This window comes from Sinomonas humi (assembly GCF_000802235.1).
GTDB lineage: Bacteria > Actinomycetota > Actinomycetes > Actinomycetales > Micrococcaceae > Sinomonas > Sinomonas humi.
The window spans coordinates 57,672-115,342 of sequence record NZ_JTDL01000104.1 but is presented as its reverse complement, the minus strand read 5'-3'; the positions used below and the strand labels follow the sequence as shown (position 1 = coordinate 115,342).

Here is a 57,671-nt window from a genome sequence, read left to right as displayed (position 1 = left end):
GGCACCATGGTGCAGCCCCGGCTGATCGACGGCTACATCGGAGCCAACGGCGCCGAGAACAAGACTCCCGACAAGCCGACCACCCAGGTCATCAGCCCGCAGACCGCCCAGCTCGTGAAGAACATGCTCGAAAGCGACGTCACGATGGGCGAAGTCAAGGACGCAGGCATTCCCGGGTACCGGGTGGGCGCAAAGACCGGAACCTCCCAAGCGCCACGCGACGACGGGACGCCCGGCTATGACGGGTACACCGCCTCGCTCATCGGCATGGCGCCAATCGAGAATCCGCGGTTCATCGTGGCAGTCGTCATCCAACGGCCCCAAGGCAACATCTACGGCATCACGCAGGGCCCGGTATTCCGGAGCATCATGTCCCAGGCGCTGCGGCTCTACAACGTTCCGCCGTCGACGGGAACGCCCGTGGCCTACCCCCAGTACGGGAAGTAGCGGGCTTCCCGGGGGCCCTCGGGATCCCGCAGAGCGCGAGCAGGTCCGATCTGCCTCCTGTCCAGCGACTAGAGTTGGAATCCCCGAAATGCAACGAAGGTGAATGTGAGCGAGCACGCGAGTACCGTGGACGAGCCGTCCGGGTCCCACCAAGGCACAGCGGCGAGGTCTGCTTTCCGTCCACAGCACACCCGGCCCATACGGCTCTCGGAAGTCGCCGAACTGCTCGGGCTTCCGCATGAAGGTATGGACGACGTCGAGCTCACCGGGGTGTCCCTCGATTCCCGGAGCGTCGAGGTGGGGGATCTGTATGTTGCCGTGCCCGGATCAGCACGCCACGGGGCGTCCTTCGTGCCGCAGGCCATCGAGTCCGGCGCTGTCGCGGTCCTGACCGACGAGGCTGGCGCCCACCTCCTGGCCATGGACGATGGCGAGAGCGTCCCCGTCCTCGTGGTGGACGACGCCAGGGCCGCCGTCGGGCCCGTCGCCGCTCTCGTCTTCGAGAACCACCCGGGCAATGGTTCGAGCCCGCTCCTCCTCGGGGTCACTGGCACCAACGGCAAGACGACGACGACGTACTTTGCGAATTCCCTCTTCCAAGCGCTCGGGCACAGGACCGGGCTCATCGGCACGATCGAGATCGTGGCAGGCGGCGAACCCATACCCAGCCGGCTGACGACCCCTGAGTCAACGGACGTCCACGCCCTGCTCGCCCTCATGCGGGAGAAAGGCGTGACAGCGGCGTCGATGGAGGTCTCGTCGCATGCGATCGAGTACCGCCGCGTGGACGGCGTCCGGTATGACGCCGTGGGCTTCACGAACCTGACCCAGGACCACCTCGACCTCCACGTGACGATGGAGGACTACTTCGCGGCGAAGGCGCGGCTCTTCACACCCGAGCGCGCGACGCGCGGCGTCGTCGTCGTCGACGACTCGTGGGGCCGTCGCCTGGCCGACTCCGCGCCTATCCCGGTCACGACACTCTCGCTCGCCGGCAACCCGGCCGACTGGAGGCTCACGCAGAGCGAGCGTTGGGGACTCGGGACGGCCTTCGAACTCGCGGGCCCTGACGGGCAGTCCTTGCGGCTCCGGACCGGCCTGCCGGGAGCGTTCAACGTTGCCAACGCGGCTCTCGCCGCGCTTCTAGTCCATGCCGCTGGCATCCCCCTCGAACGTATCCAGCGGGCCGCCGACGACGATCCGTTCAGCGTCGAAGTCCCCGGACGGATGCAACTGGTGGGCACCAGACCGGCTGCCGTGGTCGACTTCGCACACAACCCCGATGCGCTCGAGCGGGCGCTTGACGCCGTCCGTCCTGCCGACGGGACGGGCCGGGTCATCATCGTCTTCGGAGCCACGGGACAGCGCGATCAGACCAAACGACCGCTCATGGGAGCGGTCGCTGCCCGCGGCGCCGACGTGGTCATCGTGACCGACGACGACCCCCATGACGAGGATCCCGCTGCCATCCGGCAGGAGGTCCTCGAGGGCGCAAGGAACGAAGATGCGATGTGGGGTCTGCACCGGACGATCGAGGAGGTCGCCCCTCGAGCCGCCGCCATCCGCCGTGCTGTGGAAGTCGCGGACGAGGACGACGTCGTCCTCGTCGCCGGCCGTGGCCACGAGGTGTTCCAGGAGGTCAAAGGCATCAACCACGCCCTAGACGACCGGGTCGAGCTCCGCGCCGCGCTCGTGGCCAGCGGATTCCTCAGCCCCGTCAACGAGCAGATAGAGTCCACAACCGATGATTGAGTTCAGCGCGGCGGAGATCGCCCGCATCACCGGCGGGCGCCTCGTGGGCGATCCGCAGACCATCCCTACCCACGTGGCGACCGATTCCCGGGAAGTCGGCAAGGGCTCCCTGTACGTTGCGAAGCCAGGCGAACATGCTGACGGGCACAGCTTTGTCGAAGCGGCGTTCGCGGCCGGCGCGGTGCTCGCGCTCTGCGAACGTGAGGTAGACGACGACGCCGGCACAGTGTTCCCGTCCGTCATCGTGCCCGACGCGGTACTCGCCATGGGCGCCCTCGCGAAGGAGGCCGTACGCCGGATTCGCGAGGCACGCGCGGCTCGCGGGCTTGAATTCACCGTGGTGGGAATCACGGGCTCGGCGGGGAAGACGACCACCAAGGATCTGATCGCCGGGATCTTCCGCTCGACTCCCGAGGGCTCGGCAGGCCCGACGGCGACTATCTCGCCCCAAGGCTCGTACAACGGCGAGGTAGGCGTTCCGCTGACCGTCTTCACCGCAGACGAATCGACCCGCTATCTCGTGATCGAGATGGGCGCAACGGGCATCGGGCATATCCGCTACCTCGCGGACATGGTCGTTCCGGACATCGGCGTGGTCCTCGTCGTCGGCACTGCGCACGCTGGCGAATTCGGTGGAGTCGAGAACATCGCCATCGCCAAGGGCGAACTCGTGGAGGCCCTTGCCCCCGAGGGGACGGCGGTCGTGAACTACGACGATCCGCGAGTCCGCGCAATGGAAGCCAGGACTATTGCGAGGAAGATCTTCTTCACGGCACATCCCGACGCCGTCTCGCCGTCGGCCGTGCCGGGCACCGTCGTCGCCGCCCTTGACAGCCGCGTAGACGGAGACGGTCGGCCCGTCTTCGGGCTGAGCATCGGGGGAGAACCACCGGTGGAAGTCCACAGCCGGCTGATCGGAGCGCACCACGTCGGCAACCTGCTCGCTGCCGCGGCCGCGGCACACGCTGCTGGCATCGGCACAGACGCCATCGCGGCCTCACTCTCGTCCCAGGCGGCAGCGAGCCGTTGGCGAATGGAGCGGACCGACCGGGCCGACGGTGTCACCGTGATCAATGACGCGTACAACGCGAACCCCGAGTCGATGCGGGCGGCCCTTCAGACGCTCGCCGATCTCGGGCGCGGTCGCCGCACGTGGGCCGTCCTCGGCGCCATGCTCGAGTTGGGCGACGAATCGATCGCAGCCCACACCGCAGTGGGCACCCTGGTCGTGAGGCTCAACATCGACCGGCTCGTCGTCGTCGGACGCGAAGCGCGGGCGCTGTATGTATCGGCCGTGAACGAAGGTTCGTGGGGTGACGAGTGCACGTTCGTCGAGGATGTCGATGAGGCCTTCGAGCTGCTCGAGGGCGAACTCGAGCCCGGCGATCTCGTCCTCGTCAAGTCCTCGAACGGGGTGGGACTGCGGCATCTCGGCGATCGGATAGCATGGGCCGCGCAGGATCAGCCCAGTGACACCGCCCGAACGGAGCTCATGTGATCGCACTGCTCATCGGTGCCGGGCTCGCCCTCGTACTCGCTTTCGTCGGCACGCCGCTGTTCATCCGGGTGCTCGTCCACAAGGGCTACGGGCAGTTCATCCGGGACGATGGACCAACGAGTCACCATACGAAGCGCGGGACACCGACCATGGGCGGGGCTGTCTTCGTCCTCGCAACAGTGATCTCGTATTTCTTGGCTCACTTCATCGTCTGGCTCATGCATCCAGGAGCAGGCGGACCGACTATGTCGGGTGTGCTCCTCCTGTTCCTCATGGTGGGAATGGGGGTCGTTGGCTTCCTCGATGACTTCATCAAGATCTCGAAGCAACGGAGCCTGGGCCTGAGCGCGCGCGCCAAGCTCATCGGGCAGGGCGCGATCGGCATCATATTCGCCCTCCTCGTCCTCCAGTTCCCCGACGGCCAAGGCAGGACCCCCGCATCGACGATGATCTCGTTCCTGCGCGATATCCCGTGGCTGAACCTCGCGTTCGGCGGCGCGGTCCTCGGGGCGATCCTCTTCGTGATCTGGGCAAATTTCCTTGTCACGGCGGCGAGCAACGGTGTGAACCTCACCGATGGCCTCGACGGGCTTGCGGCGGGGGCGTCCATCATGATTTTCGGGGCCTACACGCTCATGGGCATCTGGCAGAGCAATCAGCACTGCGGCTCTGCGCGCGTTCCCGGCTCTGTCTGCTACCAGGTCCGCGACCCACTCGACCTCGCGCTCCTCGCCGCGATCATGAGCGCGGCGCTCGTGGGATTCCTCTGGTGGAACACCTCGCCGGCAAAGATCTTCATGGGCGACACCGGTTCGCTCGCGATCGGGGCGGCAATCGCTGGGTTCGCGATCCTGACACGCACCGAGCTCCTGCTCGGCATCATGGGCGGCCTGTTCGTGCTCATCACGCTTTCGGTCATCCTCCAGGTGGGCTACTTCAAGCTCACCAAGGGGAAACGCCTTTTCAAGATGGCACCGCTCCAGCACCACTTCGAACTCAAGGGCTGGGCTGAGGTAACCGTCGTCGTCAGATTCTGGATTCTCGCGGGGCTCTTCGTGGCCGTCGCACTGGCAGTGTTCTATGCGGAATGGGTGGCTGGACTGTGACCGGAGGCAGGGACTCTTTCGAGAGGCATCGTGAGCGGCTCGCATCGCTCACTTCCTGGGACGCCGACTGGTCGGGCCTGCGCGTCGTCGTCACGGGAATCGGGGTTTCTGGCTTCGCGGCGGCCGACACGCTTGTCGAGCTCGGGGCGAGCGTCGTCGTCGTGGATGGATCGGTGACCGAGCGGACCCAGGCGCAGGCGGAGACGCTTCGAATCGTCGGCGCCGTCGACGTACTGCTCGGGCCCGATGCGGTGCAGGCGCTTCCCTTGGTCGAGGGGGAGCTGCCGGACTTGGTCGTCACTTCGCCGGGGTGGCGCCCCGATCAGGCGGTGCTCGCCGCGGCCGCCCGCAAGCACGTTCCCATCTGGGGCGACGTCGAGCTCGCATGGCGCGTTCGTTCGCGGCGCGGCAAGAAGACCGCGGCCTGGCTCGCCGTGACGGGCACCAACGGGAAGACGACGACGGTCGGCATGGCTGAGTCGATGCTCCGCGCCGGCGGCCTCAAGGCCGTGGCTGTCGGCAACGTGGGTACCCCGATCCTCGACGCGATCCGAGAGCCCGTCGAGTACGACGCGTTCGTCGTCGAGCTCTCAAGCTTCCAGCTGCACTGGGCCGAGTCGCTCTCGCCTGTGGCCGCCGTCGTGCTCAACGTCGCCGAGGACCATGTGGACTGGCACGGCTCCTACGAGAGCTACCTTGCGGACAAGGCGAAGATCTACCGCAATACGCAGAAGGCAGCCGTCTACAACGCCGAGCAGATCGAAACTGAGCGGATGGTCGAGGAAGCCGACGTCGTCGAGGGGTGCCGAGCAATCGGCTTCACGACTCGTACCCCAGGGCTCAGCATGGTGGGGGTAGTCGACGGTCTTCTCGTGGACCGCGCGTACATCCCTGAGCGAAGGGACCACGCCGCCGAGCTCGCTTCCGTCGCGGACTTGGGGGAGATCGCGCCGCGGCATATGGTGGCCAACGCCCTTGCCGCCGCGGCCCTTGTGCGTGCCGTCGGTGTCGAACCCGTGGCGGTCCGGGAAGGCTTGCGCAACTATCTGCCCGGCGACCATCGCATCCAGCCGGTGGCGACGTTCGACGGCGTCGTCTGGGTCAATGACTCCAAGGCGACCAACCCGCACGCGGCGAGCGCCTCGCTCGCGGCCTTCGGTTCAGTCGTCTGGATCGCGGGCGGCCTCTCCAAGGGGGTCACGTACGACGAGCTCGTCGCAAGGCACGCGCGGCGCCTCAAGTCGGTGGTGCTCATCGGGGTCGACAGCAGCGACCTGGCCGGCGCCCTGAAGCGACACGCGCCGAATGTCCCGGTGATCCGGATCGACCCGGGCGACACTGAAGGGGACCGGCCCGACGGAGCGAGCATCATGGCTCGTGCTGTCGAGCGTGCGGCAGATGCCGCGGGGACGGGCGACACGGTGCTCATGGCACCGGCGGCCGCCTCGATGGACCAGTTCGCGTCCTACGCGCAGCGGGGCACGGCGTTCATCGACGCCGTGCGCAGGCTCGTCGAGGGGAAGGCCCAGAGCAAGGAGTAGAGGATGGCCACAGCGCAGCAGGAGCGTCCGGCGAGGACGGCCCAGACGCTGTGGCGGCGCCTCGAGGGGTCTGGCAGGCTGGGCGCAGGGGCGGGCTACTACCTGATTCTCGGCTCGACGCTCGCGCTCACGGCGATCGGCATCATGATGGTGCTTTCGGCTTCGAGCGTAGAGAGCATCTCGCTGGGCGAGAGCCCCTACAGCGCGGCGATCAAGCAGGCACTCTTCGGGGCGCTCGGCGTGATCGGCATGTTCGTGATCTCCCGCTTCAATGTCAGGTGGCTCAAACGGGTCGCGTGGCCCGGGATGGCGGTCACCCTCGTAATGCTCGGTCTCGTGCAGGTCGTGGGCAGCCGGGTGCTCGGCAACCGAAACTGGATCGACGTCGCTGGGTTCAGCGTTCAGCCCTCTGAATTCGCGAAGCTTCTCCTGGCCCTCTGGATGGCGACCGTCCTCAGCAAGAAGTCAGAGCTTCTCGACCGGTGGGGCCACGCCCTCGTGCCTGTCGTCCCCATTGGACTCCTTGTCGCGGGACTCGTGATCTGGGGCCACGACCTCGGAACGACGCTCGTGATCATGCTGGTGGTCACCGCCGGCCTCTTCTTCGGCGGCATCCCGACGCGGATCTTCGTCGCGACCTGTGCCGTGATGAGCGTGGGTGCCATCGGCTTCGCCGTGACGAGCGCGAACCGCATGTGCCGCATCTATGAGTGGCTTGGACAGTCGCCCGCAATGTGCACCCAAGGCGCTGACTTCGGATACCAGGTCCAGAACGGGCTGCAGGGCCTCGCCTCGGGAGGCTGGCTCGGCGTCGGGCTCGGTCAGAGCCGGCAGAAGTACAACTGGATTCCAGAAGCGCAGAACGACTTCATCTTCTCCGTACTCGGCGAAGAGCTCGGCCTCTTCGGAACGCTGCTCGTCCTCGCCCTCTTCGCCGTCCTCGCGATCGCGATCTTCCGGGTGGTAGTACGCCAGAAGGAGCTCTTCCCGCGCGTCCTTGCCGGCACCATCATGGCGTGGATCCTCGGCCAAGCAGCCCTCAACATGGCGATGGTCACGGGCCTCCTACCAGTCATCGGCGTCCCGCTTCCCTTCATATCCTCAGGCGGTTCGGCGCTCGTGAGCTGTCTCTGCGCCATCGGCGTAGTCTTGTCTCTGGCCCGCGAGGAGATAAAGCCCGAGGGCGGCGAGCGCCCGAAGCGCCTCTTCGGCCGTGCAGGGAAGTCGCAGACGGCGACGAAGCGGAAGGTCACCACATAGCAATGCCCTCTGAGGACTTTACTGGGATGCCCGTGCACGCCTCGCCGTCCGGACCGTCCGTCGTCCTCGCCGGCGGAGGAACCGCTGGCCACATCAGCCCTCTCTTGGCGATTGCCAGGGCCGTCGTCCGGCGGGAGCCTGCGGCGAAGATCGTCGCCGTCGGGACGGCATCGGGCATGGAGACGAGGCTCGTCCCAGAGGCCGGATTCGAACTCGCGACGATCGATCGCGTTCCCCTCCCACGCCGGCCGAGCATTGACCTCGTCCGCCTGCCGCGGCGACTCGCGGGCGCCGTGCGTCAAGCGACCGAGGTCCTCGAGCAGGCAGACGCGGACGTGCTTGTGGGCGTCGGCGGCTACGTCTGCACCCCCATGTACATCGCGGCACGCCGCCGCGGAACCCCTATTGTGATCCACGAGGCGAACACTCGTGCTGGGCTCGCCAACCGGGTCGGCGCTCTCTTCACCGAGCAGGTCGGGAAGGCGTTCCCGGAGACGAAGCTCCGGCATGCGCGACTCGTGGGCATGCCAATGCGGCGGGAGGTGTCCCAGCTGGACCGTGACGCGGAGCGCACGGCTGCACGGCGCGGGCTGGGCCTTGATCCGGAGCGGCCTACGCTCGTTGTCACGGGCGGCTCGTCGGGCGCCTTGAGCATCAACCGGACCTTGGCAGAGGCTGTGGAGGCCCTTTCCCGGGCGGGCATCCAGACGCTCCACATCACGGGGCGCGGCAAGGGCCTCATGGACGACGACGGCGTGCCCCTCGCGGCGGAGGGCTACCACCAGGTCGAGTACGTCGACGGCATGGAACTGGCCTACGCCGCTGCCGATCTGCTCGTTTGCCGCGCGGGCGCGGGGACGGTCTGCGAGGTGGCAGCCGTTGGGCTCCCTGCCGTGTTCGTTCCGCTTCCGATCGGCAATGGCGAGCAGGCACTCAACGCCCGCGGGCTGGTCGAAGCCGGCGCAGCCCTGCTTGTTCGGGATTCGGACTTCACCCCAGCGTGGCTCGAACGCGAAGTCCTGCCGCTCGTCGCCGACCCAGTCAGGCTCAAGGAAATGGCGGCGCGAGCGAGAGCCCTCGGCGTCCGCGACGCGGATGATGCGATGGCGGAGATGGTGATGGAGGCGGCTCAGGCATGAACGGCGAGAACAGGACCGACCGGGACGGGCCCCGCGCGAGCGAGGTGGGCACTGCCCTCGCGGAACTCGGGCGCGTCCATTTCGTCGGCGTCGGCGGCGTCGGCATGTCTGCCGTTGCAAGGGTGATGGTCGCGAGGGGTGTAGTCGTCAGCGGTTCTGACGCAAAGGACCTGCCTGTAATGCGCGATCTCGCGCGCCTCGGTGCGCGGATCGCCGTCGGCTATGACGCGCGCAATCTCGTCGACGCCGAGACGGTTGTGGCTGGTTCGGCGATCCGGCCCGAGAACCCGGAGCTTGTCGAGGCGCGGGCCCGGGGGCTTCGCGTTCTGCACCGCTCCGAGGCGCTCGCCGCTGCCATGGCGGGCAGCCGTGTCCTCGCGGTCGCCGGAACGCACGGCAAGACGACGACGACGTCGATGGCCGCGTGGATGCTCCGCGGAGCGGGCCTCGACCCGAGCTTCGCGATCGGCGCCAACATCCCTGCCCTTGGCGTCAATGCAGCCCACGGGGCGACCGACATCTTCGTCGCGGAGGCAGACGAGTCGGATGCCTCCTTCCTCAATTATCGGCCGCTCGTCGAGGTCATCACGAACGTCGAGGCCGACCATTTGGACCATTACGGAACGGCGGAAGCCGTGCATGCGGCCTTCGACGAGTTCGCCGGGCTGCTGCCGTCCGAGGGCCTGCTTGTAGCGTGCGGCGACGACGCTGGCGCCCGTGGCGTCGCCGAACGGCGGCGCGCCGCACTCGGTGGCCGTCCGAGGGTTCTCCTGTACGGGACCTCGGCGGACGCCGATGTGCGGCTCCTGCTGGAGCCGAGCGGCCCATCCCTCGAATGGGAGGGCGGCAAGGTTCCGCTTCCGCTGTCCGTCCCGGGAACGCACAACGCGCTCAACGCGGCGGGTGCGTTCGCCGCCGTCGTCGTTGGCCTGGGCGCGCAGCCGGAGGCAGCGGCGGCGTCGCTCGCTACCTTCAGCGGTGCTGCACGCCGCTTCGAATTCAAGGGCGAAGCTCGCGGCGTCAGGGTCTACGACGACTACGCCCACCACCCGACTGAGGTACGCGCGGCCCTCGAGGCGGCGCGCGGAGTCGCGGGGGAGGGCCGCGTGCATGTCCTGTTCCAGCCGCACCTCTTCTCGCGCACACGCGAGTTCGCCGGGCAGTTCGCGGCCGCGCTTTCCGCAGCTGACACGGTACGTGTGCTTGACATCTATCCTGCCCGCGAGGACCCGATTCCGGGCGTCACGAGCCAGCTCGTGACAGACGGGCTGCCCGCGGGATCGTATGCGCCGTCCGCGCCCCAAGCCGTCGCCGAGCTCGCTGCTCTCGCTGTGCCTGGGGACATTGTTCTCACCGTCGGAGCCGGCGATGTGACCGCCCTCGGGCCTCTTCTTCTTGAGGCGCTCGAAGGGCCGGGCGGAAGAGGGGAATCCGACAATGGCGCCTAGTCCACGCAAACCGCGGGTGCCCCGCGTGGGGTCATCGGGGTCTCCGTCGTCCCGAGAGGACGACTACCGAGAGCAGTTCGACGCACCCTCGTTCAACGAACCGGCGCCTGTCTCGGCTGGCCCTGAGGGCTCGGCTGCGGGTCGCGTCTCTGTGGGCCGTTCGGCGAAGGTGACGGTGCTCCACCCGGTTGGCGATCGCCGCGAGGAGCCCGATGAAGAGGCGCCTACGCGCCCGAGCCGGAGCCGGGAGCAGGCCACGACGGCACGCCGGGAGCCGGCCAAAGGGCGGCAATCGCTGAATCCGGCACGCCTCCTCGGGAGGCGTGCGCCGGAGGCAGGGAGGGCCGCGAGTACCGAATCGCCCGACGTTCTCGCCTTTCCCGTTCCCCGCGCGAAGCGCGTCCGACGCCGCGTGGTCCTCGCCGTCGTCTCCCTCGCCGCCGTCGTCGCGGCCGTCATGGGCTTGGTGCTCTTCACCCCGGTCCTTGCGGTGCACACGATCACGGTCGAGGGAACGAAGATGCTGACGCCGGCCCAGGTACAAGCTGCTCTCGCGCCCCTGAAGGGAAAGCCGCTGCCGCTCGTCGCTCCCTCGGATGTGAGCCGTCTCGTCGCCCCGATCGTCCAGGTCAAGTCTGTCGAGAGCCGGGCCGTCCCACCGAATACGCTGCTCGTGACGGTTGTCGAGCGGGTGCCAGTGGCGCTCGTGAAGCAGGCGGATGGGTTCTCCGTCGTGGACGGTGACGGCGTCCAGATCGCGACGGCGAAAGATCCCTCCGCCTACCCTGTTCCGGTGATCGACCCGCAGGGCGCGCACATGTCGCACGACACATTTCTGGCGGTCACGGGTGTGCTCTCAGCGCTCCCGGCGGATGTCCTCGGCCAGCTGGCGACTGCTTCGGCCTCATCCGTGGACTCCGTGCAGCTCAAGCTCTCGAACGGCCAGACTGTTGTCTGGGGGAACAGCCAGGACCGCGACCTCAAGGCCAAAGTCCTCGAGGCGCTCATGAAGAGCGCCCAGAATCCTCCACAGGGGCAGGCGCCCGTGAACGTGTTCGACGTGAGCACGCCGTGGCATCCGGTGACCCGGTAAGCCCGAACCAACAGAGGCGACACGCTGTAACGGTCGTTGCGTGCGCGAATCGCGGGAAATACCGTCTTCACCAAGAGCTAGTTGACATAACTATAACCTTCGAGTTGAGGGTTAAGGTTGTGGGATCCAGCCTCTTGCAGAACTAGCAGGCTTTCGAACAAGGGACACTCAACGTGGCAGCACCGCAGAACTACTTGGCCGTCATCAAGGTCGTCGGCATCGGCGGCGGTGGCGTGAACGCAGTCAACCGCATGATCGAAGTCGGTCTGCGAGGTGTGGAATTCATCGCCATCAACACGGACGCCCAGGCGCTGCTCATGAGCGACGCGGACGTCAAGCTCGACGTCGGGCGCGAGCTTACTCGCGGTCTCGGCGCCGGCGCCAACCCCGAGGTCGGCCGTCAGGCGGCCGAGGATCACGCGGACGAGATCGAGGAGGTCCTGCGGGGGGCCGACATGGTCTTCGTCACCGCCGGCGAGGGTGGTGGCACCGGTACGGGCGGTGCCCCCGTCGTCGCCCGCATCGCACGGTCGCTCGGCGCGCTCACGATCGGCGTCGTCACGCGTCCGTTCACGTTCGAAGGCCGCCGCCGGGCGACTTCGGCCGAGAACGGGATCGAGGCGCTTCGCGACGAGGTGGACACCCTCATCGTGATCCCCAACGACCGGCTGCTCTCGATCAGCGACCGTAACGTCTCGGTCCTCGATGCCTTCCGCTCCGCCGATCAGGTCCTGCTTTCCGGCGTTCAGGGCATCACGGACCTCATCACCACCCCAGGCCTCATCAACCTCGACTTCGCCGACGTCAAGTCGGTCATGCAGGGCGCTGGCTCGGCTCTCATGGGCATCGGCTCGGCGCGCGGCGAGGACCGTGCGGTCAAGGCAGCTGAGCTCGCAATCGCGTCGCCGCTCCTCGAGGCATCGATCGACGGCGCGCACGGCGTGCTGCTGTCGATCCAGGGCGGCAGCGATCTCGGCCTGTTCGAGATCAACGAGGCGGCCCGTCTGGTCCAGGAAGTCGCGCACCCCGAGGCAAACATCATCTTCGGTGCCGTGATCGACGACGCGCTCGGCGACGAAGCACGCGTCACCGTGATCGCGGCAGGCTTCGACGACGTCAAGGCGACGTCGCCGTCGCTCGAGGACACCAAGGCCAAGGCGACCCCTCCCGCTCCGGCCGCTCCGCCGTCGTCTGCTGGCCAGCAGCAGGCGCCGACGCGGCCTGTTGCCCAGCCCGCCCAGGGCCACAACGGGCTCAGCCAGTGGAGCCAGTCGCACACCACCCCGGCAGATTCCGGGTTCGACGTCGAGCTGCCCGCCGTGGTCGAGCACGATCTGACCGGTTCGCGCGACGACCTCGACGTGCCCGATTTCCTGAAGTGACCTCGCGCACGTCCGGGCAGGCCCCGGAGAGCGCCGTCACAGGGGACATCTTCTGGTGGCGCCGGGACATCCGTCCCGGCGTCACCGCCGCCTTCACCCAGCTCGCAGCGGGAAATCTCGCCTTCCACGTCGGTTCGGACGACGACGGCGTCCGCAGTCATCGTTCGGCCCTCGCGGCCGCGGTTGACGCCGAGCGCGTGCACTACATGGAACAGGTCCACGGCTCGACGGTGGTATGGGCAGAGGAGGGCGGGGATGCCCCCGTGGCCGACGCGCTGCTCTCACGAGGCCTCCCAGTGGCCGTCATGGTCGCCGACTGCGTGCCGATACTTCTCGCTGGCCAGTTTGCCGACGGCAGCACTGCTGTCGGTGCCGTTCACGCTGGCCGCGTCGGGCTCGCAGGTGGAGTCGTGAGGGCCGCGATCGAAGCCCTTCGAGGGCGGGGAGTCTCGGACATCGAAGCCTGGATCGGTCCGAGCATCTGCGGCCATTGCTACGAAGTTCCCGCTTCGCTCCGCGATGAGGTCGCGGCGCTCGTTCCGGGGACGGCCTCCACGACCTCTTGGGGAACGCCGGCTCTCGATCTGCCTGCTGGCGTCATGGCCCAGCTGGTCGACTTGGGTGTCCCAGGGCATACGGAGGCCGCGGCCTGCACGATGGAGGAAGCGCGCCTGTTCTCGCATCGGCGCGCGCCCGGCGAGGGTAGGTTCGCAGGGATCGTGTGGTCCCGTGGCTGAGACAGGGTCCCTCCCAACGGCAGAACGCCGGGCAGAACTCGCCTCCAATCTCGCGCGTGTGCAAGAGCGCATCGAGAGTGCATCGCGCGCTGCCGGCCGTATCGAGGTGCCCAAGCTCATCGTGGTCACAAAGTTCCACCCGGCGAGTGATGTTCGTGCCCTGGCCGAACTCGGCGTCGCCGACGTGGGAGAGAACCGGGACCAGGAGGCTTCGGCAAAGGCCCGTGAGCTCGCTGGCCTAGGCCTCTCGTGGCACTTCATCGGCCAACTCCAGACGAACAAGGCCAAGAGCGTCGTGCGATACGCCGACGTGGTCCATTCGGTGGACCGCCCCGCGCTTGCGACGGCGCTCGCCAAGGCTGCCGCCTCAGATCCTGCGCGCGAGGGCCGCCCACCGCTCGCGTGCCTGATTCAGGTCAACCTCGACGAAGACGCAGCCCCCGGCCGCGGCGGTGCCCTGCCGGCAGAGGTCGCTGCGCTGGCAGAGGCCATCGAGTCATCCCCGGCTCTGCGCCTTGCGGGCATCATGGCGGTCGCGCCGCTCGGCGAAGATCCGGCGCGGGCTTTCGCCCGGCTGGCGGACTGCGCGGCTGAACTGCGAAAGAACCATCCGCATGCGACCATGGTGTCTGCAGGCATGAGCCAGGATCTGGAGCAGGCGATTGCAGCAGGTGCGACACACGTTCGGATCGGCACCGATGTGCTCGGTCCGCGGCCCCGCGTGTTGTAGCGTCGAAGAGTCGGGACCTTTAGGGCCGGGACCCGGTGCACGAGGACCGCGCGGCCCGAGTACAGGAGTCGAGCATGGCCGGAGTTATGCGGAAGACCATGGTTTACCTCGGCCTCGCGGACAGCGATGAGCAGTTCGAGGCTGAGCCCCAGAACGCCCGCACGGAACACGTACGTACGGAAGAGGACAAGCCGGTGCACACCGAGCGCGAAGAACGCCGTCAGGCGCTTGCCACCCGCGAGCCCGCTGCGGCCGAAGTAGAGGAGTACCGCGCCCCCGTGACGCCCATCAAGCGCGCCGCCGCAGTCCGCGAGGACTCCGGCCTCCGCCAAATCACGACCGTGCACCCGCGTTCCTACAACGACGCCAAGGTGATCGGCGAGAGCTTCCGCGACGGCATCCCGGTCATCATGAATGTGACCGACATGGGTGAGGCCGACGCGAAGCGTCTCGTGGACTTCTCGGCGGGCCTCGTCTTCGGCCTTCACGGCAGCATCGAGCGTGTCACGAACAAGGTCTTCCTCCTCACTCCCGCGAGCATCGAGGTTCTCGGCGAGGACAAGAAGGTCAGCGACGGGCAGGCCACCTTCTTCAACCAGAGCTGAGTTTCGTGAGCATTCTTTGGGCTGTTGTCTACCTGCTCCTTGAGCTGTTCTTTGTGGCGCTCCTGGGGCGGCTGGTCTACGACTGGGTGCAGTCTTTCGCCCGGTCTTGGCGGCCCAGAGGAGCATCGCTCGTCGCGGCGAGCGCAATCTACTCGGTGACAGATCCGCCTATGCGGCTGTCGCGGCGCCTCTTCCGGCCAGTCCGGGTCGGCTCCATGAGTCTCGATCTCGGCTTTATCGTCCTGGCGATCGCTGTCAACATCGCTATGGCAATCGTTAGGAATCTCGCGTAGTTTCATAGCAGAGTCCCGACGCCACGCTGCGGCTTGAGCCGCGAAGTGGAGCGTGCGGGCGCAAGTCAGTTACGGTAGTCAGGGTGGCGCAAGCCCCTGACTGACTAGACCAAAGAGGTGAGCAGATGGCTCTGACGCCAGAAGATGTCGTCAACAAGCGTTTCCAGCCGACGAAGTTCCGCGAGGGATACGACCAGGACGAGGTTGATGACTTTCTTGATGAGATCGTCATTGAGCTCCGCCGTCTGAATCAGGAGAACGACGAGCTTCGCAAGAAGGTCGCCGAGCTCACCTCGAAGGGCGGCGCCGCTGTTCCTGCCGAGAAGCCTGCCGCGCAGGAGACCAAGCCGGCCGAGGTCGCAAAGCCCGAGCCGGTTGCTGCGCAGGCTCCCGCCCCCGCGCAGTCGAACGTGAACCAGACGGCCGAATCTGCCGCCGGACTTCTCGCCATGGCTCAGCAGATGCACGACAAGCACGTGCAGGATGGCATCGACCAGCGAGACAAGATCATCGCCGAGGCGCAGATCGAGGCGAGCAGCCTTGTCAACGAGGCGCAGGAGAAGTCGCGCAAGACGCTCGGCGCTCTTGAGCAGCAGCGCTCAGTGCTCGAGCGCAAGGTCGAGCAGCTCCGTGGGTTCGAGCGCGACTACCGCGCTCGCCTGAAGGCCTACATCGAGGGCCAGCTCCGCGATCTCGACGCACGGGGCTCGGTCGTGTCGAGCGAGATCCCGGACAACGCCGAGGTCTAAGACCCGAATTCCCGAGCCGGCGGCCGCGTTCACAGCGGCCGCCGGCTTCGGCATGTCGACGGAAAGCAGTATGGACAACTCCTCCTCGGTGACGCCTCCGCGGAACCAGCAGCCGGCGCCTGCGAGGCGCCGCGCGTCTCGCAAGGCCCTCACGGTCCTCGGCGCCCTGGCTGCCTTTGCGTACCTGCTCGACCAGACCACGAAGTACTGGGTCTCGAGCACGATGGTGGAGGGGGAACGCATACCGGTGCTCCCACCGCTCCTGCACTGGTACTACATCCGCAACTCCGGCGCGGCATTCTCCATCGGTGAGAACGTCACATGGGTCTTCAGCATCATCATGACCGTCGTCGCGATCGCGATCATCGTCTTTGCGCGGCGCGTGCGTTCCATCGGGTGGGCGGTGGCGTTGGGGCTCGTACTGGGAGGTGCGCTCGGCAACCTCACCGATAGGCTGTTCCGCGAGCCTTCCTTCGGCATGGGGCACGTCGTCGACTTTATCCAGCTGCCGAACTTCGCCATCTTCAACCTCGCGGATTCGGCGGTCGTGACCGGTGTGGCGCTCATCTGCCTCCTCACGCTGCTCGGCATCGGCGCAGATGGAAGCCGCCATGGGAAGGGCTCCCGGGAGCGTCAAGACCAAGAAGCCACGGACGACGGCGGCGAGGCGCCGGGTGCCTGAGCGGCACAGCGTGCCGGAGGAGCTCGCCGGGCTGCGGGCGGACGCCGGCCTCTCGGCGTTGCTGGGCGTTTCGCGTTCTGCCGCCGCCCAACTCTTGGCCGGTGGTCATGTGACCGCAGCGGGCCGGCCCTTGGCCAAGTCGGGGCGACTCGCGGCCGGCGAAGTGATCGAAATTGATGCGCCCGAGCGGCGGGATCCCCTGGAAGTGGTGGTGGAGCACGTGGACGGCCTCGAGATCCTCCTTGACGACGAGGAGTTCGTGGTCGTGGACAAGCCCGTGGGCGTTGCCGCGCACCCTTCTCCTGGCTGGGTGGGGCCTACGGTGGTGGGTGGTCTCGCGGCTGACGGTTTCCGCATCTCAACGTCGGGCGCGCCGGAGCGCGCAGGGATCGTCCACCGGCTCGATGTAGGGACCTCTGGAGCGATGGTCGTGGCGAAGACCGAGCCTGCCTACACCGCGCTCAAGCGTGCCTTCAAGGAACGGACGGTGGACAAGGTCTACCACGCGGTAGTTCAGGGGCTGCCGGATCCCCTTGAAGGCACGATCGATGCCCCTATTGGGCGGCATCCGGGATACGACTGGCGCTTTGCGGTCGTCGAGGACGGCCGCGCGTCGGTCACGCACTATGAGGTGCTTGAAGCCTTCGGGCGGGCGAGCCTCGTCGAGATCCACCTTGAGACCGGCCGGACCCACCAGATTCGAGTCCACTTCTCGGCGCTCCACCATCCCTGCGCGGGTGACCTCACCTACGGCGCCGATCCGAGGTTCGCGGCAGAGCTCGGCCTCACGCGCCAGTGGCTGCATGCACACCGCCTGGGCTTCGCGCATCCTCGAACGGGGGAGTGGGTGCAGGTGACGAGCCCGTACCCGGCCGACCTGCAGTTCGCGATCGACACGCTGCGCGGCGAGCGCCCTTAAGCTGTCGGGCCTCGAGCCTAGACTGGAGCAGTGAGTTCCACCGGGTCGTTCGTCCATCTCCACAACCACACCGAGTACTCGATGCTCGACGGCGCGGCGCGTCTGGGTGACTTGTTCAGCCATGCGGAAGAGCTGGGCATGAACGCCGTCGCGACGACCGACCATGGTTTCGTCTTCGGTGCCTTCGACTTCTGGAAGAAGGCGACCGACGCGGGCATCAAGCCCATCATCGGTGTGGAGGCCTACCTCACCCCAGGGACGGCTCGGCAGGACAAGACCCGCGTTCGCTGGGGAGACGGCGGTCGAGACGACGTTTCTGGTGCCGGCGCCTACACCCACATGACGATGTGGGCTGAGAACACCCAAGGCATGCACAACCTCTTCCGCATGTCCTCACTCGCTTCCCTCGAGGGCTATCTCTACAAGCCCCGCATGGACCGGGACCTGCTCCAGACCTATGGCAAGGGCCTCATCGCCACCACAGGCTGCCCTTCGGGGGAGGTCCAGACCAAGCTCCGCCTCGGCCTCTACAAGGAGGCCCGAGAGGCCGCGGCAGAGTTCCGCGAGATCTTCGGGCACGAGAACTTCTTCTGCGAGGTCATGGACCACGGCCTCGACATCGAACGTGGGGTACAGGCGGATCTCATCAAGCTCGCGAAGGATCTGGGTCTCCCACTCGTCGCGACCAACGATCTCCACTACACCCATGCCGAGGACGCATCGAGCCACGCGGCGCTCCTCTGCGTTCAGTCTGGCTCCACGCTTGCCGACCCCAAGCGGTTCAAGTTCGACGCCGATGAGTTCTACCTCAAGTCCCCGGCGGAGATGCGGGCGATCTTCAGCGACCATCCCGACGCCTGCGACAACACGCTGCTCATCGCCGAACGGTGCAACGTCGAGTTCAACACCAAGGCGAGCTACATGCCGCGCTACCCCTGCCCTGAGGGGGAGAACGAGGAAACGTGGTTCGTCAAGGAGGTCGAGCGCGGTCTGCACTATCGCTTCCCGAACGGAATCCCGGATGCCGTCCGCAAGCAGGCGGAGTACGAAATCGGGATCATCACCCAGATGGGCTTCCCGGGCTACTTCCTTGTGGTCGCTGACTTCATCAACTGGGCGAAGGACCACGGAATCCGGGTCGGTCCCGGTCGCGGTTCGGGTGCTGGCTCGATGGCCGCGTACGCGATGCGCATCACGGACCTGAATCCGCTGGACCACGGCCTCATCTTCGAGCGCTTCCTCAATCCTGACCGCGTCTCGATGCCCGACTTCGACGTCGACTTCGATGATCGCCGTCGACCGGAAGTGATCAAGTACGTCACCGAGAAGTACGGTGACGACAGGGTTGCCATGATCGTGACCTACGGGACCATCAAGGCGAAGCAGGCGCTCAAGGACTCGTCCCGGGTGCTCGGCTACCCCTTCTCCGTAGGCGAGCGTCTCACGAAGGCCATGCCGCCCGACGTCATGGGCAAGGGCATGCCGCTCGCGGATATCCACAATCCGGAGGCCAAACGCTACGGCGAGGCCGAGGAGATGCGGGAGCTTCTGCGCTCCGACGCCGATGCGCAGCGGGTCTTCGAGACCGCTCTCGGCCTCGAAGGGCTCAAGCGTCAGTGGGGCGTGCACGCCGCTGGCGTCATCATGTCGTCGCATCCACTCATCGACATCGTCCCGATCATGCGCCGCGAGCAGGACGGCCAGGTCATCACGCAGTTCGACTATCCGACCTGCGAAGGCCTCGGCCTCATCAAGATGGACTTCCTCGGCCTGAGGAACCTCACGATCATCACGGACGCCCTGGACAACATCAAGCTCAACCGAGGGGAGGACCTCGACCTCGAGCGCCTCGCGCTAGACGACGCCGCGTCTTACGAGCTGCTCGCGCGCGGCGACACTCTGGGGGTGTTCCAGCTTGATGGCGGCCCTATGCGGTCCCTCCTCAAGCTCATGCGGCCCGACAACTTCGAGGACATCTCCGCCGTCCTCGCCCTCTACCGCCCCGGGCCGATGGGCGCGAACGCCCATACCAACTACGCACTCCGCAAGAACGGGCTGCAGGAGATCACTCCGATCCACCCAGAGCTCGCGGAGCCTCTGGCGGACATCCTCGGCGGTACCTATGGCCTGATCGTGTACCAAGAGCAGGTCATGGCCATCGCCCAGAAGCTTGCCGGCTACTCGCTCGGCCAAGCCGACATCCTCCGCCGAGCGATGGGCAAGAAGAAGAAGTCCGAGCTGGACAAGCAGTTCGAGGGCTTCTCGTCCGGTATGCGCGAGCGCGGCTACTCGGCCGAGGCGGTCAAGACCCTCTGGGACATCCTGCTGCCCTTCTCCGATTACGCCTTCAACAAGGCTCACTCGGCGGCGTACGGCGTCGTCTCGTATTGGACCGCCTACCTCAAGGCCCACTATCCGGCTGAGTACATGGCCGCACTCCTTACCTCCGTCGGTGACGACAAGGACAAGTGCGCTATGTACCTCAACGAGTGCCGGCGGATGGGCATCACTGTCCTGCCGCCGGATGTCAACGAGTCGGCCCTCAACTTCACCCCGGTCGGGAACGACATCCGCTTCGGCATGGGCGCGATTCGCAACGTTGGCGCGAACGTCGTGCACTCGATGGTCGAGGCCCGCGAGGAGAAGGGGGCGTTCACGGGGTTCAGCGACTTCCTTCAGAAGGTCCCGGCCGTCGTCTGCAACAAGCGGACCATCGAATCGCTCATCAAGGCGGGTGCGTTCGATTCCCTCGGGCACCCGCGCCGCTCCCTTGCGATGATCCACGAAGAGGCGGTCGACGCGGTCATCATCCTCAAGCGCAACGAGGCAGCCAACCAGTTCGACCTCTTCAGCGCGTTCGACGGCGGTGCCGACGGAGATCTCTCATCGGGGCTCGCGGTCGAGATCCCTGACCTTCCCGAGTGGGAGAAGAAGGACCGCCTCGCGTTCGAGCGGGACATGCTCGGGCTGTACGTCTCAGACCACCCGCTCCAAGGTCTCGAGGGGGTGCTCGAGGGCCACGCAGATCATGCGATCTCTCAGCTCATCTCAGATGAAGGACCGGCCGACGGCGCGATCGTCACCATCGCCGGCATGATCACCTCGCTCAGTCGACGCATCGCGAAGGCGAGCGGCAACGCCTACGCGCGGGCCGAAATCGAGGATCTGGGTGCCTCTATGGAGGTCATGTTCTTCGGCCAGGTCTACGGTCCCATTTCGTCGATCCTCGCCGAGGACCTCATCGTCGTCGTCAAGGGTCGCCTCCAGCGAAGGGACGACGGCGCCGTCATGCTGAGCGCGATGGAACTCACCGTCCCTGACCTGAGCCAGGCCGACGGCGGCCCCGTCGTCATTTCGATGCCGACCCACAAAGCTACAGAACGCGTGGTAACGCGGCTCGGCGAGGTGCTCAAGACGCATCCCGGCCACAGCGAAGTACAGCTCCGCCTCCACGGGACGCGGAGTATCGAGGTCATGAAGCTAGGAGTCCATCTGCGCGTGAACCCGAACCCCGCACTCTTCGGAGACCTCAAGGTCCTCCTCGGCCCCGCTTGCCTTGATGCATGAGCCGCGCCTCTGGCCTGGGTGGCCGGTCGTTCTCCGTTGGCTGCTCGCGCCCCTTGTAGCGGGAATCGTGCTCGGTGTCGTGTGGTGGCTCGCCGCCCCGGGCGGACGCCTCTACGGCGATGGTTCGAACTATCAGGACTGGCTCCCTCGGGACCTCGTGTTCGCGGGCCTTGGTGCGCTCGCTGCGGTCGTCGTCGTGATTTTCGTGGTCCGCGCCCACGTGCGCTTCGGCTTCGCCGCCCGCTACCTGGCCGTGCTCGTCGGCTCGGGGTTGGGCAGCCTGCTCATGTGGCTGACCGGAACCGGCCTCGGCCGGGTAATCGGTTCCTCCCGCACGGATCCCAAGGTTGACGGCTCTGCATTCGGGCTCGACACGCTCAGCGCACTCGCCCTATGGCCGGCCATCGTGGCGATTGTCGTCCTCGCGCTTGTGACCGTCCTGTGGAGCCCTCCCACACGCCGCTGAGCGCTCGGGCACGTAGACTGAGCGGGTGACATCGCCAGCACCCGCCCTCGACTTCCGCACGATCGACCTCAGGGGCAGGAGCCTCGGCCTCGCCGAACTCCGGGCTCTCGTGCCACGCCTCGAGGCTGAGCAGGGCGCGGCGGTTGAGGACGCAGTGCGGGGCATCATTGCGGACGTCCGTTCCGGCGGGTTCGCGGCGCTGTCGATGTTCGCCGAGAAGTTCGACGGCGTGGCGCAGCGGCACCCGCGCGTCCCGGCTGAGGCAATCAAGCATGCCCTCGAAGCCGTCGATCCTTCGGTCAGGGCCGCACTCGAGGAGTCGATCCGGCGTGCGCGTCTGTTCGCCGAGGCCCAACGGCCGGCTGACGTGACGGTCAGGCCGGGCGACGGAGCCACCGTCACGCAGCGCTGGGTGCCCGTGCGCCGCGTCGGGCTCTACGTGCCAGGCGGCCTCGCTGTCTACCCGTCCTCGGTCATCATGAACGTGATCCCGGCTCAAGCCGCGGGCGTTGGTTCGATCGCCCTCGCCTCGCCCCCGCAGCGCGACAACGGCGGGCTCCCGCACCCCACAATCCTCGCCGCGGCTGCCCTGCTGGGGATCGATGAGGTGTACGCGATCGGCGGCGCGCAGGCGGTGGTCACGTTCGCCTACGGCATCCCCGCTGCTGAGGACTCGGAGGGGCCGTTGCCGTCCATCGAGCCAGCCGACGTGGTCACTGGCCCTGGGAACATCTTCGTCGCGACGGCGAAGCGTCTGGTCAAGGGGATCGTGGGTATCGACGCCGAGGCCGGTCCGACAGAGATTGCCATCCTCGCCGACTGCACTGCCCGGCCCGAGCTCGTAGCGGTAGATCTGATCAGTCAGGCTGAGCACGATACGAGGGCCGGATCTGTCCTCGTGACGGACTCGCCTGAACTCATCGAGGCCGTACGCGCCCAGCTGCTTGAGCAGGCCGAGGTGACGAAACACCGCGAGCGGGTGCTCACTGCGCTGTCCGGGCGGCAGTCGGGCGCAGTCCTCGTGGATGACGTCGACGCGGGCATCGCGGTGTGCGACGCGTACGCCGCCGAGCACCTAGAGGTCATGACGGCAGACGCCGCAGAGGTGGCCACCAGGATCCGTAACGCGGGGGCGATCTTCGTAGGCGACTACAGCCCCGTGAGCCTCGGCGACTACACCGCAGGGTCCAATCATGTGCTTCCCACGAGCGGGACCGCGGCCTTTTCCTCGGGCTTGAACGTTGCGACGTTCCTCAAGGCCGTGCAGATCATCGATTACAGCGAGGCCGCCCTCGACGCCGTCGCCCGCCACATCCGAAGCCTCTCCGATGCCGAAGACCTGCCCGGGCACGGCGATGCCGTGGACCGCCGCTTCGAGGAGCGCGCCTTCGACCCCCGTCCCTAGTAGAGGCAACCACTACATATAGTGGTCATCGCCTTGGCGGTGCTCGGTGCCAACTCTAGAATTGAGGGATGTACTGTCCCTTCTGCCGTAACCCCGACTCTCGCGTCGTCGACAGCCGCATTCAGGACGATGGCTCTGCGATCCGTCGGCGGCGGCAGTGTCCAAAGTGCGGGCGCCGATTCACGACGATCGAGACGACGAGCCTCACGGTCGTCAAGCGCTCTGGGGTCGGTGAGCCTTTCAGCCGTTCAAAGGTGATCAACGGCGTGCGGAAGGCCTGTCAGGGCCGGCCTGTCACGGAAGATGATCTCGCGATGCTCGCCCAAGAGGTTGAGGAGACCGTCCGGGGGAGCGGAGCCGCTGAGATCCAGGCCCACGAGGTTGGTCTTGCCATCCTCGGGCCTCTGCGCAAGCTCGACCATGTTGCCTATCTTCGCTTCGCGAGCGTGTATCAGTCGTTCGATTCGCTCGAAGATTTCGAGGCTGCCATCGAACTCCTGCGCTCCGAGCATGCCGAGGCGACTGCCGACGACGCCTTCGACGAGGACTGACGCAGCAGATGCCAGAAGTGGCAGGAGGGGACCGGTAAAACGGACCCCTCCTGCCACTTCTTCTGGTTTTCGGCTATTTCTTGAGCTTGTGATGGATAGCGACCTGCAGTGCCGCTCCCACAATGCCGGCTTCGTTCTTGAGCTCCGCGGGGATGATCGGGGTTCGGAGCTTGAGCCGCGGGAGGTATTCGTCGGCGCGCTTCGAGATCCCGCCGCCCACGATGAACAGCTCCGGCGAGAACAGGAATTCGACGTGCGAGAAGTAGCGCTGGAGGCGGACGCTGTAATCCTCCCAGCCGATGCCGTCACGCTCGCGGGCGACCGCCGAGGCCTTGCTTTCGGCATCGAAGCCATCGACCTCGAGGTGACCCAGCTCGGCATTGGGGACGAGCTTGCCGTCGAACACGAAGGCTGAGCCGATACCCGTGCCCAGCGTGATGACGAGGACGGTGCCGTCGACTCCCTTGCCAGCGCCGTACCGCACCTCGGCAAGGCCCGCAGCATCGGCGTCGTTGATGACCTCGACCGGGCGTCCCAGCCGTTCGCTGAAGAACTTGTCGATCTCGAAGTCGATCCACGACTTGTCGACATTGGCGGCCGAGTAGGCCACACCATGCTGGATGATCCCGGGGAACGTGACCCCGACCGGGGTATGGCGGTCCGGTGCGCCCTCCCGGTTGGAGAGCTCCTCGACAACCCGCGCGACTACTTCGGCCACCGGCTCCGGCGCGGCAGGCTGGGGCGTGTCGATGCGGACCCGGTCGCCGACTAGCTTCCCCTTCTTGAGATCGACGATGCCACCCTTGATTCCTGTGCCGCCGATGTCGACGCCGATGAGGTGGATGGACTTCTTCTTCTTGTCGCCTTTGGACATGCGTTGCGCCTCTCGCAGCTTGGGGAGGGGTTCGTTGGGATGGCAGGGAAGGGCTGGCTCCGGCAGAGGACGGAGCTTCTGACTAGGGGAGAGTCAGTACTTCAGCGCCCTTCTCGGTGACCACAAGGGTGTGCTCGAACTGGGCGGTCCGTCGCCGATCACGGGTGACGACGGTCCACCCGTCGTCCCACATCTCCCACTGGATGGTGCCCAGCGTGAGCATCGGCTCGATGGTGAAGACCATCCCCGGTTCCATCACCCGGCTGTAAGCCGGTGCGGCATCGTAATGCGGGATGATGAGCCCCGAGTGGAAAGCCTCGCCCACTCCGTGGCCTGTGAAGTCGCGCACCACGCCGTAGCCGAACCGCTTGGCATAGGACTCGATGGCGCGTCCGATCACATTGATCTCGCGTCCCGGAGCGACGGCTTTGATGGCCCTGCGGAGGGACTCCTCTGTCCGCTCCACGAGCAGCCTCGACTCGTCGTCCACGTTTCCCACGAGGAACGTGTAGTTGGTGTCACCGTGGACACCGTTCTTGAAGGCAGTGATGTCGATATTGATGATGTCGCCGTCGGCCAGGACCGTCGTGTCCGGGATGCCGTGGCAGATCACCTCGTTGACCGAGGTGCAGATCGACTTCGGGAAACCGCGATAGCCGAGCGTCGACGGATACGCACCGTGGTCGAGAAGGAACTCGTGCCCGACCCGATCGAGTTCGTCAGTGGTCACCCCGGGACGGATGTGGCGCCCGACCTCGACGATTGCCTGCGCGGCAATCTTTCCGGCTTCCCGGATGCGACCGAGCTGCTCCGGCGTGTAGACGTCGTTGCCTTGGTAGTGCTCGGGCCCGTCTTTGCCGACGTACTCCGGCCTAGGGATCGAACCCGGGACGGTGCGAAGGGGCGAGACGGTCCCCGGCGCAAGCGTGCCCACGGGTGCCGTGGGTGACTGTGAAGGCATAGGCTGAGTGTACTCGTGAGGGAAGGGAGGGCGAGCGGCATGACGCAGTATTGGTACAACGTCCGCACGCATCAGGTCGAAGAGGACGCGTTGAGCGATTGGACCCAGCTCCTCGGGCCCTACGAGACGCGGGAAGAAGCCGAGCGCGCGCTCGAGAAGGTCAAGGAGCGCAATCGCTCGTGGGACCCGGACGACGCGAACGGCGACGGCTGGTCGGACCGCGACTAGCTGGGTCAGGGGCCGGCCAGCTGGGTCAGAACCAGCTGGGTCAGAAGCTGTGCTCGGGGCCGGGGAAGGCGCCTGAGCGGACGTCGTCGCCGTAGCGGCGCGCGGCGTCGAGCAGCGTTCCGCGAAGGTCCGCATACTGCTTGACGAACTTTGCGATCCTCGTGCCTTCCCCGCCCCGGAGGCCCGCCATGTCCTGCCACACGAGGACCTGGCCGGTCGTCGAGGCGCCCGCGCCGATTCCAATGGTCGGCACGCTCACGGCTGCCTCGACGGCGGCCGCAGTCTCCGCGGGCACCATCTCCATGAGGATGCAGAAGGCCCCGGCCGCCTCGAGGGCCTTGGCGTCCTCGATGAGGCGTGCGGCGTCGTCGCCCCTTCCCTGAACGCGGTAGCCGCCGAGTGCGTGCTCGCTCTGGGGCGTGAAGCCGATGTGAGCCATGACCGGGATGCCGGCTTGGACCATGGCGCGCACGGTGTCGGCGTAGAACGCGCCGCCCTCCATCTTGACGGCGTGGGCGAGCCCCTCCTTGAGGAAACGGACGCCCGACTCTACGCCTTGGGCCGGTGAGGTCTCGTAGCTGCCGAACGGGAGGTCCGCGACGACGAGTGCGCGGCGGGCGGAGCGGGCGACGGCGCGGCAGAGGGGCAGCAGGTCATCGACCGTGACGGGCAGGCTTGTCTCGTACCCGAAGACGTTGTTAGCCGCCGAGTCGCCGACTAGGAGCACTTCAATCCCAGCCTCATCGAAGATCTGGGCGGCGTACTGGTCATAGGCAGTCAGCATCGCGAAGTGCTCGCCGCGTTCCTTGGCCGCCGCCAAGTGGTGGATGCGCACGCGGGCCGGCGGGCGGCCTGCAGACACGCGGCCGGAGGCCGGCTGAGGCCCGGTTCCGTAGGGCGCGGAAGACTCGTCAGAAGTGGTGGGGACCATACGGACGAGAGTAGTCCAAGCTGAGTAGAGTGGGGGAAGCGCCCAGGCCCGTTACCGTAAGGGAGACCTCCCCCATGAACCGTCAGCAGGAATTCGTGCTCCGGACCATCGAGGAGCGCGACGTCCGCTTCGTTCGCCTGTGGTTCACCGACGTCGTCGGCTCGCTCAAGTCGGTGGCTCTGGCCCCTGCAGAAGTCGAGGGAGCGTTCGACGAGGGGCTCGGGTTCGACGGTTCGTCCATCGAGGGGCTCGCCCGCGTGTCCGAATCCGACATGCTGCTCCAGCCGGACCCCTCGACCTTCCAGATTCTGCCGTGGCGCGGTGAGACCGAGCCCACGTCGCGGATGTTCTGCGACATCCTCACGCCCGACGGCGAGCCCTCACCCGCCGACCCGCGCAACGTCCTCAAGCGGACCCTCGCCAAAGCGGCCGAGATGGGGTTCACGTGCTACACCCATCCCGAAATCGAGTTCTACCTTCTCGAGTCGGACAGGCTCGGCCCCGACGGCGCGCCCGTTCCCATTGACCAGGGTGGGTACTTCGACCACGTCCCGGGCGGCGTTGCCCAAGACTTCCGCCGGACTGTCGTCAACATGCTCGAATCCGTAGGGATCTCTGTCGAGTTCAGCCACCACGAGGGAGGCCCTGGGCAGAACGAGATCGACCTCCGCTACGCTGATGCGCTCCAGACTGCGGACAACATCATGACGTTCCGCACGGTCGTCAAGGAGGTCGCCATCCAACAGGGCGCCTACGCCACGTTCATGCCAAAGCCGTTCACGGCGTATCCCGGGAGCGGCATGCACACCCACTTCTCGCTTTTCGAGGGGGATTCGAACGCGTTCCACGAGCCGGGGGCGGAGTTCCAGCTTTCTAAGACAGCCCGCCACTTCATCGCCGGCCTTCTTCGGCACGCCAACGAGTTCACCGCGGTAACGAACCAGTTTGTGAACTCGTACAAGCGACTCTGGGGCGGCGGTGAGGCGCCGAGCTACCTGAGCTGGGGCCACAACAACCGCTCGGCGCTCGTCCGGGTCCCGCTCTACAAGCCGGGCAAAGGTCAGTCGGCGCGCGTCGAATACCGCGGCATCGATTCGGCCACCAACCCTTATCTCTCCTACGCCGTCCTCCTCGGGGCCGGCTTGAAGGGGATCGAGGAGGAGTACGAGCTGCCGGCCGTGGCGGAGGACGACATCTCGTCCCTCACGTCGGCCGAGCGGCGCGTCCTGGGCCATTCGCCGCTCCCCGCGAGCCTCTACGACGCGATCGGGTCGATGGAGGACTCGGACCTCATGGCGGAGATCCTCGGCGAGCAGGTCTTCGAGTACTTCCTGCGCAACAAGCGGCAGGAATGGAGCGAGTACCGCCTCGAGGTCACGCCCTACGAACTGCACCGCAACCTCGGCATCCTCTAGTCAGACATGGCGCCCAGCCTTACCCGCCGGCTCATCGCCCTCGGTTCGTCCGACCCAGAAAGGGCCGAGCGCTTTCTCACAGCGCCCGAGTTGGAGGGGATCGACGAGGAGGTCCTGCTGGAGGGATTGGGAGTCGCGCCGGACCCGGACAGTGCGCTCGTCGCGCTCGTGCGGCTCCTCGAGAAGGCACCCCGTCTCCGGGAGACTGTCGAGGCCGGTCTGTCACGGTCGGAGCCGTTGTTCAGGCTTCTTGGCGCGTCGGAGGCCCTCGGGGACTTCCTGATCCGGCATCCCGAACACCTGGACGTCTTTGACACTGTGCCTTCGGCGGAGCCACAGGGCGCGGACCCAGTAGCGCTCAGGGCGTCGCTTCTCCACTCGGTAGGGGGCGATCCCTCTGCTCGCCGTCCGGTCGCGAGCAGTGTGGGCTCCGAGGGCTGGGAGGCCCTTCGGGTGAGCTACCGCCGTCATCTGTGCGAACTCGCAATCCGCGACCTGGGCGCCGCGTCTCCGACTGACTTCCTGCCTGCCGCGGCGGCCGAGCTCGCGGATCTGGCAGCCGGAGCGCTCGAGGCGGGCCTCGCCGTCGCCCGCGCCGAGGCGGCGGTGACGTTCGGCGCCGAGGCTGTCGACGCCGTCGCCCTCGCCGTCATCGGAATGGGCAAATGTGGCGCCCGCGAGCTCAATTACATCTCGGATGTCGACGTCATCTATGTCGTCGATGCCGAACCGGGGATGGACCCCTCGACGGTCCTCAGCATCGGGACAAGCCTCGCAACCGGCCTCGCGCGCGCCGTGTCGGGGACGGCGCGCGAGCCAGGTCTGTGGCAGGTCGATGCGAACCTCCGCCCGGAAGGCAAGGACGGCCCGCTCGTGCGGACGCTCGATTCGCACGTCGCGTACTACGAGCGCTGGGCCGAGAGCTGGGAATTCCAGGCGCTGCTCAAGGCCCGCTGCATTGCGGGCGATCCGGAATTGGGCGCCCGCTACGAGCGGGCGGTCGCCCCATTTGTCTGGTCCTCTGCAGGACGCGACGGGTTCGTCGACTCGGTCCAGGCCATGCGCCGGCGCGTCACGGAGCACATTCCACCAGCCGAGGCCGAGCGGCAGATCAAGCTCGGGGCCGGCGGCCTGCGCGATGTCGAATTCACCGTCCAGCTCCTCCAACTCGTTCACGGGCGCGCGGACGAGTCGCTGCGGGTTCGCGATACGACATCTGCAATCGCGGCGCTTGCCGCGGGAGGCTATATCGGACGCAGCGCCGCCGCCGAATTCGATGCCTCCTACCGCCGGCTCCGTCTCCTCGAGCACCGCATCCAGCTGAGCCAACTCCGGCGGACTCATCTCATGCCCGTCAGGGAGGATGCTCTCCGCGCGCTCGCTCGGGCTGTTCAGGGCATCATGGACACGAGCAAGGCGTCTCCCGAGGCTCTGCTCGACTCGTGGCACAGGACTAAGCGGAGCGTCCGAGAGTTGCATGAGCGGATCTTCTACCGCCCGCTTCTCAACACGGTCGCCAATCTGAGCCCCGAGGAGGCAAAGCTCTCGCCCGAGGCCGCTCAGGGGCGCCTCGCAGCCCTCGGCTACAGCGACCCGCAGGGCGCGATGCGGCACATCGAGGCCCTCACTGCGGGAGTGAGCCGACGCGCCGCGCTCCAGCGCCAGCTCCTGCCGGTCCTGCTCGACTGGCTCGCGCAGGGCGTCGACCCGGACGCCGGACTGCTCGCCTTCCGCCGCGTCAGCGAGGCCCTCGGAACGACCCACTGGTACCTCGGCATGCTCAGGGATTCCGCAGCGGCGGCCGAGAGGCTGTGCCACGTCCTCGCGAACTCCCGGCTCATCGCGGACCTCCTCGAGGTCTCGCCCGAGTCTGTTGCATGGTTGGGCCACGAAAAGGACCTCACGCCCATACCCCTCGAGGCGCAGTGGCAGGAGATCCAGTCCAAGATCTCGCGCCATGACGACCCGACCGCCCGGATGCGGCTCGTGCGGCTCATCCGGCGTCGGGAGATCCTACGCACCGCCATCGCCGATAGTGCCGGCCTGCTCGGCCAGGACCAGGTGGGGAACGCTCTCGCTGATGCGGACCAAGCGGCCGTCCTCGGGGCGCTTCGCGTCGCGGAGGAACAGGCGGCGGCGAGGGCGCCCCTCCTGACTCGTGTGCTCGTCGTCGCGATGGGTCGACAGGGCGGCCGCGAGATCGGCTACGGTTCCGACGCGGACGTCATGTACGTCCACCGTCCCTTGCCCGGCGCTGACCCGTCCGAAGCCCAGCGGCAGGCGAAGGAAATCGTCACGGCGATGGCGGGGCTCCTGACGCAGCCGCTTCGGCCCGCAGTCCTGGCCGAGCGCGTGCTGCAGCTTGACGCGGACCTGCGGCCCGAAGGCAAGGCTGGACCGCTCGTGCGCTCTCTGGATTCGTTTGCGGAGTACTACCGTCGATGGGCGCTTGTCTGGGAGTGGCAGGCACTGCTGCGGGCACGCCCCATGGCGGGCGACGACGGGTTGGCCGCGGATTTCATGCAGCTAGCAGACAGCGTCCGCTACCCCGAGCACCTCTCACACGCCGACATCACAGAGATCCGGCGCATCAAGGCACGCGTAGAGGCAGAGCGCCTTCCTCGGGGCGCTGATCCCGCGCGGCACCTCAAACTGGGGCGCGGTGGGCTGAGCGACGTCGAATGGCTCGTGCAGTTCATCCAGCTCCAACACGCGGCACAGCACCCCGAACTTCGGACGACCTCGACGCTCGCAGGCCTGCACGCGGCGGCCGAACTGGGTTTTCTCGAGGAGCGGGAGGCGGAACTGCTTGCCGAGACCTGGCGGCTTGCGAGCCGTATCCGCAGCGCGAACGTGGTGTGGACGGGCCGGGCCTCCGACATGCTGCCGTCCTCACGGCGAGATCTCGAAGCGGTCGCCCGCTGGTGCGGCTACCCGCCGGGCCAGGCGAGCGCCCTCGAGCAGCAGTACCTTCAGCTCACTCGGCGGGCGCGCCATCTGTTCGAGGAGAAGTTCTATGCCGTCGGCGGGTGACGACCGGGGGCACGGGGAGACGAGGGTCGAGGAGGGGCACCTGGTCGCGCTCCCGGCCCCTCGCCATGACGTCGTGGCGCTGGGCGACGCCGTGGTGATCCTTCCGACGATCGCCGGCTGACCGCCGTCGTGCGGGCCGGGATGGGTACCTGTGGTCGCGGCGAGTACCGGTGAATCTCTGACCTACGTGGTGCGCTGCTTCGCGGCGCCCGGATTCGAGTACTGGCTACGGATGCGGCCCGTCTTCGGAATTGGCACAGTTGATGCGGGGGGAGCCGGGCCCGACGATCGGGCGTTCCAGCGAGAGGGAGAGCGATGAGCGAAGAAGCAGTTCCGTCGGTCGATCTCGGCCGACTTGAAGGCCTCGTCGAACGACTTGAGGAGGCGGCGGTTGCGCTCGCCGCCAGCGAGGGAAAGCTGGTCAGGACCCTTGAAGCGATGAGGGAGCGCGACCGCGCGGCGGCGTTCGACGCTTGGCGACGAGGACAGTAGGAGGAGCCAAGCTCAGGGCTGGTCTGTCTCGCTGTTGAACTGCCAGACGGCAAGCCGGTCGTCGCGACGCAGGTCGGCTTCTTCCAAGATCAATTCTGCTGGGCCGAGTCGCAGTTGCTCGACCTCTGTCGCCGCGATCCGCAGTGCTTCGTCGTCGTCCTGCGCCTCAAACCGCAGATGCAGGACTGAATCCTGGCCGGGCTCTTTCACGAAGAGTGCAAAATTCATTGTTCTTCCTTCGTCCGATACGCCCCCTACACTACAGACCGCCCACATGGGTGGGGCGTTCCGACAAGGCCGTGTAACGCAGAAGAGTCCGCACGAGCACGGGCCGATCGGCACCGCTGCTCGTGCGGACTCTTGAGGGGCGAAGTGCGTGCGGCTACACCGCACGCTGGCTACACGCCGAAGTAGAGCTCGAACTCGTACGGGTTCGGGCGGAGCGAGAGGGGAGCAATCTCCTTCTCGCGCTTGTACGCGATCCAGGTCTCGATGAGGTCCTGCGTGAAGACGCCACCGGCCTGGAGGAACTCGTTGTCGGCCTCGAGTGCATCGAGGGCTTCCTCGAGCGAGCCGGGGGCCTTGGGGATGTCCTTGGCTTCCTCGGCGGGGAGCTCGTAGAGGTCCTTGTCGATCGGAGCAGGCGGCTCGATGCGGTTGCGGATTCCGTCGATGCCGGCCATGAGCTGGGCCGCGAAGGCGAGGTACGGGTTCGACGAGGGGTCCGGTGCGCGGAACTCGATGCGCTTGGCCTTCGGGTTCGTCCCCGTGATCGGGATCCGGATGCCGGCCGAGCGGTTGCCCTGCGAGTAGACCATGTTGACCGGGGCCTCGAAGCCCTTGACGAGACGCTTGTAGGAGTTCACGGTCGGGTTCGTGAACGCGAGGACGGCGGAGGAGTGCTTGAGAAGGCCGCCGATGTACCAGCGCGCGAGGTCGGAAAGGCTCGCATAGCCCTTCTCGTCGTAGAACAGCGGCTCGCTGCCGTTCCACAGGGACTGGTGGCAGTGCATGCCCGAGCCGTTGTCGCCGAAGATCGGCTTCGGCATGAACGTGACCGTCTTGCCCCACTCGGTCGCCGTGTTCTTGATCACGTACTTGAACTTCTGCAGGTCGTCCGCAGCGCGCACGAGGGTCGAGAACTTGTAGTTGATCTCGGCCTGGCCGGCGGCACCGACCTCGTGGTGCGAGCGCTCGACCTCGAGGCCGACAGCATCCAGGTTGAGGACCATGGCGTCGCGGAGATCAGCCTGGTGATCGACCGGCGAGACCGGGAAGTAGCCGCCCTTGAACGGCGTCTTGTTCCCGAGGTTGCCACCCTCCTCCTCACGGCCCGAGTTCCAGGGCGCCTCGATGGAGTCGACCTTGTAGAACGAACCCTGGGGGGACGATTCGAACTGGACGTTGTCGAAGACGTAGAACTCCGCCTCAGCGGCAAAGAACGCCGTGTCCGCGACGCCGGTCGACGCGAGGTAGGCCTCGGCGCGCTCGGCCACTCCGCGGGGATCGCGGTGGTAGGGCTCGCCGGTGCGGGGGTTGACGATCGAGAAGTTGAGCGCCAGCGTCTTCTCCACCCGGAACGGGTCCACGTAAGCCGTGGTCACGTCCGGGATGAGCTGCATGTCGGACTCGGCGATGCCCTGGAAGCCGCGGATGGAAGAGCCGTCGAACAGCTGCCCGTTGACGAAGAAGTCTTCGTCCACCGTCTTGGCCGGGACATTGAAGTGCTGCTGGACGCCGGGGAGGTCGGTGAAGCGGATGTCGATGAACTTGACATCCTCGTCCTTGATGAACGCGAGGACTTCCTCCGCAGACTTGAACATCTGTTCTCCTTACAGATCGGGATGGCACGCACCGGGCGCGAAACGGCGGCGCGCAGGCAGCATCGCCGCGCGGGCGGCACCGTGCTGCAACGCGACCCAGCCTACGAACGCGGCGTTACTCGGCAGTGTCCATATTGTTTCAGCGACGTTACATCACGTGGCTGCTACTGGTCCCACGCTAGGCGGCACTCGGCCGCTCCGCCAAGGCGGGGACGTCACAGAAGAGCCAACTAGACTGGATCGGTGATCGACCGAAGAGACCTGAGTTCCTGGATCAGTGGGCCCCCGACGGAGCCCGGGCACTACCCTGGTCGAGGCCTCGGTCTGCCGCGTACCGGCCGCGGTTCTATTGCCCGGCCGGGTCGTCGCGTCGTCGCCCTCTGCATCGATTGGGCGGCGTGCCTGCTGATCTCGACCGCCTTCTTCCACGGCAACTCATCCGCGACGCTTGGCATCTTCGCTCTCGAGCAGATGGTTCTCGTCGGCACTGTCGGCTACAGCCTCGGGCACCGGGCGCTCGGGCTCAAGGTCGTCCGGCTCGGGGGCGCGCCGGCGGGCATCCTGGCAGCAATCGTGCGAACCGTGCTGCTTTGTCTCGTGATTCCAGCGGTCGTGTTTGACGCAGATCAGCGCGGTCTCCACGACAAGGCCGCCAGGACCGTTCTAGTGCGCCTCTAGGTTGCCGCCCGAGACGGCGAAGGGCCCGGACAGGAACGTCCGGGCCCTTCGCCGTCTCAGGAAGCTGTGCTCAGCGACCGCGCATCGCACGGCGGTCGGGACGGATGCGCGTGGGGTCGATGCCCTTGGGAATCGGCAGGCGCGGGCCGAGTGAGGCGAGCCGCTTGTTGATGGCCTGAACCTCGACCTTGGTCAGTTCGGGCTTGAGCTTCTGCATTCGCTTGGCGACCTTGTTAAGCGGGGTTTGGCCGTCCTCGCGGCCGCTCTCGATGACGGTGATCGGAACGTTCGGGAGAATACGCGCCAGACGCTTGCGCTCGGAGTCGACCAGAGGACGGACACGGCCCGAAGGCCCCTCAGAGACGAGGACGACGCCGGGGCGTCCCACCGCACGGAACACGAGGTCCTGGGTGCGCGGATTGATTGCGACAGGCTGCTCTTCGACGATCCAGCCCCGCCGCAGGGTGTTCAGCGCGGCGCCTGCGGCACCCGGCTGCCCTTCGATCTGGGAGAACGCAGCCCGCTCGGCCCGGCGGCTCAGGATCAGGATGGCACCGAGGACTCCGAGGAGGATGCCGACGATGAGGCCCGTGATCCAGTTCTCGAGCAGCGCGCCGATCAGCACGCCGAGGCCGACGACGACGAGGAACACCAGCGCCATGAGCCAGACGACGTTCGGGTCCGCTCGCCGGGTCATCTGGAAGACCTGGAGCATCTGCTTGAAGCTGTTCGGCTTCTTCGCCTTCTTCGGATCTCGATCCGAGGGCGTGTTGGAGGTGTTCTTCGCCATAGTGCTTCAATTCTAAGTGAAACGCCGCCCTCCCAGACCTCGTCCGGAAGGGCGGCGTTTGAATGCGCAGGTGAATCAGCGCACGTTGGCGGCGAGAAGGCTCGCGGCCTCTTGCCGGGTGGTGCCTGAGGATTCGATGTGGGCGAGCTGGGGCGGGATCTCGCGGCCCTTCTTGCGCATGGCGGTCGCCCACAGGCGACCGGCGCGGTACGAGGAGCGAACGAGAGGGCCGCTCATGACGCCGAGGAACCCGATCTCCTCTGCCTCGTGGGAGAGCTCGAGGAACTCCTGCGGCTTGACCCAGCGGTCCACGGGGTGGTGCCGCTCGGAGGGCCGCAGGTACTGGGTGATGGTGAGCAGGTCGCAGCCGGCCTCGTAGAGGTCGCGCATGGCCTGCGAGACCTCCTCGCGGGTCTCGCCCATCCCGAGGATGAGGTTTGACTTGGTGACCATGCCCCGGTTCCTGCCCTGGGTGATGACATCGAGGGAGCGCTCGTACCGGAACGCCGGGCGGATGCGCTTGAAGATCCGCGGCACGGTCTCGACGTTGTGCGCGAAGACCTCGGGCTGGGCCTCGCAGATCGCGGCGATGTGCTCCGGCTTGCCGGAGAAGTCCGGGATGAGGATCTCCACGCCCGTGCCGGGGTTGAGCTCGTGGATCTTGCGGATGGTCTCCGCGTAGAGCCAGGTGCCCTCGTCCTCGAGGTCGTCGCGTGCGACGCCGGTGACGGTCGCGTAGCGCAGGCCCATTGACAGGACGGAGCGGGCGACCTTGGTGGGCTCGAAGCGGTCCAGCGGCGAGGGCTTGCCGGTGTCGATCTGGCAGAAGTCGCACCGCCGCGTGCACTCGGAGCCGCCGATGAGGAAGGTGGCCTCCTTGTCCTCCCAGCATTCGAAGATGTTGGGGCAGCCGGCCTCCTCGCACACGGTGTGGAGGCCTTCCTTCTTCACCTGGTTCTTGAGCTGGATGAACTCCGGGCCCATGTGGACTTTGGCCTTGATCCACTCGGGCTTGCGCTCCACGGGCGTCTCGGCGTTGCGCTGCTCGATGCGCAGCAGCCGGCGCCCCTCGGGTGCGAGCGTCACAGAAGTGCTCCTTCGGTCTGGGCGGGGGCGGTGGAACCATCTGCCGGCCGATCCTCGGCGACGAACTCTCCCGCTCGGCGAGCAAGTTCTTCGGCGATCCGGTCCACGATGTCGAGCGGGCCGACCTCTCGGCCCACTTCCGCAGAAATTGTTGTCGTTCCCGCGTCGGTGATGCCGCACGCGATGATCTGCTCATAGGGGTCGAGGCTGTTGCTGCAGTTGATCGCGAACCCATGGCCGGTGATGCCTTCATGGATGCTGATGCCGATGGCCGCGATCTTGCGATCACCGCCTCGTTCGTCAGCGCGGACCCAGACGCCAGAACGTCCGTCGACGTGCTCCGCCTTGATCCCGTACTCCGAGATCACGGTGATCATGACGTCTTCAAGCAGCTCGACGTAGGCACGCACGCCTCTCGGCTCCTTGAGGCGCACGATCGGGTAGCCGACGAGTTGGCCGGGCCCATGCCACGTGAGCTTACCGCCGCGGTCGACGGGGACGACCGGAGTGCCATCGAGCGGTCGCTCATGGTCCTCTGTGCGCTTGCCTGCCGTGTAGACCGCAGCGTGCTCGAGGAGAAGGACAGTGCTGGGGGCCTCGCCTGCTGCCACCTCGTCGTGGAGCTGACGCTGTGCCGCGAGTCCGGCGGTGTAGTCGACGTAGTCGGGCGCAAACCCCAGCCGGGTGAACGCAAGAGTCATGCGGACTAGCTTAATCCCCCAGAGGAGCGGCGCTGCCATGAGATGACTCACACCGGCCCGGGCGGGCTGTGGATAACTTCCGGCGCCAATCCTCGATCTGCGGTAGACAAGGGTCATGGAACCCACCGAACCAGCGGTCCAGGGGTACGACGTCGTCCGCCTCCTCGGGCGCGGAGGCGCCGGCGACGTCTGGCTCGTCCGGCATCAGCGGAGCGGATCCCTCCGGGCAGCGAAGGTCTTGCGAGCGGGGGCGGGAAGCATACGGGCAGCTGCGCATCCATTGCGCCGCGAGCTCCGCAGGCAGGCCGTCCGCTCGCATCCACACCTGTTGACGTGCCTCGCGTCGACGACCGATGATCGCACCGGCGCCGCCGTGCTGCTGTCCGAATATGCTGCGGGTGGTTCCTTGGCCCGGCTCGTCGCGGCGCGTGGCCGACTGACGGCAGGGGAGACCGTCACCACGATGGGTCCTATCGCCCAAGCGGCCGCTTTCCTGCACGCACAGGGAAGGGCTCACCTCGACATCGCGCCCGGCAACATCCTCTTCACCTCCGAGGGGCGCCCCCTGCTCGCCGATTTCGGCGAGGCGCGGCAGGTCGGAGACAAGGCGGGGGAGACGCGGGGCACCGACGGCTTCTTCGACCCCTTCTCCTCGGGCGCCATAGCAGCCGTGCGCCCTGCAGCGGACGTCTATGGGCTAGGAGCAGTTGCCTGGTTCTGCCTTGTCGGGTCGGCCCCTGGCCCGCGCCGGGCTCGGCCGCCGCTCGGCCTGCTCGCCCCCGGCATCCCCGCGGAGCTTGCGACAGCCGTCGAGGCAGCGCTCGCCGAGGATCCCCGGGAGCGTCCGACGGCGGCGGAGTTCGCCCGGGCTGTCCTGAGGAGTCGCGCTGCCGACCCCGTCGATCTCGCTCCCGCTGTCGACGCCGATGTTCTCCCCGAGCTGGTCACGCGCCTGCAGGAGGGCTCGCGGAGGCGGCGGGCGCTGTCACGTCGGCCCGGCTTTGCTGTGCCACGGCGTCCCCGCCCCAGGTTCATCGCAACGGTCTTCGCCGCAAGCGCGGCGGCAGCCACGGCGGCCGTGGCGCTTGCCGGCACAGGTGTCTTTGGGCTCGGGGACCACTCCAGCAAGAGCGCACCGACCGTTACCGCGACGGCCACCAGGTGGTCCGCTCTGCCCGAACCGCTCAGACGCGGAGCTGAGTCCGACGACCCTGTGCAAGCGGTCCAGTCGCTCGCCGAGATTAGGGCGCTCGCGGTGTCCGGCGCGGACCGAGAGCTCCTGGCCAGGATCAACGCGCCCGGTTCTGAAGCGGACGCAGCGGACCGCAAACTCGCAGCAGACCTCGAATCGTCCGGACAACGGCTTGAAGGGTTCACGGCGAGGGTGCTCTCGGCAGAGCTCGCGGGAACCGATTCGGGAGACGCCGGGACCTCTCGGGCGGACGCAGCGGAAGCCGGCGGCAGCACCGCCGTCGTCCGCGTGCGGGTGGTGACGTCCGCTTTCTCGGTCCGGGGACGCGACGGCACGGAGCTCAAACGCCCTGCCGAGGCAAAGGACCAGTGGCTGCGGATCGTCCTCGAGCGGCGCGATCCCGGCTGGCAGGTGTCGCGGGTGCTCCCAGCCGCCCTGCCTATGATCGGAGGATGACAGCCTCCAGCTACTTTCGGTATCCCCATGTGCACGGCGACCTCGTTGCGTTCGTGGCCGAGGACGACGTGTGGCTTGCCCCGGTCGACGGCGGCCGGGCCTGGCGTATTTCGGCGCTCCAGCTCCCAGCCCGCAATCCGCGCTTCACACCAGACGGCACGAAGGTGGCGTGGAGCGTCGTGCAGGGCAACGCCCCCGAGGCGGTAGTCGCCGACGTCGAGGGCGGAGGCTTCCGTCAGCTCACCCACTTCGGCCACCAGTCCACGCGAGTGAAGGGCTTCGACCCGCGCGGGCGCGTCATCGTCACGAGCGCCCACAATCAGCCTGATTCCCGTCACGCCTACGCCTACGCCGTCCCCGTGGAGGGCGGCCGAGTCGAAGAACTGCCCTTCGGCCCCGTTGATTCGGTTGCCTTCGGCCCCTCGGTCGGCGACGAACGTCCCGTCGTCGTGGGCAGCGTGCTCTCACGTGAGCCCGCCGCGTGGAAGCGCTACCGCGGCGGTGCAATGGGCAAGCTCTGGATCGATGTGGACGGCGGCGGCGAGTTCCGCCGCCTGGCCCCCGAACTGGAGGGCAGCCTGTGCGATCCGCTCTGGATCGGCGGCCGCATCGCATTCCTCTCGGATCACGAGGGCTACGGCAATGTCTATTCGGTTGAGCGGGACGGCTCTGACCTGCGGCGCCACACAGACTTCGACCGCTTCTACGCACGGCACGCGAGTTCGGACGGCTCGAGGATCATCGTCGAGTCGGCGGGCGGGCTCTGGCTCCTCGACGGCCTTGATGCGGAACCCCGCCGGCTCGAGGTGAGCCTCGGCTCGGCCTCGACGTCGCGCCGCCCGGTCCCGCTCGCCGTCGGACGTCACCTTGGCGAGGCGGTGCCGACGCACGACGGCGACGCGAGCGTCGTCGAGTCGCACGGGACTGTGCATTGGCTCACCCATCGGGACGGACCTTCGCGCGTGGTCGAGGCTGCCCCCGGGGTCCGGGCACGTCTGGCCCGTCCGCTCGGGGGTGACCGCGTCGCCTACATCGCGGACCCCGCGGGGGAGGAGGCGCTCTTCGTCAAGGACCTCCGGGACGCCGGGGACTACGCCACCACCGATGAACCACCAGCCGAAGCCGCTTCGGTCCCCGCCGAGAGGGAGGAAGCCGAAACCAGCCTGCCCGCCCCGGTCCCGGTCAGTGCACGGCCTGCCGCCGTGCTGCCGCATGTTCCTGACGAGGGCGCAGAACAGGCCGCCGACGCCGGCGCGGCCGATCGGGAAGACAGGGCACGAGGCACGGCCGAAACACCCGCGAGCGCTCCGCTGCGGTTCGACCTGCCGACCCCTGGCCGCGTCGCCCAACTCCTCCCGAGCCCAGACGGCCGCCGCATTGCGCTGGGCACAGCTTTCGGAGAAGTCCACCTCGTCGATGTCGAGTCGAAGGCGATTCGCACGCTTTCCACCGTGGAGGAGGGCACGATCGAGCAGCTTGCGTGGAGCCCGGATTCCAAGTGGCTGGCCTGGAGCGAGCCCGTCACCGCCTTCGGCTCCCGGTCGAAGCTGCGCATCGCGAACGTCTCGTCCGGCGTGATCGCCGACGTGACCGATGGCCGCTTCTGGGATGCGTGGCCAGCCTTCACGCCAGACGGGAAGTACCTCGCCTTCCTCTCGGGACGCAGCTTCGACCCGGTCTATGACGGCCACTCGTTCGACCTCGCTTTCCCGAGCCCGATCAAGCCGTACATCGTGCCCCTCGCAGCCACGACGGCTGCGCCCTTCGGGCCGAAGGTTGCGGACTTCACTGCCGCATCGGGCGCCCAGAAGGCTGACGGGCAGAAGCCCGACAGCGAGAAGAGCGAATCCGATGAGACCCGGGTCGACCTCGAGGGCCTCGCGCACCGGGTTGTGGCCCTTCCCGTCCGGCAGGGGAACTACTCGCGTCTCACGGCGGCCCCCGGCGCGCTCCTGTGGCTCTCACACGACCTCTCCGGCGCGACTGGCGAGGGCAAGGCCAAGCCGGGGGACAAGGACCCCCAGCCCACGCTCGAACGCCTCGACCTGGGCGATGGTCGCACCGCGACCCTCGTCGCTGCGTTGGACACGTACCGACTGAGCGGGGACGGCTCGAAGGTCGTGTACATCAGCGACCGGCACGTCAGCTCGGTACCGAGCACCGGGAAGGCCGAGGAGGGCTCTGGCGATCACGTCCGCGTCGATCTCGACCGGATCCGCGTCCGCCTCGAGCCGGTAGCCGTGTGGCGGCAGGCATTCGCGGAGGCGTGGCGGCTTCAGCGCGACTTCTTCTGGACCGCCGACATGGCGGGACAGGACTGGGCCGAGGTGCGCTCGCAGTACGAGCCGATCGTCGAGCGGCTCGGCTCCCATGACGATCTGGTCGACCTGCTGTGGGAAGTGCACGGGGAACTCGGGACCTCTCACGCCTATGTGACACCGAGCCTCGCTTCCGAACCCGAGGCCGGGGGCCAAGGGCGTCTTGGCGGCGAGTTCGACTACGACGAGGGCTGGGTCGTGCGCCGGGTCCTCGCGAGCGAATCGTCCGATCCCCTTGCGACGTCCCCGCTCGCTGCACCTGGTGCCGATGTGAGGCCCGGAGACCGCATCCTCGCGATCGACGGCGTCCCGCTCACCTCCCAGTTCGGGCCGGCTATGGCGCTCGTGGGCGCGGCGGGCAAGACGGTCGAGCTCACGATGCTCAACGGCCCTGCGCACGACGGCTGCGAGGGCCAACGCCGCCGGGTCGCCGTCGTCCCCCTCAAGGACGAGGAGCGTCTCCGCTACCAGGACTGGGTCCAGGCGAACCGCCGCCTTGTCCGGGAGGCGTCCGAGGGCCGGTTCGGGTATCTTCATGTGCCCGACATGGGTGCGCGCGGGTGGGCGCAGCTGCACCGCGACCTCGACACCGAGACTGCGCTCGATGCGCTCGTGGTCGATATCCGGCGCAATCGTGGAGGCCATACCTCACAGCTTGTCGCGGAGCTCATCGGACGCCGCGTCACCGGCTGGACGATGCCCCGTGGCGAGCGCCCCCGCACCTATCCACGGCACGCCCCGCGCGGACCCGTCGTCATCCTCGCCGACGAGTTCGCCGGCTCGGACGGCGACATCATCACGCAGGTGGGCAAGCTGCGCGGTATTGGCCCCGTCGTCGGCACCCGGACGTGGGGCGGAGTGATCGGGATCGACAACCGGTTCAGGCTCGCGGACGGCACGGGCGTGACCCAGCCTCGATACGCGACCTGGTTCGGAGACGGAGTCGGCTGGGGTGTGGAGAATCATGGGGTAGTGCCGGACATCGAGGTGGCCTTCCCGCCGCACGCCTACGCGGCCGGCCTCGACCCCCAGCTCGAGCAGGGAATCGGTGTGCTCAAGGAGATGCTCATCGAGATCCCGACCGAGCGGCCGCCTGCTCGCACAGGCTACCCCTCGGTCCGTCCGGCAGCCCTGCCACCGCGTCCACAACAGCTGGCGGAGGCAGGCTCAGCGCTCGCCTACGAGGGGTGAGCGACGACAGGGCCCCTGCTGCGCGCGCAGCAGGGGCCCTGTCTGTCTGGGAGTCCTGGTCAGGACTCGAGCTTCGCGTCGAGGGTGATCTCAATCCCCGCGAGCGCCTGGCTGACCGGGCAGCCCTGCTTGGCGCCATCAGCGATCTTCTCGAACTCGTCCTGTGAGAGGTTCGGCACCTTCGCCGAGAGGGTGAGCTTGCTCGTCGTGATCCCCTTGCCTGGGATGAAGTCGACCTCGGCCTGAGTGTTGATCTCGTCGGCTGTGTACCCTGCTTCGGCCAGACCGTTGCTGAACGCCATCGAGAAGCACGCGGAGTGGGCGGCAGCGATGAGCTCCTCCGGGCTCGTCTTGCCGTTGGCGTCGGCGCTGCGTGCCTTCCACGTCACGTCGTACGTGCCGAGCCCTGACGTGTCGAGGGTCGTCCGTCCGGAACCCTCCATGAGGGTGCCGTTCCAGACGGTGTGGGCGGTACGGATGGTAGCCATGCTTCGCTCCTTCGTTGGGTCCTGTGGACTGCTTCGCCGGCCAGAGGGCCGGAGTGAGTGGACTGGCTCCGCCATCGTAGGCACAAAGAGGCCCCGCTTGCTTCTCGTGAAGCTCGCGGGGCCGGGGTAACTGCGGGCTGCGTCAGGGCCAGATCGTTGCGATGGCGACGTTGAGTAGGGCGAGGCCTCCGACGGCGTGTGCGAGCCCGGGTGCGACGGGTTCGCCCGCCTTCCGACGGCGGTTCCCCACGAAGGCCAGGGCACCGACTACGACGGCGATGATGAATTTGATGGTCAGCTTCAAATAGTCGGGAGAGGCGACATTAGAGTCCGCCTGCTTGGAGAGCACCGTGATGAGGCCGACGAGGATGATGCCGGTGACGAGCTGAGTCATTGCGCCGTCGAACTGCCGAGCGCCCACGGTGGGCTTCTTCATGTTCGCGATCCACGGGCCCACGATCATGGCTGCACCGACGACGTGTAGGAAGACGAAGATGCTCAGGACGACAGTCATGGTCTCGATTCTAATGTTGGGCTGCTGGCCGTCCTGGCTCGATCCGCGGCGCTGAGGGTTCCAAGTGGATAACAAATGGAAAGGCCGAGGCGCGGATCCTGAGGGGATCCGGGCCTCGGCCTGAGCGTCGGTCGGCGGTGCCGCTCAGAGGCCGAGATCGGCCTCGAACGCGCCACCCTCAAGGCGAGCCCGGAGCGTCTGCAGGAAGCGCCCAGCGTCCGCACCATCGACGAGACGGTGGTCGTAGGTGAGCGAGAGGTACATCATCGAGCGGATCGAGATGACGTCGTCGCCCTCTGCATTCTGCGTGACCCACGGCCGCTTCACGATCGCACCCGTGCCGAGGATCGCAACCTGCGGCTGGTTGATGATCGGGGTGTCGAACAGCGCCCCGACGGAACCGATGTTCGTGATGCTGAAAGTTCCGCCGGAAAGCTCGTCCGGGCCGATCTTTCCGCTGCGCGTCCGCGATGCGACGTCGGCGATGCGGCTCGCGAGGCCCGCGAGGTTGAGGTCCCCTGCATCATTGATGACCGGAACAAGGAGGCCCTTCTCGGTGTCCACCGCGATAGCGAGATGCTCCGCGTTGTGGTACGTGATCTCCTGCTTCTCCTCGTTGTACTCCGCGTTGAGCTTCGGGTGCTGCTTGAGCGCCTCGGCGACGGCCTTCGCGATGAAGGGGAGGAACGTGAGCTTGACGCCGTTCTGCGCCTGGAAGTTCGCCTTCGCCCGATCGCGGAGCTTGGCAATCCTCGTCATGTCGATCTCGTGCACCTGCGTGAGCTGAGTCGACGTGTCGAGCGACTCGCGCATGCGGCGGGCGATGACCTGACGGATGCGCGGAGCCTTCTCGGTCGTGCCGCGGAGCGACGACGCGGGGGCGGCCGAAGGCGCGGCGGGAGCCGCCGGAGCAGCAGCCGTCTGGGCAGGCGCCGTCTGGGCAGGCGCCGGAGCAGCCGCCTGCTGGGAAGCCTTCTGTGCCTCGGCAGCAGCGACCACATCCTGCTTGCGGATGCGGCCACCGACGCCGGTGCCCTTGACCGTCGAGAGGTCGACGCCCTGCTGATTGGCGAGCTTCCGGACGAGCGGCGTGACGTAGCCGCCCTCAGCACCGTTGGAAGCGGCTGCAGGTGCAGCGGGAGCGGCCGGTGCAGCGGGAGCCTGCTGTGCGGGCGCTGCCTGTGCAGCCGGCGCGTTCTGCGCTGGCGCGGGAGCGGCCTGGGCCAGCGCCTTGTCCTCGTCCTCCGCCGGGGCCGGTGCCGAGGCGACGGCACCCGAAGACGCAGTCTGCTCAGGCGCCGGGGCGGCCTGAGTCTGCTGCTCGGCTGGGGCGGGCTGGGTCGGCGCAGCCTGGGCGGCCGCACCGGAGCCGATGACCGCGAGGACGGCTCCGACCTCCGCGGTCTCGTCCTCGTTGACCCGGATCTCCTGCAGCGTGCCTGCAACCGGCGAGGGGATCTCCGTGTCGACCTTGTCGGTGGACACTTCGAGGAGAGGCTCATCGACCTCGACAGCGTCGCCGATGCTCTTGAGCCAGCGGGTGACGGTGCCTTCGGTGACGCTCTCGCCGAGGGCAGGAAGCGTCACTTCGTGCCCATCGGGGGCGGCTTGGTCGACGGAGGGCTCGGCCGGTTCCTCTGCTGGCGCTGCCTGGGCAGGAGCCGCCGGCTCGGGCTGCTGGGCAGGCGCGGCCTCCGTGGCCGACTCCTGCGCGGGAGCAGCAGCGGCTGGCGCGGAACCCCCACCCGTGCCGTCTCCGATGCGGGCCAGGGGAGCTCCGACCTCGGCGGTCTCGTCCTCGGCGACGAGGATCTCCTCGAGGACGCCGGCGATGGGCGAGGGGATCTCCGTGTCGACCTTGTCCGTCGAGACCTCGACGAGCGGCTCGTCAACCTCGATACGGTCACCCACCTGCTTGAGCCAGCGGGTGACGGTGCCTTCGGTGACGCTCTCCCCGAGAGCCGGCAAGTTGACGGATTCAGACATTGGCTCCGTGCTCCTTCGTGCTTCTAATCGTGCGATTGGTGTCGTTGCCGCGGGCGTGTCAGCCGTGGAGCGGCTTGCCGGCCAGAGCGAGGTTGGCCTCGCCGAGGGACTCGTTCTGGGTCGGGTGGGCGTGGATGAACTGCGCGACGTCCTCCGGGTAGGCCTCCCAGTTGACGATCAGCTGCGCCTCGCCGATCTGCTCGCCCATGCGCGCTCCGATCATGTGCACGCCGACCACTGGGCCGTCCTTCTGGCGCACGACCTTCACGATTCCGGTCGTACCGAGGATCGAGCTCTTGCCGTTGCCGGCCAGGTTGTACTCCTGCACCTGGACCTGATCGTCGCCGAACTTGGCCTTGGCGCCCTTCTCGGTGTAGCCGACGGTCGCGATCTCGGGGTCGCAGAAGGTCACCTTGGGAATGTTGACGTCCTCGACCACGACCGGATTGAGGCCCGCGATCTCCTCCGCAACGAAGATGCCCTGCTGGAAGCCGCGGTGCGCGAGCTGAACACCCGGCACGATGTCGCCGACGGCGTAGATGTTGCCCACGCCGGTGTGGAGCCGCTCGTTCGTGATCACGAAGCCGCGGTCGATCGTGACGCCCTGCTCTTCGTAGCCGAGGTTCGCGGTCACCGGGCCGCGGCCCACGGCGACGAGGAGGAGTTCGGCCTCGAACGTCTTGCCATCGACCAGGGTGACCTTGACCCCGTTCTCGTCCTGCTCGACGCCCTGGAAGAACGTGCCGGTGTTGAACTTGATGCCGCGCTTCTTGAACGCTCGCTCGAGCTGCTTGATGATCGCATCGTCTTCGTTCGGGACGAGTGAGGGCAGGCCCTCGACGATGGTGACATCGACGCCGAACGACTTCCAGACGGAGGCGAACTCCACGCCGATGACTCCGCCGCCGAGCACGATGGCCGACTTCGGAACGTAGTCGAGTTCGAGGGCCTGGTCGGACGTAATGACCCGGCCGCCCAGCTCAAGGCCCGGGAGGGACCGGGAGTAGGAACCCGTCGCGAGGATGATGTTCTTGCCCTTGTAGGCGGTGCCGTTCACAGTGACCGTGTCCGGGCCGGTCAGTCGGCCCTCGCCTTCGATGACCGTGATGCCCTTGGCCTTGATGAGGCCAGAAAGGCCCTTGAACTTGCCCGCGATGATGCCGTTCTTGTAGGCGTTGACGGCGTCCATATCGATGCCTTCAAGCGTCACGTTCACGCCGTACTTCGCTGCATCGCGCGCGTGGTCCGCGAGCTCTGCCGAGTGGAGGAGGGCCTTCGTGGGGATGCAGCCGTTGTGGAGGCACGTTCCGCCGAGCTTGTTCTTCTCGACGAGCCCGACGCTGTAGCCGAACTGGACGGCACGCAGTGCTGCGGCGTAGCCGCCACTGCCGCCACCGAGGACCAAGATGTCGAATTCCTGCGCAGTTGGCTGGTCGGCCACGTGACGCTCCCTCGCATGAAGGACGGCGATAAGCCGTCGTGGGTGACAATCTGCCGCCAGCTGGTGTGCTGGCAGGCCCGGTATCAGGGCAACCCTATCGCCCTGACGGACTATGCTCCACCTTCCTAGGGTCGTTTGTCCCAGCCTTGTGGCAAGGCTCACGGATCGACCCCGGTTTCGCTTTGTGGATTTATCTTCTCACTTTATGGAATGCCTTGGGGAAGCCTCCAGCTAGTGATCCCTGTCACAGACAGCGAGAGGGCGCCCGGCTGGAAGCCGAACGCCCTCTCGCTTTCCTGATCTGAAGTCAGGAGCGGCTGTTCGCGAGGCCCTCAACGTAGCGGACAAGGGTGCGGACCATCGCTCCCGTGCCCTGCTTCGGCGTGTAGCCCCAAGGGCCACCGGTGTTGAAGGCCGGCCCCGCGACGTCGATATGCGCCCAAGGAATCGTGGACCCGTCGCCGTTCTTGCCGACGAACTCGCGCAGGAAGATTCCTGCCGTGAGCATTCCGCCAGGCCTGTCGCCCACGTTCGCGATGTCGGCCACCGCGGAGTCCAACCCCGCACGCAACTCCTCGGGAAGCGGCATTGCCCAGGCTGCCTCGCCCTCGTCGTCGGCCGCGTCCTTGAGGGCCGCCGTCACTGATGTGTCTCCCATGAGCCCCGCCGTGCGCGTCCCGAGCGCGATGAGGGCGGCGCCGGTGAGCGTCGCGATGTCGATGATGACGTCGGGCTTCTCCTCGCTTGCCGCCGCGAGACCATCTGCCATGACAAGCCGGCCTTCCGCGTCGGTGTTGAGGACCTCGACCGTGGTCCCACCGTGGATCGTGATGACGTCGGCGGGCCGCTGAGCGCTCCCCGAGGGCATGTTCTCCGCAATGCAGAGCCAGGCCGTCACCTTCGTGCGGACTCCGAGGCGTGCCGCCGCGAGGACTGTTGCGAGAACGGAAGCGGCACCCGCCATGTCGCTCTTCATCTCGTCCATCTTGGCGGCGGGCTTGATCGAGATCCCACCGGTATCGAACGTGATTCCCTTGCCGACGAGGTGCACGGACGGGGCCTTCGAGGGCTGCGCCGGCACGTATTCCGCTTTCACGAGTCGCGGGGGGCGCGCACTTCCCTGCCCGACGGCAAGGATGCCGCCGAACCCCTCCTTCTCAAGCCTCTTCTCGTCCCAGACGGTCACCTTGACCGATGTCCCCTTCGCGAGTTCCTTCGCTGCCTCCGCGAACGATGCAGGGTAGAGCTGGCTCGGAGGCATGTTGACCAGCGTGCGCGTCGTGTTCACAGCCTTCGCGACGGCGGCGGCACGCTGGAGGGCAGCGTCCGCGGCCGCGCTTCCCGCAATCGGGGAGAGGACGACGGCGCGCACCACGTTGGGCTTCGCTGCCTCGCCCGAGCGCGCGCGGTGCTCGGTGTACGAGTAGGCGCCGAGAGCCGCGCCCTCGGCAACGGCCGAGAACTCGGCGACCGTGGGTGCGGGGAAGGCGAGGACGACCTTTCCAAGCCCAGCTAGCTGACGCACGGCGGAGCCTGCCGCCCGGCGAAGCTGCTCGCCGGTAGGCGCAGCACTGCCGATCTTTCCCACTCCCGCCAGAGCGATGATCTGCGTGTTGAGCTCCGGAATGCCGGGAAGCCGGATCAGGGAGTCGGGGGCACCGCTCATCCCCAGCAGCCCGAGCGTGCTCTGGATCGCCTCCGCATCCTTGGCGCTCAGGGGGCTCTCGAGAAGGAGCGGGCCGCCGTCGCCCTGCGCGACGCCGATGACGACGGCGTCGCTGGGATTCTTGCGCAGGTCCCGGGCGATGGCGCTCAGTGATGCTTCGGCATTGATGAACACGGAAGGAGGCCTCGATTCTTCTGGGCGTCTGTGGGAAGGCTTCGGGTGGGAGAGCGGTCCCGCTCCGGACTTCCGATCGTAGCCGGTCCTCCCTGCTACCGAGTCCGCGCCGTCGGCAGCCCGCACGGGCACTCAGTGCTGGAGGAGTCGACCGGAATTGCGATGGCCAAGAAGTCAACCATCCACAAATGAACAGTCGCCCCTGCCACTTCCCCAGCAGCAGCCCTGATGACAAGGCTGCGAACATGAGAAGAACTTCCAGCGAACACGACCATCCCGCGCACGCCGGCTCCGACGCTTAAGCCATGGCAAACCCAGAGCGGATAACGAACACCATCACGACGCAATGCGGCTACTGCGGCGAACGACTGGACTGGACTGAATGCCAGACCATCCGAGGCGCCAGGATCAGCGCCCGAATCACCCCCCATCAGGCGACCCGTGACCACATGGCTCAACACCATGCCGAGGAAGAGACCATTGGGACGCTCGCAAGGCCGCAACGCAGACTCTTGCCATGGTCTTCGACGTCGTCTTCCACCTGGCCTGCGTAGGACCGATCATGACCTGTCGTGGAATGATGAGCGGCCGTATGCCGTTGACGTTCAGAGGACCACGAGAGGAGCCAAAGCCAGATGGACCACGCCCGAGGCGGGCCGCTTCAGGACCCCGCTGGCCTGTATGCCGCAGCCCAGGAGCTCCTGGCAGACCCTGATCTGCAGGGCCTGCCGATGCTCATGGGCTTCACCGGCTTCGCTGATGCGGGCCATGCCGTGGAGCAGATCACCGGAGAGCTCCTTGGGGAGGGAACTGCTCGCACCGTCGCCGAATTCGACGTCGATGCCCTCATCGACTACAGGGCCCGCCGCCCGCGGATCACTTTCGTCGAGGACCACCTTGAGGGCTACACCCCCCATCGGCTGGCGCTCTACGCGCTCGTCGACGGGCTCGGCCAGCCATACCTTCTCCTCGCAGGTCCCGAGCCCGACTTCCAGTGGGAGAGGTTCTCGCGAGCCGTCGTCGAGCTTGTCGAGAAGCTGGACGTTCGCCTCGTCCTGTGGACGCATTCCATCCCGATGCCGGTTCCGCACACTCGTCCGCTCGGCGTCACCGTGCACGGAAATCGGCCTGACCTCGTCGACGGAATCTCCCGTTGGAAACCCGTCGTCAGCGTTCCCGCGGCGATCGGCCATCTCCTCGAACTCCATCTCACCGAGGCCCGCCGCAGCGTCGTAGGGTTCGTCGTGCACACACCGCACTATCTGGCAGAGGCAGAATACCCGGCTGCTGCCGTGACGGCCCTTGAGCATCTCGGCGCCGCGGCCTCGCTCATGCTGCCCACCGACCGGCTCCGCGAGGCCAACCGTGAGGTCGAAAGGCAGATCGCCGAGCAAGTCGCGGGCTCGGACGACGTCAGGGAGCTTGTGGAGGGGCTCGAGGAGCGATTCGACGAACGTTCGGCGGATGCGCCGCGCCGCTCACTCCTGGCTGCGATGAGCGGAGAGCTTCCCGACGCCGAAGTACTCGGCGCCGCCGTCGAGGCTTACCTCGCCTCCCAAGAGGAGACGAAGGACACTGAGGCAAACGACGACGACGCCCGGGGAGGCGGCGCGCCCGCCGACTAGGATCGGAGGAGTGAATAGCTGGCGCGCGTGGATGGTATGGGGGATCGGGGTCTTCGCGTACCTCGTGGCCGTGATGCAGCGGACGTCGTTCGGCGTCGTAGGTCTCGAGGCCTCGGCCCGCTTCCATGTCGGCGGGGCGGTGCTCTCGTCCTTCACCGTGCTCCAGCTCGTAGTCTATGCATCGCTTCAGGTGCCGGTCGGCATGCTCGTCGACAGGTTCGGTTCGCGGATCATGGTGGCCACCGGAGCCGTCTTCATGGGACTCGGCCAACTCCAGATCGCCGTCGCCGACTCCGTTGTGACGGGAATCATCGGCCGGATGCTCGTCGGGATGGGCGACGCCATGACGTTCGTCTCGGTGCTGCGGCTTGTCCCACTCTGGTTCCCCGCAAAGCGGTCGCCCCTGCTCACCCAGCTCACCGGCATGCTCGGAATGCTCGGCCAGCTCGTCAGCGTCATCCCCTTCCTTGCGCTCCTGCATGCGAGCGGGTGGACGACAGGCTTCCTCTCGCTGGCGTCGATGTCGGCCCTCGTCGTCGTCCTTGTTCTCGCCCTGCTGCGCAACGCACCCGAAGGGTCGGCACCCGCCCAGCAGACGCAGCCAGAGGGCACGCGGGCCGTTCTGGCCGCGGCCTGGCGCCAGCCGGGCACCCGTCTCGGACTGTGGAGCCACTTCACGGTCCAGTTCAGCGGAAACGTGTTCGCCTTGGCCTGGGGGTTCCCCTTCCTGGTGGCAGGGGAAGGGTACAGTTCTGGCTCCGCAGCCGGGCTCATGTCCTTCTTCGTCGTCGTAGCGCTCTTCGCAGGACCGCCCGTGGGCCGGTTCGTTTCGAGGCACCCGCTCCGCCGGTCGACGTTCGTCCTGCTCATCACGGCGCTGACCGCGCTCGTGTGGGCCGTCGTCCTCGTGTATCCCGGGCAGGCGCCGTTCTGGCTGCTCGTGGTCCTCGTTGCAGCGCTTGCCGTAGGCGGGCCGTCATCCATGATCGGATTCGATTTCGCCCGCACGTTCAATCCGTCGCATCGTCTCGGCACAGCGACGGGCATCGTCAATTCAGGCGGATTCGTCGCGGCCCTCATCACGATGTTCCTCGTCGGCTGGCTCCTGGACGTCCAACACGCCATGGGGCTTTCCCCGGCTGGCCTCTACTCCCTCAGCGCGTTCCGGGTGGCGCTCGCTGTCCAGCTGCTCGTCATGGCGTTCGGGGCCGTCATGGTCCTTCGCGTGCGACGGAAGGTCCGTCGGCAGCTGGCAGCAAACGGCGTGCACGTTGCTCCCTTGCTTGTGGCTGTCCGCACCGCATGGGCCGACTACCGATCTCGGCGCACAGCAGAGGCCGAAAGCTAGACCTAGCCCACTCACAACTTCTCCTCCCCACCCCAGCTTTCGGTGCTCATTTCCTACCGTTGTCCACATAGCCACGCATCCGCACGTGCCGGCCGCCTGTGGGCATCAAGACTTGCGGCATGGACGAGAGCAACGAGCACTTCCCGACCGCCTCCCAACCCGATCGCTGCGACGTGCTGTCGGTGCGTGAACCCGAGGACCTCCTTGGCTACATTCCCCACGCCTTGGGGGAGTGGCCCCAGGAAAGCCTCGTGGCCATCACCCTCGGAGCCGGCTCCGTCGGCGTCTCAGTCCGCGTGGACCTCCCCGGCGCCCTCGAACCAGACGAGCTTGAATGCTTCGCCGGAACCGTGGCCGAATACCTGATCACCGATCCGCTCGCGGACTCGGCCGTCCTGGCCCTGTATTCGGCAGTGGAATGGCGGGACATCAACGTACCTCCGCACGGTGCGGCTGTGACAGCTGTCCGCGCCGCCCTTGCCGATCTCGGGATTCCGCTTCTCGACGCGTGGCTCGTCGGCGAGCACACCTGGCGCAGCCTCCTGTGCGACCAAACGGAGTGCTGTCCGTGGCCCGGCCAGTCCGTCGAGACGATCAGGGCGAGCCGGGTGAACGCTGAACTCGTGTATCGGGGGAGCGCTTTCGGGGCGGAGCCTGAGGCTGGACCCAGGGCCTCGGCTGAGCGGGCCCAAACGCCGGCGCAAGTTGGTCCCCGCAGAGAGTCCGAGGAGGACTGGTGGGCTCCAGGCCAGTTTGCGGCGGCGCTCGCCGTCTGGGACGAGGCGCTTTCGACGGGACGAATTCCTACAGACGAGCGATTGCGGCTCCTCGCCGCATCGCTGGTCCGGCCAGCTCTTCGGGATGCTGTGATTGTAGGCGCAGCGCTCGGCGGGTCTGCGGCTTGGCATGGAAGCCGGGCCATCGGCGTGCTCGATTCCAGTCCGCGCGGAGCAGCTGTGGGTGCGCCGGCTCTGGCCGGGGGGCTCAGCTCCGAGGAAGTGAGTGCCCGAGTCGGAACCTGGGAGGAGCAGCAGGAGACCGAATCGACAGAGATCGACGCTGCGCTCGAATTCGGGGCGGTCATTCTCGGCCAGACACGTGAGCGTCCGCAGTGGGAGCGGATCGAACGGCTCGAGCGGATCATGCGGCTGCTCGTCGAAAGGGAAGAACCCGAGATTCGGGCGCCCGCGCTTGCGGTCCTCGGGTGGATCTGCTGGGCGCGGGGAAGGGGCTCGAAGGCGGCGGGCTTCCTCCGCAGGTCGCTGTCCGCGATCCCGGGCTACCGCTTCGCGGACCTGCTGGCACGCGTGATCGACAGGGGAGACCTCGCGGGCTGGGCACGGAGTCCGGAGACGGCGTGGCGTCGTATGGGCGAGGCCGCCTAGGTCTTTGGGCGCGTGAATGCCGCCGTGGGGGCGTGGTCATGCGACAATAGACGACAGACCCGGTCGGGTCCGAGCACTGGAAGCCAGAATCTCCCCGTTAATTTCGAACCTGCGGGAACGAATCTGGCAGCCGAGGGGTTGATAGATAAGACCCTTCGGTCCGGAACGCGTTCTGCGCGAAGCACGGACTTGACAGGGTCATAGTGGTGTTGCCCTCATGGCGGCGCCAGGACAGCGGCAGGAAGGTGATCGTGACGCCCCCCACGGAGAAGGAAACAGCTGAGAAGGCCACGGTGGATACCGAGGCGCGCAAGGCTGCATCCACCAGGCGCGCTTCGGCGGGCTCGCGCTCCAAGAGCACGACCGCAACCAAGGCCAAGGCGACTGCGCGGAAGTCTGCCAGCAGCGACGCAGCGGCCACGAAGACGTCCCCAAAGGGAGATGCTCCTGAGGATGCCGTCGGGACCGAGGACCTCGAAACGGAAGCCACGGATCTTGATGCGGTGACTCCCGGTGAGGAGGAGATCGCGGCCGAGACCGACGTCGAGGAAGACGGCGAAGGGAAGGCAGCCCCCGGGACTTCCGCCGCCATGGTCATCTCTGACGCCGACGAAGACGATGCACCCGTCCAGCAGGTGACCTCTGCCGGTGCTACGGCAGACCCCGTCAAGGACTACCTCAAGCAGATCGGCAAGGTTGCTCTGCTGAATGCAGAGCAGGAGGTCGACCTCGCGCTCCGCATCGAGGCCGGACTCTTCGCCAAGCACAAGCTTGAGGAAGAGGGCGCAAGCTACGACGTCCAGTACCGGCATGACCTCGAGCGCATCGTCCACGACGGCGAGCGGGCCAAGAACCATCTGCTCGAGGCGAACCTCCGACTGGTCGTCTCCCTCGCCAAGCGCTACACCGGGCGCGGCATGCTCTTCTTGGATCTCATCCAGGAAGGAAATCTGGGCCTCATCCGCGCGGTCGAGAAGTTCGACTACACAAAGGGCTTCAAGTTCTCCACGTACGCCACGTGGTGGATCCGACAGGCCATTACGCGTGCCATGGCGGACCAAGCTCGAACGATCCGCATTCCCGTTCACATGGTCGAGGTCATCAACAAGCTCGCCCGCGTGCAGCGGCAGATGCTGCAGGACCTCGGGCGCGAGCCAACTCCGGAGGAGCTGGCCAAGGAACTCGACATGACGCCCGAGAAGGTCGTCGAGGTGCAGAAGTACGGGCGCGAGCCTATCTCGCTGCACACGCCGCTCGGCGAAGACGGCGATTCCGAGTTCGGCGACCTCATCGAGGATTCGGAGGCCGTTGTTCCGGCCGACGCAGTGAGCTTCACGCTCCTGCAGGAGCAGCTGCATTCGGTCCTCGACACGCTCTCCGAGCGTGAGGCCGGTGTGGTCGCGATGCGTTTCGGCCTTACCGATGGTCAGCCGAAGACGCTGGACGAGATCGGCAAGGTCTACGGCGTGACGCGCGAGCGTATTCGCCAGATCGAGTCGAAGACCATGTCCAAGCTGCGGCACCCGTCGCGTTCGCAAGTCCTGCGCGACTACCTCGACTAAGCCGACTCCGCTGGGCTCGTTTCGGCGAGCCCAGCACCTGACGAGGCCAGGACAAGCGAGGCCAGCACAAGCGAGGCCAGCACAAGAGGGCCCGGACACCATTCGGTGTCCGGGCCCTCTCCGTCTGCTGTAGCGTCTGCAGTCAGGCTTTAGTCCTCTGGTACGGCTGCCCGCTCGGTCAGCCGGTCCGTTTCGTCGTGCCAGTGCGACGCGAGTGGGCGCAGCCGCCCCTCGACCGCGCGCGCATGGTGGGCGCAGAACAGGAGTTCCCCGCCGGACGTCTCGAGAACCACTCGGACGTAGGCCTGGGCGCCGCAGCGGTCGCAGCGGTCGACGGCGGTCAGGGTGCGATCCGCAAGGGCTGAAGTCATCTTGGCCTCCTTCACAGATACCGGGCGGTTCCACGGTGGTCTTACCCATCTAACACCCCGTCCCTCGCCAGACCTTCCATAAAGGGGACGCTTTTCGCTCGCGGCGTATCAATGTTCAATAACGGGAGCAACGCCCTAAGGCGGGTTTGGCCTCTATTCGACGCCCTTCCGGGTGGCGCGAGAGGGAACTGACGCGGAGGCGACTACCCTGTAACGGTAGTGCGTGCGCCTCCAGCGCGCCTTCCTCTGCACCGCGAAGGAGCCCCTCGAGCGTGACCCCGAGCTCTGAATACACCGCTAGGCATCTGTCTGTCCTCGAAGGGCTAGAGGCGGTGCGCAAGCGCCCTGGCATGTACATCGGTTCGACCGACTCGCGCGGTCTCATGCACTGCCTCTGGGAGATCATCGACAACTCGGTGGATGAGGCGCTTGCGGGATTCGGTCACGACATCAAGGTCATCCTTCACCCGGACGGTTCTGTAGAGGTGCACGACGACGGGCGAGGCATCCCTGTCGACGTCGAACCCAAGACGGGCCTGACTGGCGTCGAGGTCGTGTTCACCAAGCTGCACGCGGGCGGCAAATTCGGGGGCGGTTCCTACACCGCGTCGGGTGGCCTCCATGGTGTTGGGGCTTCGGTCGTGAACGCGTTGTCGGCGCGTCTCGACGTCCACGTTGATCGGGGCGGGAAGACGTACCAGATGTCCTTCCGCCGGGGTGAGCCCGGCCGTTTCGCCGACAATGGCTCGCGGCTGAGCCCGGACGCGCCCTTCGACCCCTTCGTCGACGACTCCGTCCTCGACGTCGTCGGCAAGGCGAAGCGTGGGGTGACGGGAACGCGCATCCGGTACTGGGCGGACCGCCAGATCTTCACCCCGGATGCCAAGTTCTCCTACGACGAGCTCGTTGGGCGGGCGCGCCAGACCTCGTTCCTGGTCCCGGGTCTCCGGATCACCGTCCGGGACGAGCGGCGGCTGCCGGGGACGCCGGGAGAGTCGGGCCCTCACGAGGAGGTGTTCCACCACGACGGCGGCATCTCCGAGTTCGTGGACTTCCTCGCGATTGACGCGCCGGTCACGGAGACCTGGCGCCTCCACGGCTCGGGGACGTTCAAGGAAACCGTGCCCGTGCTCGATGAACGCGGACACAGCCAGATCGCCGAAGTGGAGCGCGATTGCGACGTCGACGTCGCGATGCGCTGGGGAGTGGGCTACGACACGACGGTGCGTACGTTCGTCAACATCATCGCGACCCCCAAGGGCGGCACGCACCAGGCTGGCTTCGAAGCCGCGCTGCTCAAGGTCTTCCGGAAGGCGGTCGAAGCGAATGCCCGCAAGCTGAAGGCCGGCAACGACAAGATCGAGAAGGACGACGTCATGGCCGGGCTCACAGCGGTCCTGACCGTCCGGCTGGCCGAGCCGCAGTTCGAGGGCCAGACGAAGGAGATCCTCGGGACGGCCCCGGTCCGGCAGATCGTCTCCAAGGTGATCGAGAAAGAACTCGGTGCCAAGCTGGCCTCCACAGCCCGTGGGGACCGCAACCAGACCTCGGTCCTGCTCGAGAAGGTCGTCAACGAGATGAAGTCGCGCGTCACCGCGCGCCTGCACAAGGAGACGCAGCGTCGCAAGACCGCACTTGAGTCTTCGACCCTGCCTGCCAAGCTCATCGACTGCCGCACGGACGACGTCACCCGTTCGGAGCTCTTCATCGTCGAGGGCGATTCCGCGCTCGGGACCGCACGGCATGCGCGCTCCTCCGAGTTCCAGGCGCTCCTGCCGATCCGCGGCAAGATCCTCAACGTCCAGAAGGCCTCCGTGGGGGACATGCTTTCCAACGCGGAGTGCGCGGCGCTCATCCAGGTTGTGGGGGCCGGATCAGGACGCAGCTTCGACATCGAGGCGGCCCGCTACGGCCGGGTCATCCTCATGACCGACGCGGACGTCGACGGCGCTCACATCCGGACGCTCCTCCTCACGCTCTTCTTCCGGTACATGCGCCCCATGATCGAGGAAGGCCGCGTCTACGCTGCGGTGCCCCCGCTGCACCGGGTGGAGGTGGTCAACGCCGGGAGCAAGGCGAACGAGATGATCTACACCTACTCCGAAGGCGAGCTGCATGCTCTGCTGAAGCGGCTCGAGGGCGAGGGGCGCCGGTACAAGGAGCCGATCCAGCGCTACAAGGGGCTCGGCGAGATGGACGCGGATCAGCTGGCTGAGACGACCATGGACCCGCGCCACCGGAGCCTGCGGCGGGTCACGATCGAGAGCGCGCAGCGCGCCGAGGAGGTGTTCGAGCTCCTCATGGGCTCCGAAGTCGCGCCACGGAAGGACTTCATCGTCTCCGGGAGCGCGAACCTCGATCGCGAGCGCATCGACGCCTGACGCGGCCGCGGCCACGGCAGCTGGGGATCAGGTGACGAGCCCCGGAGCCAACAGGAGCGCCGTCGGCACGGCGAGCATGAGCCCCGAGACGGCAAGCACCGCCGTCGTCTGTGCGGCGGTGAGCTGAGGCTGCGGAGTCAGGAGCCGGCTGAGGCGTGCGGCCACCGAGGCCTCGCCGTCGTCCGAAGGCCCGGCGGTCCCCGGTGTGCGAGAGCTTCCCAGCGACGCCTCGGCTGGATCCGGTGCGGACCCAGCGCTTCCCACCGCAACGAGGGCGATGGCCCGGACGAGGACCTCGTCTGGGGCGGTCCTGCGGGCGACATCATCCGCAAGCATCTCGACGAGAGAAGAGACCGCTTCGCGGGACAGTCGTGAGGTCGGAAGCCACGGAAGCGCCTGGCGCCAGGCCTCGAAGGCCCAGAGCAGGAGATGGTGCCGCTGCGTGAGGTGGGCCCGTTCGTGTTCGACGACGGCGGCCAGTTCGCCGGACGAGAGCGCCTCGACGAGTCCGTCGGAGAGGACCGTGACGGATCTTGAACCGCCGGGGAGGCAGTAGGCGACCGGCGCCGGATGATTGATGACAAGGGTCCGCTCGATCGCGCCGGAGGGCAGACTGAGCACCTCGAGGAGTTCCCTGTGCCTGCGACGCTGGCTCGTGATGCGGGCGTAAGTGAGCCCAAGGGTGAACACAAGGTGCGTCCCGAGCAGCGCAGCGGCGCAGAGAGCGAAGAGATGCCAGAACTGCAGCTCGTCAGAGGCCTTGTTCTCGAGAACAAGGGATGCAGCGCGCCCGATCGCCTGTAGGAGGTTGTCGCCCAACGGCTGGAGGCCGTACACGAGCATCGCCCCGATCATCGACAACCCGCCGGCGAGCGCAATCGACTGCCACAGCACCATGGCGGCGAACGGCGAACGCGAGGTCCACTGGGCGCGCGAGAGGGCCACTGGCACCGGCCACGCGAGCAGGATTGCCAGCAGTGCGAGGAGATACGAGGCTGCGAGCACGGACGTCCTCGGCGACGAGCGGCTTGTGCGTCAGCCCCGGGTGAGGAGTCTGCGGAGGGTGGCCGCTTCGGCCTCGGTCACGCTCCCGATGAAACGGGCGAGGACTGCCTCGCGGTCGGGTGCCGTGCCGAGTGCCTCGTGCATGAGGCGCGCCGTGTGGTCCTCACGAGTCGAGATGGCCCGGTA

At 67.0% G+C, this 57,671-nt stretch carries 50 protein-coding genes (2 of these 50 cut by a window edge); 34 read left to right on the top strand and 16 right to left on the bottom strand.

The window, feature by feature from the left end; all coding sequences use genetic code 11:
- From LK10_RS10055 to nrdR, 21 genes are all read left to right on the top strand, one after another.
- Positions 1–447, top strand: the 3' end of a protein-coding gene (locus LK10_RS10055) for a peptidoglycan D,D-transpeptidase FtsI family protein (RefSeq protein WP_043123089.1). The gene continues 1,404 nt to the left of window position 1, outside the view; the window shows 447 of its 1,851 coding nt (coding positions 1,405–1,851); the start codon falls outside the window, past its left edge; its stop codon occupies positions 445–447.
- Positions 448–552: 105 nt separating this feature from the next.
- On the top strand, positions 553–2,199 hold the full coding sequence (locus LK10_RS10050; protein ID WP_408021451.1) for a UDP-N-acetylmuramoyl-L-alanyl-D-glutamate--2,6-diaminopimelate ligase: 1,647 nt from the start codon (positions 553–555) through the stop codon (positions 2,197–2,199).
- Positions 2,192–3,697, top strand: coding sequence for a UDP-N-acetylmuramoyl-tripeptide--D-alanyl-D-alanine ligase (locus LK10_RS10045; protein WP_043123085.1), 1,506 nt, complete (start codon positions 2,192–2,194; stop codon positions 3,695–3,697). Before LK10_RS10050 ends, LK10_RS10045 begins: the two co-directional genes overlap by 8 nt.
- On the top strand, positions 3,694–4,803 hold the full coding sequence (gene mraY, locus LK10_RS10040; protein WP_043123082.1) for a phospho-N-acetylmuramoyl-pentapeptide-transferase: 1,110 nt from the start codon (positions 3,694–3,696) through the stop codon (positions 4,801–4,803). Before LK10_RS10045 ends, mraY begins: the two co-directional genes overlap by 4 nt.
- Complete coding sequence (gene murD, locus LK10_RS10035) at positions 4,785–6,344, top strand: UDP-N-acetylmuramoyl-L-alanine--D-glutamate ligase (RefSeq protein ID WP_043123079.1); 1,560 nt, start codon at positions 4,785–4,787, stop codon at positions 6,342–6,344. The genes mraY and murD overlap by 19 nt, the downstream gene beginning before the upstream one ends.
- 3 nt (positions 6,345–6,347) lie before the next feature.
- Positions 6,348–7,604 carry a putative lipid II flippase FtsW gene (gene ftsW, locus LK10_RS10030; RefSeq protein WP_052207181.1) on the top strand — a complete coding sequence of 419 codons (1,257 nt, stop codon included), beginning with the start codon at positions 6,348–6,350 and terminating at the stop codon, positions 7,602–7,604.
- Positions 7,605–7,630: 26 nt separating this feature from the next.
- A complete protein-coding gene (murG, locus tag LK10_RS10025; protein WP_043123256.1) occupies positions 7,631–8,743 on the top strand; it encodes an undecaprenyldiphospho-muramoylpentapeptide beta-N-acetylglucosaminyltransferase in 1,113 nt (370 codons plus the stop codon).
- On the top strand, positions 8,740–10,191 hold the full coding sequence (gene murC, locus LK10_RS10020) for a UDP-N-acetylmuramate--L-alanine ligase (RefSeq protein ID WP_197061903.1): 1,452 nt from the start codon (positions 8,740–8,742) through the stop codon (positions 10,189–10,191). The genes murG and murC overlap by 4 nt, the downstream gene beginning before the upstream one ends.
- Complete coding sequence (locus tag LK10_RS10015) at positions 10,181–11,284, top strand: cell division protein FtsQ/DivIB (protein WP_081998429.1); 1,104 nt, start codon at positions 10,181–10,183, stop codon at positions 11,282–11,284. Before murC ends, LK10_RS10015 begins: the two co-directional genes overlap by 11 nt.
- Positions 11,285–11,457: 173 nt before the next feature.
- Entirely contained in the window at positions 11,458–12,666 is a 1,209-nt protein-coding gene (gene ftsZ / locus LK10_RS10010; protein ID WP_043123076.1) for a cell division protein FtsZ, read from the top strand.
- Positions 12,663–13,403 (top strand): polyphenol oxidase family protein, encoded by a 741-nt coding sequence (locus LK10_RS10005; protein WP_331377465.1) that lies wholly within the window; start codon positions 12,663–12,665, stop codon positions 13,401–13,403. Before ftsZ ends, LK10_RS10005 begins: the two co-directional genes overlap by 4 nt.
- A complete protein-coding gene (locus LK10_RS10000; protein ID WP_043123074.1) occupies positions 13,396–14,133 on the top strand; it encodes a YggS family pyridoxal phosphate-dependent enzyme in 738 nt (245 codons plus the stop codon). The genes LK10_RS10005 and LK10_RS10000 overlap by 8 nt, the downstream gene beginning before the upstream one ends.
- A gap of 74 nt (positions 14,134–14,207) precedes the next feature.
- Complete coding sequence (locus LK10_RS09995) at positions 14,208–14,738, top strand: cell division protein SepF (RefSeq protein WP_043123072.1); 531 nt, start codon at positions 14,208–14,210, stop codon at positions 14,736–14,738.
- Positions 14,739–14,743: 5 nt separating this feature from the next.
- Positions 14,744–15,031 carry a YggT family protein gene (locus tag LK10_RS09990; protein ID WP_043123068.1) on the top strand — a complete coding sequence of 96 codons (288 nt, stop codon included), beginning with the start codon at positions 14,744–14,746 and terminating at the stop codon, positions 15,029–15,031.
- Positions 15,032–15,156: 125 nt separating this feature from the next.
- Positions 15,157–15,780 carry a DivIVA domain-containing protein gene (locus tag LK10_RS09985; RefSeq protein WP_043123067.1) on the top strand — a complete coding sequence of 208 codons (624 nt, stop codon included), beginning with the start codon at positions 15,157–15,159 and terminating at the stop codon, positions 15,778–15,780.
- A 70-nt stretch (positions 15,781–15,850) separates the two neighbouring features.
- The gene (gene lspA, locus LK10_RS09980) at positions 15,851–16,462 is read left to right on the top strand and encodes a signal peptidase II (RefSeq protein WP_052207179.1); all 612 of its coding nucleotides are present in this window, start codon (positions 15,851–15,853) and stop codon (positions 16,460–16,462) included.
- On the top strand, positions 16,455–17,381 hold the full coding sequence (locus LK10_RS09975) for an RluA family pseudouridine synthase (protein WP_043123064.1): 927 nt from the start codon (positions 16,455–16,457) through the stop codon (positions 17,379–17,381). The genes lspA and LK10_RS09975 overlap by 8 nt, the downstream gene beginning before the upstream one ends.
- A 30-nt stretch (positions 17,382–17,411) precedes the next feature.
- Positions 17,412–20,948, top strand: a complete 3,537-nt coding sequence (gene dnaE / locus LK10_RS09970; protein WP_043123062.1) for a DNA polymerase III subunit alpha — start codon at positions 17,412–17,414, stop codon at positions 20,946–20,948.
- Entirely contained in the window at positions 20,941–21,414 is a 474-nt protein-coding gene (locus LK10_RS09965; protein WP_052207178.1) for a hypothetical protein, read from the top strand. The genes dnaE and LK10_RS09965 overlap by 8 nt, the downstream gene beginning before the upstream one ends.
- Before the next feature lie 25 nt (positions 21,415–21,439).
- Entirely contained in the window at positions 21,440–22,819 is a 1,380-nt protein-coding gene (gene hisD / locus LK10_RS09960; RefSeq protein WP_043123060.1) for a histidinol dehydrogenase, read from the top strand.
- A 68-nt stretch (positions 22,820–22,887) separates the two neighbouring features.
- On the top strand, positions 22,888–23,370 hold the full coding sequence (gene nrdR, locus LK10_RS09955) for a transcriptional regulator NrdR (RefSeq protein WP_043123057.1): 483 nt from the start codon (positions 22,888–22,890) through the stop codon (positions 23,368–23,370).
- A 73-nt stretch (positions 23,371–23,443) separates the two neighbouring features.
- On the opposite strand, the gene ppgK is transcribed toward nrdR, so the two are convergent.
- Together ppgK and map are read right to left on the bottom strand one after the other, a co-directional pair.
- Entirely contained in the window at positions 23,444–24,244 is an 801-nt protein-coding gene (gene ppgK / locus LK10_RS09950; RefSeq protein ID WP_043123055.1) for a polyphosphate--glucose phosphotransferase, read from the bottom strand.
- A gap of 82 nt (positions 24,245–24,326) precedes the next feature.
- Entirely contained in the window at positions 24,327–25,205 is an 879-nt protein-coding gene (gene map / locus LK10_RS09945) for a type I methionyl aminopeptidase (RefSeq protein WP_043123051.1), read from the bottom strand.
- A 39-nt stretch (positions 25,206–25,244) separates the two neighbouring features.
- Between map and LK10_RS09940 the strand changes: the two genes are divergently transcribed.
- The gene (locus tag LK10_RS09940) at positions 25,245–25,433 is read left to right on the top strand and encodes an SPOR domain-containing protein (protein WP_043123048.1); all 189 of its coding nucleotides are present in this window, start codon (positions 25,245–25,247) and stop codon (positions 25,431–25,433) included.
- 40 nt (positions 25,434–25,473) lie between these two features.
- On the opposite strand, the gene panB is transcribed toward LK10_RS09940, so the two are convergent.
- Positions 25,474–26,364, bottom strand: a complete 891-nt coding sequence (gene panB, locus LK10_RS09935; RefSeq protein WP_043123046.1) for a 3-methyl-2-oxobutanoate hydroxymethyltransferase — start codon at positions 26,362–26,364, stop codon at positions 25,474–25,476.
- Between the two features lie 74 nt (positions 26,365–26,438).
- On the opposite strand from panB, the gene LK10_RS09930 reads away from it, so the two are divergent.
- From LK10_RS09930 to LK10_RS21850, 4 genes are all read left to right on the top strand, one after another.
- Positions 26,439–27,779 carry a glutamine synthetase family protein gene (locus LK10_RS09930; RefSeq protein WP_043123044.1) on the top strand — a complete coding sequence of 447 codons (1,341 nt, stop codon included), beginning with the start codon at positions 26,439–26,441 and terminating at the stop codon, positions 27,777–27,779.
- Between the two features lie 6 nt (positions 27,780–27,785).
- Positions 27,786–30,812 carry a bifunctional [glutamine synthetase] adenylyltransferase/[glutamine synthetase]-adenylyl-L-tyrosine phosphorylase gene (locus LK10_RS09925; protein WP_043123041.1) on the top strand — a complete coding sequence of 1,009 codons (3,027 nt, stop codon included), beginning with the start codon at positions 27,786–27,788 and terminating at the stop codon, positions 30,810–30,812.
- Positions 30,796–30,933 carry a hypothetical protein gene (locus LK10_RS21855; RefSeq protein WP_156144117.1) on the top strand — a complete coding sequence of 46 codons (138 nt, stop codon included), beginning with the start codon at positions 30,796–30,798 and terminating at the stop codon, positions 30,931–30,933. The genes LK10_RS09925 and LK10_RS21855 overlap by 17 nt, the downstream gene beginning before the upstream one ends.
- Positions 30,934–31,127: 194 nt before the next feature.
- Positions 31,128–31,304, top strand: a complete 177-nt coding sequence (locus LK10_RS21850; protein WP_156144116.1) for a hypothetical protein — start codon at positions 31,128–31,130, stop codon at positions 31,302–31,304.
- 12 nt (positions 31,305–31,316) lie between these two features.
- On the opposite strand, the gene LK10_RS09920 is transcribed toward LK10_RS21850, so the two are convergent.
- Together LK10_RS09920 and glnA are read right to left on the bottom strand one after the other, a co-directional pair.
- Positions 31,317–31,532, bottom strand: a complete 216-nt coding sequence (locus tag LK10_RS09920) for a hypothetical protein (protein ID WP_043123038.1) — start codon at positions 31,530–31,532, stop codon at positions 31,317–31,319.
- A 170-nt stretch (positions 31,533–31,702) separates the two neighbouring features.
- Positions 31,703–33,127: a type I glutamate--ammonia ligase gene (glnA, locus tag LK10_RS09915; RefSeq protein ID WP_043123035.1), complete on the bottom strand. Its 1,425-nt coding sequence runs from the start codon at positions 33,125–33,127 to the stop codon at positions 31,703–31,705.
- 243 nt (positions 33,128–33,370) lie between these two features.
- On the opposite strand from glnA, the gene LK10_RS09910 reads away from it, so the two are divergent.
- Entirely contained in the window at positions 33,371–33,805 is a 435-nt protein-coding gene (locus LK10_RS09910; protein ID WP_043123033.1) for an RDD family protein, read from the top strand.
- Between the two features lie 70 nt (positions 33,806–33,875).
- Here LK10_RS09910 and LK10_RS09905 read toward each other — a convergent pair whose 3' ends face one another.
- From LK10_RS09905 to lipB, 3 genes are all read right to left on the bottom strand, one after another.
- Complete coding sequence (locus LK10_RS09905) at positions 33,876–34,595, bottom strand: DUF4191 domain-containing protein (protein ID WP_043123031.1); 720 nt, start codon at positions 34,593–34,595, stop codon at positions 33,876–33,878.
- A 75-nt stretch (positions 34,596–34,670) separates the two neighbouring features.
- On the bottom strand, positions 34,671–35,681 hold the full coding sequence (gene lipA, locus LK10_RS09900; RefSeq protein WP_043123029.1) for a lipoyl synthase: 1,011 nt from the start codon (positions 35,679–35,681) through the stop codon (positions 34,671–34,673).
- Positions 35,678–36,421: a lipoyl(octanoyl) transferase LipB gene (lipB, locus tag LK10_RS09895; protein WP_269429500.1), complete on the bottom strand. Its 744-nt coding sequence runs from the start codon at positions 36,419–36,421 to the stop codon at positions 35,678–35,680. The genes lipA and lipB overlap by 4 nt, the downstream gene beginning before the upstream one ends.
- 76 nt (positions 36,422–36,497) lie before the next feature.
- On the opposite strand from lipB, the gene LK10_RS09890 reads away from it, so the two are divergent.
- Positions 36,498–38,030, top strand: coding sequence for a serine/threonine-protein kinase (locus LK10_RS09890; protein WP_043123025.1), 1,533 nt, complete (start codon positions 36,498–36,500; stop codon positions 38,028–38,030).
- Positions 38,027–41,539, top strand: coding sequence for a S41 family peptidase (locus tag LK10_RS09885; RefSeq protein ID WP_043123023.1), 3,513 nt, complete (start codon positions 38,027–38,029; stop codon positions 41,537–41,539). Before LK10_RS09890 ends, LK10_RS09885 begins: the two co-directional genes overlap by 4 nt.
- A gap of 59 nt (positions 41,540–41,598) precedes the next feature.
- Here LK10_RS09885 and LK10_RS09880 read toward each other — a convergent pair whose 3' ends face one another.
- The 5 genes from LK10_RS09880 to LK10_RS09860 all read right to left on the bottom strand — a co-directional run bounded on the left by LK10_RS09880 (position 41,599) and on the right by LK10_RS09860 (position 47,808).
- Positions 41,599–42,027, bottom strand: coding sequence for an OsmC family protein (locus tag LK10_RS09880; protein WP_043123020.1), 429 nt, complete (start codon positions 42,025–42,027; stop codon positions 41,599–41,601).
- 142 nt (positions 42,028–42,169) lie between these two features.
- Positions 42,170–42,541 (bottom strand): hypothetical protein, encoded by a 372-nt coding sequence (locus LK10_RS09875; RefSeq protein ID WP_043123017.1) that lies wholly within the window; start codon positions 42,539–42,541, stop codon positions 42,170–42,172.
- A 144-nt stretch (positions 42,542–42,685) separates the two neighbouring features.
- A complete protein-coding gene (gene sucB / locus LK10_RS09870) occupies positions 42,686–44,527 on the bottom strand; it encodes a 2-oxoglutarate dehydrogenase, E2 component, dihydrolipoamide succinyltransferase (RefSeq protein WP_043123014.1) in 1,842 nt (613 codons plus the stop codon).
- A gap of 58 nt (positions 44,528–44,585) precedes the next feature.
- On the bottom strand, positions 44,586–45,968 hold the full coding sequence (gene lpdA / locus LK10_RS09865; RefSeq protein WP_043123012.1) for a dihydrolipoyl dehydrogenase: 1,383 nt from the start codon (positions 45,966–45,968) through the stop codon (positions 44,586–44,588).
- Positions 45,969–46,275: 307 nt separating this feature from the next.
- Positions 46,276–47,808 carry a leucyl aminopeptidase gene (locus LK10_RS09860; protein WP_043123009.1) on the bottom strand — a complete coding sequence of 511 codons (1,533 nt, stop codon included), beginning with the start codon at positions 47,806–47,808 and terminating at the stop codon, positions 46,276–46,278.
- A gap of 635 nt (positions 47,809–48,443) precedes the next feature.
- Here LK10_RS09860 and LK10_RS09855 point away from each other — a divergent pair.
- From LK10_RS09855 to LK10_RS09840, 4 genes are all read left to right on the top strand, one after another.
- The gene (locus LK10_RS09855; protein ID WP_052207177.1) at positions 48,444–49,433 is read left to right on the top strand and encodes a proteasome assembly chaperone family protein; all 990 of its coding nucleotides are present in this window, start codon (positions 48,444–48,446) and stop codon (positions 49,431–49,433) included.
- A 10-nt stretch (positions 49,434–49,443) separates the two neighbouring features.
- Positions 49,444–50,781, top strand: coding sequence for an MFS transporter (locus tag LK10_RS09850; RefSeq protein ID WP_043123006.1), 1,338 nt, complete (start codon positions 49,444–49,446; stop codon positions 50,779–50,781).
- Positions 50,782–50,900: 119 nt separating this feature from the next.
- Complete coding sequence (locus LK10_RS09845; protein WP_043123003.1) at positions 50,901–52,166, top strand: DUF4192 domain-containing protein; 1,266 nt, start codon at positions 50,901–50,903, stop codon at positions 52,164–52,166.
- A gap of 251 nt (positions 52,167–52,417) precedes the next feature.
- A complete protein-coding gene (locus LK10_RS09840; protein ID WP_043123238.1) occupies positions 52,418–53,728 on the top strand; it encodes an RNA polymerase sigma factor in 1,311 nt (436 codons plus the stop codon).
- A 149-nt stretch (positions 53,729–53,877) separates the two neighbouring features.
- Here the strand turns inward: LK10_RS09840 and LK10_RS09835 are convergent, their stop codons facing one another.
- Positions 53,878–54,099, bottom strand: a complete 222-nt coding sequence (locus tag LK10_RS09835) for a DUF7455 domain-containing protein (RefSeq protein WP_043123000.1) — start codon at positions 54,097–54,099, stop codon at positions 53,878–53,880.
- A 272-nt stretch (positions 54,100–54,371) separates the two neighbouring features.
- Here LK10_RS09835 and LK10_RS09830 point away from each other — a divergent pair, with 272 nt between their 5' ends.
- Positions 54,372–56,480: a DNA gyrase/topoisomerase IV subunit B gene (locus tag LK10_RS09830; RefSeq protein WP_043122998.1), complete on the top strand. Its 2,109-nt coding sequence runs from the start codon at positions 54,372–54,374 to the stop codon at positions 56,478–56,480.
- 27 nt (positions 56,481–56,507) lie between these two features.
- Here the strand turns inward: LK10_RS09830 and LK10_RS09825 are convergent, their stop codons facing one another.
- A complete protein-coding gene (locus LK10_RS09825; protein ID WP_043122997.1) occupies positions 56,508–57,485 on the bottom strand; it encodes a M56 family metallopeptidase in 978 nt (325 codons plus the stop codon).
- Positions 57,486–57,515: 30 nt separating this feature from the next.
- A protein-coding gene (locus tag LK10_RS09820; protein ID WP_043122994.1) for a BlaI/MecI/CopY family transcriptional regulator crosses the window boundary here: on the bottom strand, positions 57,516–57,671 show its final stretch. The gene runs 207 nt beyond the window's last position; 156 of the gene's 363 nt are visible here — the last part of the coding sequence; the start codon falls outside the window, past its right edge; the stop codon is at positions 57,516–57,518.

Excerpts from the sequence above, each read along its gene's own strand:
- nrdR (WP_043123057.1), top strand. The coding sequence starts at position 22,888 with ATGTACTGTCCCTTCTGCCGTAACCCCGACTCTCGCGTCGTCGACAGC.
- LK10_RS09965 (WP_052207178.1), top strand. The coding sequence starts at position 20,941 with ATGCATGAGCCGCGCCTCTGGCCTGGGTGGCCGGTCGTTCTCCGTTGG.
- LK10_RS09985 (WP_043123067.1), top strand. The coding sequence starts at position 15,157 with ATGGCTCTGACGCCAGAAGATGTCGTCAACAAGCGTTTCCAGCCGACG.
- LK10_RS09995 (WP_043123072.1), top strand. The coding sequence starts at position 14,208 with ATGGCCGGAGTTATGCGGAAGACCATGGTTTACCTCGGCCTCGCGGAC.
- LK10_RS10015 (WP_081998429.1), top strand. The coding sequence starts at position 10,181 with ATGGCGCCTAGTCCACGCAAACCGCGGGTGCCCCGCGTGGGGTCATCG.
- lipB (WP_269429500.1), bottom strand. The coding sequence starts at position 36,421 with ATGGCAGCGCCGCTCCTCTGGGGGATTAAGCTAGTCCGCATGACTCTT.
- LK10_RS09880 (WP_043123020.1), bottom strand. The coding sequence starts at position 42,027 with ATGGCTACCATCCGTACCGCCCACACCGTCTGGAACGGCACCCTCATG.
- LK10_RS09885 (WP_043123023.1), top strand. The coding sequence starts at position 38,027 with ATGACAGCCTCCAGCTACTTTCGGTATCCCCATGTGCACGGCGACCTC.
- LK10_RS09925 (WP_043123041.1), top strand. The coding sequence starts at position 27,786 with ATGGCGCCCAGCCTTACCCGCCGGCTCATCGCCCTCGGTTCGTCCGAC.
- map (WP_043123051.1), bottom strand. The coding sequence starts at position 25,205 with ATGCCTTCACAGTCACCCACGGCACCCGTGGGCACGCTTGCGCCGGGG.
- LK10_RS09835 (WP_043123000.1), bottom strand. The coding sequence starts at position 54,099 with ATGACTTCAGCCCTTGCGGATCGCACCCTGACCGCCGTCGACCGCTGC.
- LK10_RS10045 (WP_043123085.1), top strand. The coding sequence starts at position 2,192 with ATGATTGAGTTCAGCGCGGCGGAGATCGCCCGCATCACCGGCGGGCGC.
- panB (WP_043123046.1), bottom strand. The coding sequence starts at position 26,364 with ATGGTCCCCACCACTTCTGACGAGTCTTCCGCGCCCTACGGAACCGGG.
- murG (WP_043123256.1), top strand. The coding sequence starts at position 7,631 with ATGCCCGTGCACGCCTCGCCGTCCGGACCGTCCGTCGTCCTCGCCGGC.
- lspA (WP_052207179.1), top strand. The coding sequence starts at position 15,851 with ATGGACAACTCCTCCTCGGTGACGCCTCCGCGGAACCAGCAGCCGGCG.
- ftsW (WP_052207181.1), top strand. The coding sequence starts at position 6,348 with ATGGCCACAGCGCAGCAGGAGCGTCCGGCGAGGACGGCCCAGACGCTG.
- LK10_RS09905 (WP_043123031.1), bottom strand. The coding sequence starts at position 34,595 with ATGGCGAAGAACACCTCCAACACGCCCTCGGATCGAGATCCGAAGAAG.
- sucB (WP_043123014.1), bottom strand. The coding sequence starts at position 44,527 with ATGTCTGAATCCGTCAACTTGCCGGCTCTCGGGGAGAGCGTCACCGAA.
- murC (WP_197061903.1), top strand. The coding sequence starts at position 8,740 with ATGAACGGCGAGAACAGGACCGACCGGGACGGGCCCCGCGCGAGCGAG.
- LK10_RS09940 (WP_043123048.1), top strand. The coding sequence starts at position 25,245 with ATGACGCAGTATTGGTACAACGTCCGCACGCATCAGGTCGAAGAGGAC.
- LK10_RS09920 (WP_043123038.1), bottom strand. The coding sequence starts at position 31,532 with ATGAATTTTGCACTCTTCGTGAAAGAGCCCGGCCAGGATTCAGTCCTG.
- LK10_RS09875 (WP_043123017.1), bottom strand. The coding sequence starts at position 42,541 with ATGACTGTCGTCCTGAGCATCTTCGTCTTCCTACACGTCGTCGGTGCA.
- LK10_RS21855 (WP_156144117.1), top strand. The coding sequence starts at position 30,796 with ATGCCGTCGGCGGGTGACGACCGGGGGCACGGGGAGACGAGGGTCGAG.
- LK10_RS21850 (WP_156144116.1), top strand. The coding sequence starts at position 31,128 with ATGAGCGAAGAAGCAGTTCCGTCGGTCGATCTCGGCCGACTTGAAGGC.
- glnA (WP_043123035.1), bottom strand. The coding sequence starts at position 33,127 with ATGTTCAAGTCTGCGGAGGAAGTCCTCGCGTTCATCAAGGACGAGGAT.
- LK10_RS09890 (WP_043123025.1), top strand. The coding sequence starts at position 36,498 with ATGGAACCCACCGAACCAGCGGTCCAGGGGTACGACGTCGTCCGCCTC.
- murD (WP_043123079.1), top strand. The coding sequence starts at position 4,785 with ATGGGTGGCTGGACTGTGACCGGAGGCAGGGACTCTTTCGAGAGGCAT.
- LK10_RS09855 (WP_052207177.1), top strand. The coding sequence starts at position 48,444 with ATGGACCACGCCCGAGGCGGGCCGCTTCAGGACCCCGCTGGCCTGTAT.
- ppgK (WP_043123055.1), bottom strand. The coding sequence starts at position 24,244 with ATGTCCAAAGGCGACAAGAAGAAGAAGTCCATCCACCTCATCGGCGTC.
- LK10_RS09845 (WP_043123003.1), top strand. The coding sequence starts at position 50,901 with ATGGACGAGAGCAACGAGCACTTCCCGACCGCCTCCCAACCCGATCGC.
- LK10_RS09930 (WP_043123044.1), top strand. The coding sequence starts at position 26,439 with ATGAACCGTCAGCAGGAATTCGTGCTCCGGACCATCGAGGAGCGCGAC.